Annotated in this window: 50 protein-coding genes; 18 read left to right on the top strand and 32 right to left on the bottom strand. The window is 35.1% G+C overall.

Going from position 1 to position 57,671, the window contains the following annotated elements:
* Positions 1-241 precede the first annotated feature (241 nt).
* From G5B32_RS08305 to surE, 8 genes are all read right to left on the bottom strand, one after another.
* A complete protein-coding gene (locus G5B32_RS08305) occupies positions 242-727 on the bottom strand; it encodes a GNAT family N-acetyltransferase (RefSeq protein ID WP_165291076.1) in 486 nt (161 codons plus the stop codon).
* 2 nt (positions 728-729) lie between these two features.
* Positions 730-1,290 carry a thiamine diphosphokinase gene (locus tag G5B32_RS08300; RefSeq protein ID WP_165291075.1) on the bottom strand — a complete coding sequence of 187 codons (561 nt, stop codon included), beginning with the start codon at positions 1,288-1,290 and terminating at the stop codon, positions 730-732.
* Positions 1,291-1,293: 3 nt separating this feature from the next.
* On the bottom strand, positions 1,294-2,484 hold the full coding sequence (locus tag G5B32_RS08295) for a M20 family metallopeptidase (RefSeq protein WP_165291074.1): 1,191 nt from the start codon (positions 2,482-2,484) through the stop codon (positions 1,294-1,296).
* Between the two features lie 12 nt (positions 2,485-2,496).
* Positions 2,497-2,955 carry an SPOR domain-containing protein gene (locus G5B32_RS08290; RefSeq protein WP_165291073.1) on the bottom strand — a complete coding sequence of 153 codons (459 nt, stop codon included), beginning with the start codon at positions 2,953-2,955 and terminating at the stop codon, positions 2,497-2,499.
* Positions 2,956-2,992: 37 nt separating this feature from the next.
* Entirely contained in the window at positions 2,993-6,274 is a 3,282-nt protein-coding gene (gene secA / locus G5B32_RS08285) for a preprotein translocase subunit SecA (protein ID WP_165291072.1), read from the bottom strand.
* 123 nt (positions 6,275-6,397) lie between these two features.
* Positions 6,398-7,273: a menaquinone biosynthesis family protein gene (locus tag G5B32_RS08280; protein WP_165291071.1), complete on the bottom strand. Its 876-nt coding sequence runs from the start codon at positions 7,271-7,273 to the stop codon at positions 6,398-6,400.
* A gap of 199 nt (positions 7,274-7,472) precedes the next feature.
* Positions 7,473-7,739: a hypothetical protein gene (locus G5B32_RS08275; protein WP_165291070.1), complete on the bottom strand. Its 267-nt coding sequence runs from the start codon at positions 7,737-7,739 to the stop codon at positions 7,473-7,475.
* On the bottom strand, positions 7,739-8,518 hold the full coding sequence (surE, locus tag G5B32_RS08270) for a 5'/3'-nucleotidase SurE (RefSeq protein ID WP_165291069.1): 780 nt from the start codon (positions 8,516-8,518) through the stop codon (positions 7,739-7,741). The genes G5B32_RS08275 and surE overlap by 1 nt, the downstream gene beginning before the upstream one ends.
* A gap of 500 nt (positions 8,519-9,018) precedes the next feature.
* Here surE and G5B32_RS08265 point away from each other — a divergent pair, with 500 nt between their 5' ends.
* Both G5B32_RS08265 and G5B32_RS08260 read left to right on the top strand, forming a co-directional pair.
* Positions 9,019-12,279, top strand: coding sequence for a SusC/RagA family TonB-linked outer membrane protein (locus G5B32_RS08265; protein ID WP_165291068.1), 3,261 nt, complete (start codon positions 9,019-9,021; stop codon positions 12,277-12,279).
* A 56-nt stretch (positions 12,280-12,335) separates the two neighbouring features.
* Positions 12,336-14,195 (top strand): RagB/SusD family nutrient uptake outer membrane protein, encoded by a 1,860-nt coding sequence (locus G5B32_RS08260; RefSeq protein ID WP_206366842.1) that lies wholly within the window; start codon positions 12,336-12,338, stop codon positions 14,193-14,195.
* Positions 14,196-14,262: 67 nt separating this feature from the next.
* On the opposite strand, the gene G5B32_RS08255 is transcribed toward G5B32_RS08260, so the two are convergent.
* The gene (locus G5B32_RS08255) at positions 14,263-14,451 is read right to left on the bottom strand and encodes a CsbD family protein (RefSeq protein ID WP_165291066.1); all 189 of its coding nucleotides are present in this window, start codon (positions 14,449-14,451) and stop codon (positions 14,263-14,265) included.
* A 171-nt stretch (positions 14,452-14,622) separates the two neighbouring features.
* Here G5B32_RS08255 and kduI point away from each other — a divergent pair, with 171 nt between their 5' ends.
* The 3 genes from kduI to G5B32_RS08240 are packed head-to-tail and all read left to right on the top strand — an operon-like array spanning position 14,623 to position 17,358.
* Entirely contained in the window at positions 14,623-15,462 is an 840-nt protein-coding gene (gene kduI, locus G5B32_RS08250) for a 5-dehydro-4-deoxy-D-glucuronate isomerase (RefSeq protein WP_165291065.1), read from the top strand.
* Between the two features lies 1 nt (position 15,463).
* Positions 15,464-16,585 (top strand): DUF4861 family protein, encoded by a 1,122-nt coding sequence (locus tag G5B32_RS08245; protein WP_165291064.1) that lies wholly within the window; start codon positions 15,464-15,466, stop codon positions 16,583-16,585.
* Between the two features lie 2 nt (positions 16,586-16,587).
* On the top strand, positions 16,588-17,358 hold the full coding sequence (locus tag G5B32_RS08240) for an SDR family oxidoreductase (protein WP_165291063.1): 771 nt from the start codon (positions 16,588-16,590) through the stop codon (positions 17,356-17,358).
* Positions 17,359-17,396: 38 nt separating this feature from the next.
* On the opposite strand, the gene nadD is transcribed toward G5B32_RS08240, so the two are convergent.
* Genes nadD through dnaN form a run of 6 tightly spaced genes read right to left on the bottom strand, consistent with a single transcriptional unit; the run spans position 17,397 to position 21,935 of the window.
* Positions 17,397-17,978, bottom strand: coding sequence for a nicotinate (nicotinamide) nucleotide adenylyltransferase (gene nadD, locus G5B32_RS08235; RefSeq protein ID WP_165291062.1), 582 nt, complete (start codon positions 17,976-17,978; stop codon positions 17,397-17,399).
* Positions 17,978-18,547: a guanylate kinase gene (gmk, locus tag G5B32_RS08230; protein ID WP_165291061.1), complete on the bottom strand. Its 570-nt coding sequence runs from the start codon at positions 18,545-18,547 to the stop codon at positions 17,978-17,980. The genes nadD and gmk overlap by 1 nt, the downstream gene beginning before the upstream one ends.
* A gap of 5 nt (positions 18,548-18,552) precedes the next feature.
* Positions 18,553-19,428 (bottom strand): YicC/YloC family endoribonuclease, encoded by an 876-nt coding sequence (locus tag G5B32_RS08225; RefSeq protein WP_165291060.1) that lies wholly within the window; start codon positions 19,426-19,428, stop codon positions 18,553-18,555.
* Positions 19,429-19,478: 50 nt separating this feature from the next.
* On the bottom strand, positions 19,479-20,114 hold the full coding sequence (locus tag G5B32_RS08220; protein ID WP_165291059.1) for a DedA family protein: 636 nt from the start codon (positions 20,112-20,114) through the stop codon (positions 19,479-19,481).
* Positions 20,115-20,139: 25 nt separating this feature from the next.
* Positions 20,140-20,799: a DedA family protein gene (locus tag G5B32_RS08215; protein ID WP_165291058.1), complete on the bottom strand. Its 660-nt coding sequence runs from the start codon at positions 20,797-20,799 to the stop codon at positions 20,140-20,142.
* An 11-nt stretch (positions 20,800-20,810) separates the two neighbouring features.
* Complete coding sequence (gene dnaN / locus G5B32_RS08210) at positions 20,811-21,935, bottom strand: DNA polymerase III subunit beta (RefSeq protein ID WP_165291057.1); 1,125 nt, start codon at positions 21,933-21,935, stop codon at positions 20,811-20,813.
* Positions 21,936-22,059: 124 nt separating this feature from the next.
* Between dnaN and G5B32_RS08205 the strand changes: the two genes are divergently transcribed.
* The 6 genes from G5B32_RS08205 (at position 22,060) to G5B32_RS08180 (ending at position 27,135) form a co-directional block, all read left to right on the top strand.
* Positions 22,060-23,205, top strand: a complete 1,146-nt coding sequence (locus G5B32_RS08205; RefSeq protein ID WP_165291056.1) for an ATP-binding protein — start codon at positions 22,060-22,062, stop codon at positions 23,203-23,205.
* A gap of 10 nt (positions 23,206-23,215) precedes the next feature.
* A complete protein-coding gene (locus tag G5B32_RS08200; RefSeq protein ID WP_206366841.1) occupies positions 23,216-24,601 on the top strand; it encodes a stage 0 sporulation family protein in 1,386 nt (461 codons plus the stop codon).
* A gap of 23 nt (positions 24,602-24,624) precedes the next feature.
* Complete coding sequence (locus G5B32_RS08195) at positions 24,625-25,083, top strand: gliding motility lipoprotein GldH (RefSeq protein ID WP_165291055.1); 459 nt, start codon at positions 24,625-24,627, stop codon at positions 25,081-25,083.
* Complete coding sequence (gene lpxK / locus G5B32_RS08190; RefSeq protein ID WP_206366840.1) at positions 25,080-26,117, top strand: tetraacyldisaccharide 4'-kinase; 1,038 nt, start codon at positions 25,080-25,082, stop codon at positions 26,115-26,117. The genes G5B32_RS08195 and lpxK overlap by 4 nt, the downstream gene beginning before the upstream one ends.
* Before the next feature lie 62 nt (positions 26,118-26,179).
* Complete coding sequence (locus G5B32_RS08185; protein WP_165291054.1) at positions 26,180-26,563, top strand: hypothetical protein; 384 nt, start codon at positions 26,180-26,182, stop codon at positions 26,561-26,563.
* A gap of 173 nt (positions 26,564-26,736) precedes the next feature.
* Positions 26,737-27,135, top strand: a complete 399-nt coding sequence (locus G5B32_RS08180; protein ID WP_165291053.1) for a hypothetical protein — start codon at positions 26,737-26,739, stop codon at positions 27,133-27,135.
* 114 nt (positions 27,136-27,249) lie between these two features.
* Here G5B32_RS08180 and dnaA read toward each other — a convergent pair whose 3' ends face one another.
* On the bottom strand, positions 27,250-28,677 hold the full coding sequence (gene dnaA / locus G5B32_RS08175; protein ID WP_165291052.1) for a chromosomal replication initiator protein DnaA: 1,428 nt from the start codon (positions 28,675-28,677) through the stop codon (positions 27,250-27,252).
* A 370-nt stretch (positions 28,678-29,047) separates the two neighbouring features.
* On the bottom strand, positions 29,048-30,976 hold the full coding sequence (gene dxs, locus G5B32_RS08170) for a 1-deoxy-D-xylulose-5-phosphate synthase (protein WP_165291051.1): 1,929 nt from the start codon (positions 30,974-30,976) through the stop codon (positions 29,048-29,050).
* Positions 30,977-31,125: 149 nt separating this feature from the next.
* Between dxs and G5B32_RS08165 the strand changes: the two genes are divergently transcribed.
* On the top strand, positions 31,126-31,902 hold the full coding sequence (locus G5B32_RS08165; protein WP_165291050.1) for a segregation and condensation protein A: 777 nt from the start codon (positions 31,126-31,128) through the stop codon (positions 31,900-31,902).
* Between the two features lie 50 nt (positions 31,903-31,952).
* A complete protein-coding gene (locus G5B32_RS08160; protein WP_165291049.1) occupies positions 31,953-32,762 on the top strand; it encodes a hypothetical protein in 810 nt (269 codons plus the stop codon).
* A 5-nt stretch (positions 32,763-32,767) separates the two neighbouring features.
* Here the strand turns inward: G5B32_RS08160 and G5B32_RS08155 are convergent, their stop codons facing one another.
* From G5B32_RS08155 to G5B32_RS08145, 3 genes are read right to left on the bottom strand one after another with little or no spacing between them, the layout of a single operon-like run.
* A complete protein-coding gene (locus G5B32_RS08155) occupies positions 32,768-33,472 on the bottom strand; it encodes an enoyl-CoA hydratase/isomerase family protein (RefSeq protein WP_165291048.1) in 705 nt (234 codons plus the stop codon).
* Positions 33,473-33,477: 5 nt separating this feature from the next.
* Positions 33,478-34,323, bottom strand: a complete 846-nt coding sequence (locus G5B32_RS08150; RefSeq protein ID WP_165291047.1) for a hydroxymethylglutaryl-CoA lyase — start codon at positions 34,321-34,323, stop codon at positions 33,478-33,480.
* Complete coding sequence (locus G5B32_RS08145; RefSeq protein ID WP_165291046.1) at positions 34,316-35,464, bottom strand: acyl-CoA dehydrogenase family protein; 1,149 nt, start codon at positions 35,462-35,464, stop codon at positions 34,316-34,318. Before G5B32_RS08145 ends, G5B32_RS08150 begins: the two co-directional genes overlap by 8 nt.
* 137 nt (positions 35,465-35,601) lie before the next feature.
* On the opposite strand from G5B32_RS08145, the gene G5B32_RS08140 reads away from it, so the two are divergent.
* A complete protein-coding gene (locus G5B32_RS08140) occupies positions 35,602-37,209 on the top strand; it encodes an acyl-CoA carboxylase subunit beta (RefSeq protein WP_165291045.1) in 1,608 nt (535 codons plus the stop codon).
* Between the two features lie 58 nt (positions 37,210-37,267).
* On the opposite strand, the gene G5B32_RS08135 is transcribed toward G5B32_RS08140, so the two are convergent.
* The 3 genes from G5B32_RS08135 to nadA all read right to left on the bottom strand — a co-directional run bounded on the left by G5B32_RS08135 (position 37,268) and on the right by nadA (position 41,450).
* Entirely contained in the window at positions 37,268-39,178 is a 1,911-nt protein-coding gene (locus tag G5B32_RS08135) for an acetoacetate--CoA ligase (protein ID WP_165291044.1), read from the bottom strand.
* A gap of 82 nt (positions 39,179-39,260) precedes the next feature.
* On the bottom strand, positions 39,261-40,301 hold the full coding sequence (gene thiL, locus G5B32_RS08130) for a thiamine-phosphate kinase (RefSeq protein WP_165291043.1): 1,041 nt from the start codon (positions 40,299-40,301) through the stop codon (positions 39,261-39,263).
* A gap of 150 nt (positions 40,302-40,451) precedes the next feature.
* A complete protein-coding gene (gene nadA / locus G5B32_RS08125; RefSeq protein WP_165291042.1) occupies positions 40,452-41,450 on the bottom strand; it encodes a quinolinate synthase NadA in 999 nt (332 codons plus the stop codon).
* 475 nt (positions 41,451-41,925) lie between these two features.
* Between nadA and nadB the strand changes: the two genes are divergently transcribed.
* Together nadB and G5B32_RS08115 are read left to right on the top strand one after the other, a co-directional pair.
* The gene (nadB, locus tag G5B32_RS08120; RefSeq protein ID WP_165291041.1) at positions 41,926-43,518 is read left to right on the top strand and encodes an L-aspartate oxidase; all 1,593 of its coding nucleotides are present in this window, start codon (positions 41,926-41,928) and stop codon (positions 43,516-43,518) included.
* A gap of 3 nt (positions 43,519-43,521) precedes the next feature.
* Positions 43,522-44,040 carry a gamma carbonic anhydrase family protein gene (locus tag G5B32_RS08115; protein ID WP_165291040.1) on the top strand — a complete coding sequence of 173 codons (519 nt, stop codon included), beginning with the start codon at positions 43,522-43,524 and terminating at the stop codon, positions 44,038-44,040.
* Positions 44,041-44,042: 2 nt separating this feature from the next.
* Here G5B32_RS08115 and G5B32_RS08110 read toward each other — a convergent pair whose 3' ends face one another.
* The 9 genes from G5B32_RS08110 to G5B32_RS08070 all read right to left on the bottom strand — a co-directional run bounded on the left by G5B32_RS08110 (position 44,043) and on the right by G5B32_RS08070 (position 55,015).
* Positions 44,043-45,599, bottom strand: coding sequence for an Ig-like domain-containing protein (locus G5B32_RS08110; RefSeq protein WP_240899030.1), 1,557 nt, complete (start codon positions 45,597-45,599; stop codon positions 44,043-44,045).
* Between the two features lie 148 nt (positions 45,600-45,747).
* Entirely contained in the window at positions 45,748-47,607 is a 1,860-nt protein-coding gene (gene mnmG / locus G5B32_RS08105; RefSeq protein WP_165291085.1) for a tRNA uridine-5-carboxymethylaminomethyl(34) synthesis enzyme MnmG, read from the bottom strand.
* A gap of 60 nt (positions 47,608-47,667) precedes the next feature.
* Complete coding sequence (locus tag G5B32_RS08100) at positions 47,668-49,533, bottom strand: ABC-F family ATP-binding cassette domain-containing protein (RefSeq protein ID WP_165291038.1); 1,866 nt, start codon at positions 49,531-49,533, stop codon at positions 47,668-47,670.
* A complete protein-coding gene (locus G5B32_RS08095) occupies positions 49,530-50,195 on the bottom strand; it encodes an NAD-dependent epimerase/dehydratase family protein (RefSeq protein WP_165291037.1) in 666 nt (221 codons plus the stop codon). The genes G5B32_RS08100 and G5B32_RS08095 overlap by 4 nt, the downstream gene beginning before the upstream one ends.
* Before the next feature lie 85 nt (positions 50,196-50,280).
* Positions 50,281-50,667, bottom strand: coding sequence for a Co2+/Mg2+ efflux protein ApaG (gene apaG / locus G5B32_RS08090; protein WP_165291036.1), 387 nt, complete (start codon positions 50,665-50,667; stop codon positions 50,281-50,283).
* Positions 50,668-50,857: 190 nt separating this feature from the next.
* On the bottom strand, positions 50,858-51,892 hold the full coding sequence (locus G5B32_RS08085) for an Atu2307/SP_0267 family LLM class monooxygenase (RefSeq protein ID WP_165291035.1): 1,035 nt from the start codon (positions 51,890-51,892) through the stop codon (positions 50,858-50,860).
* A 117-nt stretch (positions 51,893-52,009) separates the two neighbouring features.
* On the bottom strand, positions 52,010-52,591 hold the full coding sequence (locus G5B32_RS08080; protein ID WP_165291034.1) for a tRNA-(ms[2]io[6]A)-hydroxylase: 582 nt from the start codon (positions 52,589-52,591) through the stop codon (positions 52,010-52,012).
* 57 nt (positions 52,592-52,648) lie between these two features.
* Positions 52,649-53,275, bottom strand: coding sequence for a gluconate 2-dehydrogenase subunit 3 family protein (locus tag G5B32_RS08075; RefSeq protein ID WP_165291033.1), 627 nt, complete (start codon positions 53,273-53,275; stop codon positions 52,649-52,651).
* A 3-nt stretch (positions 53,276-53,278) separates the two neighbouring features.
* Entirely contained in the window at positions 53,279-55,015 is a 1,737-nt protein-coding gene (locus G5B32_RS08070) for a GMC oxidoreductase (RefSeq protein WP_165291032.1), read from the bottom strand.
* A gap of 81 nt (positions 55,016-55,096) precedes the next feature.
* Here G5B32_RS08070 and G5B32_RS08065 point away from each other — a divergent pair, with 81 nt between their 5' ends.
* Positions 55,097-56,317, top strand: coding sequence for a glycosyltransferase (locus G5B32_RS08065; protein ID WP_206366839.1), 1,221 nt, complete (start codon positions 55,097-55,099; stop codon positions 56,315-56,317).
* Between the two features lie 148 nt (positions 56,318-56,465).
* Positions 56,466-57,521 carry a sugar phosphate isomerase/epimerase family protein gene (locus tag G5B32_RS08060; RefSeq protein ID WP_165291031.1) on the top strand — a complete coding sequence of 352 codons (1,056 nt, stop codon included), beginning with the start codon at positions 56,466-56,468 and terminating at the stop codon, positions 57,519-57,521.
* Positions 57,522-57,671 lie beyond the last annotated feature (150 nt).

Raw genomic sequence — 57,671 nt, 5'->3', positions numbered from 1 at the left:
TTAGTGTTAAAATGACACTTATTAATTTTCGTTAAAAAATTCTATATGTGTATTAATCATCTAGTTCGGCACTGAGAATATTTTAACTGTTAAAATGACACTTATTACGGTAAGTGCTTAAAATTTGTTCCCAATTGGTAGAAAAAATACTGTAATAAAATTTGTGTTATTGATTATAATTTGGTTACTGAAATTAAATGTAGATATTAATTTTTATAAGACCAAAATTTTTGTAACATTTTTATAACTGAACTTGCATCACGTAGTCATCCAAGATATAACCGAAATAGGGAATATCGACTTCCTGAACAACCTTAAAACCAACTTTTAAATAGAAATAATAAGCATTATTTCCTCGGTTTACATTCAACTCAACAATAGATTTATTTCTTATAGTGGCCTTATTTTTAGCGAAATCAATTAATTGTGAGCCGAAGCCTTTTCCTTGAGTTTGTGGCAATAAATAGAGTTTTTCAATGCGAAGGATAGTGGCATTCTTACTTTTTAGCGCAATAAAACCAATAGGAGCCTGTTGATCATATGCAATATAAAAGTCTTGATGAGTTCGCATACTTTCTTGTAAAGCGGAAACGGTGTAGCTCTTTTCCAGCATAAAATCCATCTGCTCCTGACTCAAAATACCTAAATAAGTAGGATAATAAATCTGATGGGCTAATTTGTGAATTATGCTAGCATCTTCTGTTGTAGCCTTTTCAATTTGTAACATTCCTAAACCTCCTCTCCGACAAATACAAAATCACTTGAATTCATTTCAAGCAGCACAAAACCGTCTTGTTCAACCTCAAAAATATTTTGATCAATATATTTTAAACCATTAAATGATTTGATATGCGATACATCAATAAACATCTTCTCACCAGCTGTCTTCCACTTTTCATAACGAGATTGAATCAGTACATATCGAATACCTTGTACAAAAGCAACAATATTTATCCGATCAGCATATCTTAGAAATATAGAATCCAAATCCTTAGCTAGAATATTCACTGCCTTGTAATTATTCGTAATCAAATAATCCAGGCTATCCTTCAAAAATGAGGAAATCGGCTGAATAAACTTCATTTCTTCTTGAGGAGAATCTAATGATTGCGCATACAGAAAGTCAACTTTTATATCATTAGAGAGAAAATAATCAAGATTTTCTTCATGGCTAATAATAGTAGGAGACCATTCTAATATTTGTCCCAAATATTCTTCTGAAAGAGCATAGAAATTCTCCACCAACAAAGCTGGTTCTTGGTTCTCCCGAACAATATGATGAGAAGACATATACTATTTTGTAAGTTTTGAGATGGCGATATATGCCATCAATCCAATACTTAATTCCAAAGCATCTTCATCAATATCGAAAGTCGGTGTATGCACCGCAGATTGAATACCTTTCGCTTTATTACCTGTTCCTAAGCGATAAAAACAAGCATTCGCAACTTGAGAATAATATGAAAAATCTTCTGCTGCAGGCCAAAGGTCTAATTCGACGACATTTTCTTCACCCAAATAATCAATAGCAGCTTGACGAGCTATTGCGGTGGTTTTCTGTTCATTAACTAAATAAGGATATCCTTTGCGCACCTCAATATCGCAGGTAGCATCCATGCTTTCAGCTATCCCCATAGCAATTTTTACTATCTTTTCATGTGCTTTGGCACGCCATTCTTCATTGAATGTACGGAAAGTACCTTCCAAATACACTTCATCCGGAATAATGTTAGTAGCACCGTTACCAATGATTTTGCCCCAAGAAAGAACCGTTGGAATCCGAGGATCTGCGAAGCGACTCACTACTTGTTGTAGTGCAGATATAATTTGAGCTGTAATTGCTATAGGATCAATATTTTGATGTGGCTGAGCGCCGTGCCCCCCTTTACCTCGAACGGTCATAAACAATTCATCACAAGACGCCATGTATTGTCCTGAACGAAAGCCCACTTTTCCTATTTCAATGAAAGGCATCACATGCTGACCAAAAATAGACTCTGGTATTGGATTTTCCAATACGCCTTCTTTGATCATAATAGATGCTCCGCCAGGCAATTTTTCTTCTCCTGGCTGAAAAATCAACTTTATCTGGCCACCAAATTGAGATTTTAACTCGTTCAATATTTTGGCCACACCTAAAAGGGAAGATGTATGTACATCGTGCCCGCATGCATGCATGACACCGACATTTTGAGAACCATAACTTCTTCCTTCGACTTCTGTAATAGGCAATGCATCCATATCTGCACGCAAAGCAATAACTTTATCCGAAGGTAATTCACCAGTAATCAAACCAACTACACCTGTATTAGCCATTGATTGGTAAGGAATACCTAATTTATCCAATTCGGATTTAACGAAAGCCGAAGTATTATATTCTACAAAAGAAAGTTCGGGATTACGATGAAGATGGCGACGGGTTTCTACCGTCTCAGAAAAGAATTTCTTTGCCAACTGTTGAATTTCACTCTTAATATTGGCCATAATGTAAGTTGATTATTCCCAGACCCAAATATCTTCTTGGAAGATAAAAACATTTTTGTATTGGGAACGGATGGTACGCATAAATTCGTTGGCTTGGGCTCTACTTCTAAAGTCACCAACCTTCACTCTATAATTAGGTTCAGAATATGAAATGTAAGTGTCTATATCTGAATGTTGATTTCTAAATCTTGCCTGTATAGCATATGCTTCACTTCGATTCGATCCAGCATAGATTTGCACTCTAAAACCTTTACGCTTTACGCGAGTAGCTTTAGCTTTATCAACAGGCTTGGAACCTAAGCTGATAAGTCGAGCTGTTGTAGGATTGATTTCATTGGCCGCTCTAAAGTTCTGCAATAACGTAATAAGCGAATCTTGCTGAATGATTACATTATTACCTTCTTGTCCTTTAGCTTGAATACACATCAAGCAAATTGCACTTAATAAAATCAATCCTTTTTGATACAACATCTCTAATTTTTACTCCTTTATATGAAATTGCAGACGGCTATTTACCGTGACAATTTTTGTATTTCAATCCTGAACCACAAGGACATTCGTCGTTTCTGCCGACAGTTTGTTCCTTGCGAATAGGTTGTGTAACAGCTATATCTTCTTCGGAGACGCCTGTAGGTGAATCCAAATCTTCTTTAGTAGCTTTCACATTAGCGGGTTGAGCAGGAATAGGTTTTGCCTCTTCAATATTTTGAGGTTGTTGTTGTCCTGGAATTTCCCCTTTGAACAAGAAGCTTACGATATCTTTATTCATAGAAGCTAACATTGACTTGAACAAGTTGAAAGCTTCCATTTTGTAAATAATGATTGGGTCTTTTTGTTCGTAAACTGCGTTTTGAACAGATTGTTTCAAATCGTCCATCTCACGCAAGTGCTCTTTCCACGCTTCATCAATTAAAGCAAGAACTATGCCTTTTTCAAAGGATCTGAATACATCCTCTCCTTCAGAATCTACTGCTTTTTTCAAGTTTGTAGAAACTTGAATTCCACGAATTCCATCCGTAAAAGGAACTACAATATTCTCGACCATGTCCCCGCGCTCTGCCAATACATTTTTCAATACTGGTAAAGTCTGCGAAGCAACAGTTTTAGCTTTATTTTGATAATGAGTAATTACTTGAGTGAATAATTTATCTGTCAAGTTATCTACACTAGTGGATGAAAACTCTTCAGCTGAAATAGCAGGATCAATTGAGAATAAACGAATTACTTCGATTTGGAACTCATCGTATGAACCATCTTCTTTAGCACTTATTACAACATCTTCTACTACATCGTAAATCGTATTGTTCAAATCTACATCCAAACGTTCTCCGAATAATGCATTTTTACGTTTTGTATAGATTACATTACGTTGTGAGTTCATTACGTCATCATATTCCAATAGACGTTTACGAATACCGAAGTTGTTTTCCTCTACTTTTCGTTGTGCACGCTCGATTGATTTAGTTAACATGCTGTGTTGCATTACTTCGCCTTCCTCAACACCCATTTTCACCATGATATTAGATATACGCTCTGAAGCGAATAAACGCATCAATGGATCTTCTAAAGACACGAAGAATTGGGACGAGCCTGGGTCACCTTGACGACCAGCACGACCACGTAACTGACGGTCAACACGACGAGATTCATGACGCTCCGTACCGATGATGGCTAAACCACCAGCCTTAATTACCTCTTCTGTCAATTTGATATCCGTACCACGACCCGCCATGTTCGTCGCAATAGTTACCTGTCCTGGACGACCAGCTTCAGCAACAATCTCCGCTTCACGTTGGTGCAATTTCGCGTTTAACACATTGTGTTTGATACCACGTAATTTCAACATACGGCTCAATAATTCAGAAATCTCAACCGAAGTTGTACCTACTAATACAGGACGACCTGCTTCTGTCAATGTTTGAATTTCTTGTGCTACCGCATTGTATTTCTCACGAGCTGTACGGTAAATGAAGTCTTGTTTATCTTCACGTTGAATTCCTCTGTTGGTAGGAATTTCAACAACGTCTAATTTATAGATTTCCCAAAGCTCACCTGCTTCCGTAGAGGCTGTACCCGTCATACCTGCTAATTTGTGGTACATACGGAAGTAGTTTTGCAGGGTAATCGTAGCGTACGTTTGTGTCGCGTCTTCTACTTTTACATTCTCTTTCGCTTCGATAGCTTGGTGAAGACCATCTGAATAACGACGACCGTCCATAATACGACCTGTCTGCTCATCTACGATCTTTACCTTACCTTCGTCAACGATATATTGATCATCAATTTCGAAAAGCGTATAAGCTTTCAATAATTGATTAATCGAGTGAATACGTTCAGCTTTTACAGAGTAATCACGCAATAATTCATCTTTGCGCGCAGCTTTCTCTTCTAAAGAAATTTCAGATTTTTCGATCTCTGCTATTTCAGTACCGACATCTGGTAAAATGAAGAAACTTGGATCTTCTCCCTGAGCTGTAATCAACTCAATACCTTTTTCTGTAAGCTCTACTTGATTATTTTTCTCGTCAATCACAAAGAAAAGCTCTTTGTCTGCTTTTGGCATATGACGATTTTGCTCGGACATGTAGAAGTTTTCTACCTTTTGTAAAATTTGACGGTGATTATTTTCACTTAAGAATTTAATCAACGCTTTATTTTTAGGTAAACCTCTGTAAGCACGGAATAAAGCTAAACCACCTTTTTCAGGATCAGTATCGCCCGCAGCGATAGCTTTTTTAGCTTCATTAAATACCGTATTGATATATGCTTTTTGTGCATTTACCAAACGCTCGATACGTGGTTTCAATTGATAAAATTCGTGTTGGTCACCCATTGGGATAGGACCAGAGATAATCAATGGTGTACGTGCATCATCAATTAAAACCGAATCCACCTCATCGATCATCGCAAAGTGTAATTTGCGTTGAACCATGGCGTCTGGTGTTTGCGTCATGTTGTCACGCAGGTAGTCGAAACCAAACTCGTTGTTTGTACCGTATACAATATCCGATTGGTAAGCTTTACGACGCTGTGGTGAGTTTGGTTGGTGTTTATCGATACAGTCTACTGACAATCCGTGGAACTCAAATAATGGAGCATTCCATTCCGAGTCACGTTTTGCTAAGTAATCATTCACTGTTACGATGTGTACACCTTGACCTGAAAGCGCATTTAAGTAAGTAGGCAATGTTCCTACCAACGTTTTACCCTCACCCGTCATCATCTCTGCGATTTTACCTTGGTGTAACACTATACCGCCGATTAACTGCACATCGTAATGAATCATATTCCATGTTACTTCATTACCTGCTGCTAACCATTTGTTAGCCCATTGCGCTTTGTCACCTACGATAGTCACGTTAGCTTTACGAGCCGCAATTTCTCTATCAAAATCGGTAGCTGTAACTTCCAAAAATGGATTTTCAGTAAGACGACGAGCGGTCTCTTTTACAACAGCAAAAGCTTCAGGTAAGATATCTGCTAATACCTCCTCAAGCTTTTTATCACGCTCTTTATTTAATTTATCTATTTTCTCGTAAACCTCTGTTTTTTCAGAAATATCTACGGAATGATCATCCGCTTTATTTTTCTGTTCAGCGATTTCGGCATCGATTTCTTTTAAATATTCCTGGATACGGCTTTTGAATTCAATTGTTTTAGCACGAAGCTCGTCATGTGACAAATTGGTTAGCTTACTATATTCCCCTTTAATCTTCTCAACTATAGGTTGTATAGATTTGATATCACGTTCTGACTTGCTACCAAATAATTTACTTAAGAATTTTAACATAATTTTATTTTATCTCTATGCACATGCGCAAAATTGAATCCAAACTCTTACTCAGGACATTTTGGCACTAATCGGGCAAATTTAATTATTCGAAATGATAACTTTCAATCTTATAATAGATTTTTAATCATTTCCTATCAAAAAAATATTTTTTTCGGTTTTAGGTACAATATTTAATTCATTTGCTCTATCAAACATGGAAGTAATTGCCTTTTTACCTAGCTCGCCTAAGTCTATGGAATATTGATTTACATAGAGTTCTATGTGTTTGTACATGACCGATTCTTCCATTTCTTGCGCATGCGATCGAATATATTCTAATCCGGATTTTGGATTTGCAAAAGCATATTCTACACTTTTTCGAATTAAACGATTTACTTTATCCTTGATTTCATTCGGCAAATCTCTACTTATGACAATTCCTCCAAGGGGAATCGGACTTTCTGTCGTCTTTTCCCAAAAATCTCCTAGGTCGACAACTTTATATAATCCTTTATCTTGATAAGTAAAGCGATTCTCATGAATAATTAAGCCTAAATCAATTTCACCCTTCAATAAAGCCGATTCAATATCCGAAAAAACTAAGATTTCTTTGTTTTGTAATTCAGGATAAGCTAATCCTAACAGAAAATTAGCTGTAGTAAATTTCCCTGGAATACCGATTTTAAGATGTTGAAATTCCTGAGGAAGATTTTGTCCTGCGAAAGAAGAAAGCTTTTCGGCTAATTCTTGATTTTTTGCTATTAATAATGGACCAACACCAAATCCCAAAGCAGAACCTGCATCCAATAGCTCATAATCTTCTACCGCATAAGCGAAAGCATGATAGCTTAACTTTGTTATGGCTAATTCCTTTTTAAAAGCCTTTTTATTTAGTGTCTCCACATCATGATATTCTACCTCAAAATCCAAACCTTCCGTATCGATTTTGTGATGTATCAATGCATCAAAAATAAATGTATCGTTTGGACAAGGCGAAAAGCCTAAACTTAATTTCATAGTATAATATTTTATATTATGTTATTCCGAAGATAAAAGCAATCTATTAAATTACAGACTTTAATGTTCTCAGAAATCCATTTTTAAATCTTTAGATTTCTCTTTGTTCTGTTCGAAATGACGTGATAACACCTTCATTTCGATGTAAAGAGAAAATCTCAATAATTAATAATTCATAAATATCAATTGTCAATTATTATTAACCTACTTTCAATTTAGTCGCAAAAATCAAAACCAACATAGCTAAAAAGGTAATTAAAACAATCCCCTTAGCAAATTTGTCCTGACCGGCACGAAATGAAAATCGAACTATTATCAAATTGATTACCGCAGCAATCACGTAAAATGCAATGGGCTTATCTGAAAACAATGATTGTTGCAGCGTAGTATAAGTAGATATTATATAAGCGAACCCAGGTGCAATCACACCAACTAACACACCTGCTAAATAACTATTCCTTTGCATTATTTTACATCGAAAGACCAAGAATTCAATTCTGGTATGGCATGATGCGCTGTCATGTCGAATTGTGTAGGTACAATAGATGCATACCCATTATTAATAGCAAACACATCCGTGTCCTCTCCACGATCTACCCAATCGTACCTTCCAGTCATCCAAAAATAATCTCTATTATGTGGGTCAACGCGGTATTCAAACTCTTCAACCCAATTACCATTGGCTTGACGACAAATTTTTATGCCTTTAATACCTTTTTCAATGTGCGGGAAATTCACATTTAGCAATGTTCCTTTTGGAAGGCCATTATTTAAAACTTGCTCTGCAATACTCAACACATATGGACGAGTATGTGAAAAGTCAGCTCCATGTGAAAAATCATCTAGTGAGAATCCTATTGAAGGAATCCCTTCAATAGCCCCCTCCACAGCAGCAGACATCGTACCTGAATACAACACATTGATAGAATAATTCAATCCATGATTAATTCCAGAAACACACAAATCAGGCTTTTGATCCTTAAAAATTCGATCAACGGCTAATTTTACGCAGTCTACTGGGGTCCCAGAACATTTATACATCTCCACACCTTCATACAATTGGATTTTATCCAGTCGAAGAGGTTTTCCAATTGTAATAGCGTGCCCCATACCAGACTGAGGTGCATCAGGAGCTACCACAACCACATTACCTAACTTTTGCATCTCTTCTAACAACACCTTTATACCTGGCGCTGTTATCCCATCATCATTGACAACTAATATTGTCGGTCTTGAATTTGCCATAATGCTAAGTTATGGAAATAATACATATTGTAATTCTACAAGTATAATTTCCTTATATAATTTTAGTTAATAATACGTGGCAGAGACTACAACTTAATGAGGCAATACCGTATATCATGCACTCTAACACCTACTTTTTCTTCATTTTTAACAAGTATATGATACAAAACTTTTAATCAAAATCTACTTACTTATTCAGGTATCTTTAATTTGTCCATTTTTTATTAAGATATTCTCAAACAACAAACAAAATAAAAAACTAAGAACCAGATAATTATATAAATAAATTATTTTGTCTAAAACAAAACAGTTAAAACTTCGTTAAATATTTTGAATTATAATTTGACATTAAAAAATGTTAAAAAATTCTAAAACCTAACGTTTAATCAACTATTATAAACTGATGATAATAAAAATATTTTTTGAATCTCCATTTATCTAATTAAATAGAGTTTTAAATACACACAGATAATCAATTTAATTAAATTTTAACACTTATTATGATCTCGAATTTTTATCCAAATGAAGGATTGAGAAGATTCGTATGGGTATCAAGCGCAGTAGCGTGTTGCTTATGCATCACGGTACAAAGCGGCTATGCAAACACTTATGAATCGCTAAAAATTACTTCGCCACAACAAAACATTACTGTGAAAGGTACTGTCCGCGATCCACAAACTAACCAACCAATCGCAGGAGTTACAGTATCTGTAGTGGGCACTACCATTGCAACAACTACGAATGCTAATGGTCAGTACGAGCTAAAAAATGTCCCTACTAGCGCTCAGTTAAGTTTTTCTATGATTGGTATGCAGTCCATTACTGAAAACGTAAATAATCGTGCTACTATCGATGTGATGTTAAGTTCAGACAATGAAATCATTGATGAAGTAGTGGTGGTGGGTTATGGTACACAGAAAAAGGCGGTAGTATCAGGTGCCATAGCAACCGTTAAAGGTGATGAATTGGCTAAGTCCTCTTCAGTAAATTTATCAAACTCCTTTGCTGGCCGTTTACCAGGGGTCACAGCAATGCAAAATAGTGGTGAACCTGGCTATGATGGTTCCAGTATTCGTATACGCGGTATTAATTCCTTATCTGGAGGAAATAGTGATCCTTTAATTGTTATTGATGGCGTGCCGCAGAGGGCAGGAGGAATTGATCGTATAAACCCAAATGACGTAGAAAGTGTATCTGTTTTAAAAGATGCCTCGGCTGCCATTTATGGTTCAAGAGCCGGTAATGGCGTAATTTTGATTACCACAAAACAAGGAAAACAAGGAAAACCAACCCTCTCTTATGATTTAAATGTTGGTATTGGGCAACCTACGCGATTACCTAAAATGGCGAACTCTGAACAATACACCAATATTATCAATGAGGTTACTAAAGTATATGGTGAAGACCCAGCCAATTGGAAAGCCGTTTGGGAAGGAATAAATTCTGGAAATGGTACATATGATTTTCCTAATAGAACTGTAGAAGCAGTGTATAAACCTGAGGACAGACAAAAATATATCAATGGGTCGGATCCATTAAGATTTCCGAATACAGATTGGTATGATGCCGCGCTAAAAACATGGTCTCCTCAACAGAGACATAATTTACAATTAACTGGAGGTACAGATAATTCGCGCTACTTGATTTCCCTAGGATATCTCAACCAAGATGCGGTTTATAAAAATTCTGCTACCTTCTTTAAGCAATATGATTTACGTGCAAATTTAGAATTTAAACTAAGTGAATATATCACTACTCGACTAGCAATTACTGGAAGGGAAGAGTCTCGTAATTTTCCTACTCGTGGAGCAGGTGATATATTTAGATTTTTACTCCGAGGCTTACCAACAAACATAGCCGTCTGGCCAAATGGCTTACCAGGACCTGATTTAGAATATGGAGCAAATCCCGTTGTAATTACTACAGGTGAAACAGGATATGACCGTAATACTAGAGATTATTTACAGAACACAGGAACAATTGATATAAAAATACCAGGTGTTGAAGGTTTAAAAGTAACTGGTACTGCATCTTTAGACAAATATTGGGGAAGATCTAAAAGATGGGAAACACCTTGGATGTTGTACGATTGGGACAAAGTATCATTTGAAGCAGATGGTGTAACACCAAAATTAGAAGGATATATACCAAGAGGAATTGAGCCTAAGGCTCAACTGAGAGAAAGCACGGATGATCAATTAGGAATTAATCTTTCGGCATTGATTTCTTATGATAAGCAATTCAATGAAGTACACAATTTCTCTGCTATCGCTGGTCTAACCCGCGAAAAAGTTACAAATAATGGTTTTTTTGCATCAAGAATGGATTTCCCTTCTACGCAGGTAGAGCAATTAAATTTTGGTGATAGAGAAAGAGAAAATTTAGGAAATGAAAATGTATTTGATCGCGCTCGTCTAAGTTATTATGGACGTTTCAATTACGATTATAACCAAAAATATCTATTAGAATTTAACTGGAGAGTTGACGGATCTTACATTTTCCCACCTGAAAAAAGATTTGGTTTTTTCCCTGGTATCTCTGCAGGTTGGAGAATTTCAGAGGAGAGTTTCTTCAAAGACAATGTTTCTTTTGTAAATAACCTAAAAATAAGGGGTTCTTGGGGACAAATGGGAGCTGAAGCTTATTATGGAGGCAGTTTGCAAGAATATAAATACTTATCTCTTATGAATACTGGATCAGGTGTGTTTAATGATAGAATTTTTCAGACACTTTATGAAAGTGATATTCCTAATCCTGCATTCACTTGGGAGGTTGCAAATAATAGTAACATAGGTTTAGACGCAACCCTTTTTAGCAATAAACTATCTATTGAATTAGATTATTTTTACAATAAACGTACAAATGTATTAACTAAAAACCCTGGAGTAATACCTGTAAGTACTGGTATATCTGGCAACTTACCAATTGCAAATTTAGGAAACCTTACCAACAAAGGATATGAATTCAATATTTCATTTCGTGATCAAAAAGGAGACTTCTCTTATAATGTTGGAATAAATGGCGGTTATGCTAAAAACAATGTGCAGTATTCCAGCGATCCTCCAAATACTTTAGATTACCAAAAGCAAATTGGAAAAGTAACTGATGCATGGCTAGTATATTTATATGATGGAATTTTCATAGACCAAGCATCAATTGATGCAAACACTATAGATTATTCCGCATTAGGTCTGCGTGATGGAAGATTATTACCTGGTGACATGAAATACGTCGATTACAATGGTGATGGTAAGATAACAAGTGACGATAGAGTCAGATTAGATAAAAATGGTAGCCCGACCTTTACCGGCGGTATTACTTTAGGAGCAGATTATAAAGGTCTTGATTTAAGTGTTTTATTACAGGGTGCAACTGGTGGTATGCGTAGAATAGGACCAACAGAATCGGGATTGATAGGTAATTATTTAGAATGGAATTATAACAACAGATGGAGTATTGACAATCCGAGCGATGTAGATCCACGCCTAACAAATAGAGGGGATGCATATTTTACAGGAGATAACACATATTGGGTAAGAAGCACAAATTATCTCAGAATCAAAAATGTTGAGCTTGGTTATACACTACCTTCCACATTAACTAGCAAAATTGGTCTGAATTCGTTGAGGATATATACAAACGGAATCAACTTAGTAACTTTTGATAAGATAAAAATTTGGGATCCTGAGGCTAATAATAGTACAGGACAGTATTACCCACAATCCCGAATCCTAAATTTTGGTTTAAAAGCCGCTTTTTAAATCTTACAATTAAATAAAGACAAATGAAAATGATATTAATAAAGCAAAAAATCTATATGATTGTCATCTTATTGCTTGCGCTGACATCATGTAGTGACGATTTTCTGAATATTGCCCCAAGGGATCGTTTTTCTGACGAATTAGTATGGCAAGATCCTATTTTGGCCGAGAAATTTGTAAGTGATATTTATAATGTTTTTGAAGCTAGTAATTCTGGATTTACAGAGCAAATGCAGGCATCAGCTACCGATGAATCTATTTGGAATCATACAGATGCGTTTCTACTTCTTAATACAGGTAATATAAACGGTGTTAATCAAGGCTGGGGAGGTACTTCTCGTTGGTGGGAAAGAATGTATGTATACATACGATTTAGTAACATAGCTATTGAAAGATTAACTGATGATACCCAAAATGGTATTACAAATCAATCCGATAAAGATAAACTTCTAGCTCAAGCTTATTTCATCCGCGCTTATTGCTATCATCAACTATTGAGATATTATGGAGGTGTACCGCTTATCCTCAACAGTTATCCTTATACAGAAGATTTTGAAACTTATGAGATCGAACGTAGCTCTTATGCGACGTGTGTAGATCAAGTAATCAAAGATTGCGATGAAGCTTTAAATCGTTTAGGGAGTAGTGTTTTAGAAAAAGGAAGAGTTAATAAAAACGCTATTTTAGCATTAAAGTCTAGAATGCTAATTTACGCAGCTAGTGATTTGCACGATAAAGATAAATTAACTGCTAAAGTAAAAGACATAAGTGATTTGAATCAAAAAATAGATTTACTCGCTTATACTCAGGGTTCACAACAAGATAGATATAGATTGGCACAAACTGCTGCGAAAGCTGTAATCGATGCTAGTACAGGATACAAACTTAATTTAAATGCACCTGTTACCGCTGCACAAGGTAGAATAAATTATAAAAGCATAGCTATGGGCGGAGGCAGTAAAGATCCTAACATTGATGCTACAGCTTCTTCAGAATTATTGTTTGCAAGATATTTTATTACAGAACAAAGTTCAGCGCACGCTCGTGATAATGGTCCGAATGGATATAACAACTGGGGAGGCAATCAACCTATAGGACTGTTGGTAGATGATTACGAAATGATTGATGGAACTAAGTTCAGCTGGAGTAATCCAGACCATAAAACAGCACCATATAAAAATAGAGACCCACGTTTTTATGCATCAATATTATATGATGGGGCAGCTTGGAAGCCTCGCGATAATCCTGCTGACCCAGCTAATCAAATTCAAACGGGTACTTACGACTTAATGCTGGATGGTAAATTGATAAAATATGCAGGATTAGATACTAAACAAGGACCAAAAGAAGCACATAATGGTACTTGGACAGGATATTATGTCAGTAAATTTATAGACCCAAACCCAGAAATTATTGATGCACAAGCACGACAATTCGTTCCATGGCCATATTTTAGGTATACAGAAGCGGTTTTTAATTATATTGAGGCTAGTATTGAATTGGGGGAAACCACTATTGCAAGAGATTGGATTAATAAAATAAGATTCAGAGCAGGTATGCCAGCAATTTCAACAACTAATCAAAATGAGCTTCGAGAAATTTTTCGTCATGAAAAAAGAATAGAAATGGCCTATGAAGAACAAAGATTTTTTGATGCAAGAAGATGGTTAATCGCGGATCAAACATTAGGTCGGAAAGTAACTATAGTTGTTATTGAAGGTAAATTCAAAGCTGGAAAAACTTTAAGTAATATTTATAAATACGATGAGTCAATTTATAATTATACATATTCTCCACAAGAGTTTAATACTAAAGAAAACAGAGTTTGGAAGAATCAGCTCTATTTCTTACCTCTTTCAAGAGATGAGATTCGAAAGAACTCTAAGTTAGTTCAAAACCCTGGATACACAGAGTAGTCACTAAAAACAATAAAACCCTCCAAGAGATTGGAGGGTTTTATTGTTTTTTTTAAAAGATTTAAAATTAACCTAGACCTTTTAACCAGTCTACGACTTCTTCTCTAGCTTTTCCTAATTTTTGCTGAAGGCGTCCCAATAATTCATCATCTTTACCTTCTTCATATTTTAAATCATCATCTGTAAGTTCAGCGTATTCTTGCTTCACTTTACCTTTCATTTCGTTCCATTTTCCTTTTAAATCTAGCTTATCCATAGTTGTGTGTTTTATTTGATTATACTCTTATACAACAACTCAAAGCAATGCATGTTTGTCACATAGTTGTTACGAAATCGTTACAAATAGAGCTTTTCATATTGTAGTTCGCTTTCTTCAAAAGAAAGGTCTATTTTTAAATAATAACCAGGATAAATCAGTTTTTATACTATGACTTACGAATCTAGATACGCAATCGGCCCAAATGAGTACAAATCATTAGATACAAAAGGACTTCGCGAAAACTTCCTTATTGAGAAGTTATTTGTAGAAGATGAAATTCATTTTGTGTACACACATTACGACAGATATATGGCCGGAGGAGCCTTTCCTGTAAATAACAAAATCAAATTAGAAACTATAGAACCTCTTTTAAAAGAACCGTATTTCTTGTCTAGAAGAGAATTAGGCATTATCAATGTAGGAGGATCTGGACAAGTCGAAGTTGATGGAGAAGTTTTTGAATTAAAAAACAAAGAAGCATTGTACATCGGGAAAGGAGCAAAAGAAGTTTATTTTAGCAGTGAAAACCCAGAATCTTCTGCAAAATTCTATTTAAATTCGACACCAGCCCACCATAGTTATCCCACAAAAAAAGTAACTAAAGCAGATGCGAACAAACTAGAATTAGGCACTTTAGAAACAGCCAATCACCGCACGATAAATCAGATGTTGCTGCATACGGTCATTCAGACATGTCAATTGCAAATGGGAATGACAGAACTTAAAACAGGTTCTGTTTGGAACACGATGCCATCCCACACGCATGACCGTCGCATGGAAGTATACTTCTATTTTGAAGTTCCTGAAGGACAGGCTGTATCACACTTTATGGGTCCAGTAGAAGAAACCCGTCATATTTGGATGCACAATGAGCAAGCTGTCATATCTCCACCATGGTCTATTCACTCAGGTGCTGGTACGAGTAACTATACTTTTATCTGGGGTATGGCTGGTGAAAATATGGACTATGACGATATGGACAAATCTGCTATCACTGATTTAAAATAACATGAAAAAGTTAATTAGTTATATGGTTATTTCTAGTGCCTTTGTTGGTTCAGCATGGGCACAGAAATCTATTTCCATTACCAATCCTACCGATAATAATCGATTAGAATTAGTAAGCATACCATTTTCGAAATTCACGAAGCATTTTGGAGTAGACACTATTTTTACGATAAAAGATCAAGCTTCAGGGAAAGTTTATTTACACCAATTGGAGAAATTAGGACAAAGCCAACCCCAAAATGTATTGGTACAAGTTCCGATTTCTTCGAAAGGAAAATTAAACCTCGTTGTATCAAAAGACAAAGCTCCATCTTTTCCATCAAAAACTTATGCACGATATGTTCCCGAAAGATTTGATGACTTCGCTTGGGAAAATGACGTTGTAGCTTTTCGTATGTATGGTAAGGCTTTAGAAGGTAGAGCGGATGATGCACAAGGAATGGATTATTGGGCAAAGCGTACCGAAAATTTAGTTGTCAATAAATGGTACAAAGGTGATGATTATCACAAAGACCATGGTGAAGGATTAGATTATTATTCTGTAGGACAAACGTTAGGTGCGGGTGACATTGCTTTATACCATAACAATACTATTCAGTTTACGAAGCATTATAGAACGTATCAAATACTGGATAATGGTCCATTGCGCACCACCTTTAAACTAACATTTGAGCCACAAACCATCGAGAATCAAGAGATTGCTTTGACCAAAACAATCTCTATTGACGCTGGTCAGAATTTTAACAAAATAGTTGTTGACCTTAATAATAAGCAAGCCAACAAAACACCTGTTGTCGTAGGATTAGCCAAAAGAAACGAAAGCAAGCCGGAGGTAGAATTTGATAAAGACGATAAAACCTTAGTGTACTGGGAGCCTAACATTAATGATGCTGGACATACTGGTACTGCTTTAGTGTTAACCAATCAAAAAGTTCAATATATTGATTCAAATGAGAAGCAATTCTTATTGAAAACAGAAATCAGCAACAACAAAACATTTGTCTACTACAATGGTGCTGCTTGGAATAAAGCAGGCAAAATCACTTCTTTTGGTCAATGGGAAGATGCAGTAGAGGATTATGCTGAGCACATTCGTAAACCTTTAAAAGTAAAATTGAAATAATCATGTCTATTATAAATGCTTTCGACTTAAGTGGTAAAGTAGCCATCGTAACGGGATGTAAAAGAGGAATTGGTAAAGCTTTAGCTGAGGCGTTGGCCGAAGCAGGAGCAGATATTATTGGCGTTTCTGCAACGTTAGAATTAGAGGGCTCTGCCGTACAGAAATCCATTGAATCTATAGGGCGTAAGTTCTATGCTTATCAGTGTGATTTTTCCAATAGAGACTCATTATATGCTTTTATAACACAAGTAAAAAAAGATCATCCAGTAATAGATATTCTTTTCAATAATGCCGGAAATATATTGCGTAAGCCAGCTGCTGAGCATCCGGATGAATATTGGGATGAAATCATTGAAATCAACCAAAACGCACAATTCATCCTGACGCGTGAAATCGGAAAAGACATGATTTCACGTGGAAGCGGAAAAATTGTTTTTACAGCTTCATTGTTGACTTTCCAAGGCGGAATTACTGTTCCGGGATATGCTGCTTCAAAAGGCGCTATTGGTTCATTAACCAAAGCTTTTGCCAATGAATGGGCGTCTAAAGGGGTTAATGTGAATGCTATTGCACCGGGTTATATTGCTACGGACAATACTGAAGCTTTACGTGACGATCCTGAACGTTCGGCTTCCATATTAGGTCGTATTCCGGCGGGTCGATGGGGCGAACCGGAAGATTTCAAAGGTCCTGCAGTATTCTTAGCTTCCAAAGCTTCAGACTACGTACATGGTACCATTCTAACCGTAGACGGTGGTTGGATGGGCAGATAATATAAAAGACTTAGCTTTTGGCTAAGTCTTTTATATTTCTAGAGATATAATCCCTTTTTATCTATAAACTCGAGAACTTTATCTGGAATAAAGAACTTAATATTTTTCCCTTCTTTAATCGCTTTGCGAACAAATGTAGAGGACAATTCCATTACGGGAGTATCTGTCATAGTTACAGAAGAGTGATCTTTTAAATCTCCTCCATCATATCCCGGACGTGGATAGACAATGATGCGGTAATCACGAAGAATAATATCGGCATTTTTCCATTTTGCAAATCCGGCAAGATTATCTTCTCCCATGATAAGCACAAAATCTCTATTCGGATATTTTTCTTCTAAATGAACAAGCGTATCTATAGTATACGAAGGCTGCGGTAGCTTGAATTCAATATCAGAAGCCCGAAGCTTTTCTGCCCCCTCTATAGCAAGATTGACCATTTCTAGTCTATCGTACATATTTCCCAAAGATTTCTTTTCTTTGAAAGGATTTTGAGGAGATACCACAAACCAAACTTCGTCCAGTTCAGTAAAATTAGCCATGTAATTGGCAATGATTAAGTGCCCTACGTGAATAGGATTAAACGAGCCAAAAAATAAACCAATTTTCTTATTTGCCATTATTTAGAAAGGAAATTCAAGACTAATTCTTCTGCTTCTGCTTTTGCAGTTTCTAATTCAAAGTTATTTAAGATAACATCAAATTTATCCGCGAAACTCAATTCGTGTTCTGCTTTCGCATAACGCTCTTGCAGTTTTTCTTCTGAATCAGTTCCTCTGCCTGCTAGACGCTCTTTCAATACTTCTAAAGAAGGTGGATTTACAAAAATTGCTAACGCTTGATCTGGAAATTTGGAACGTAAACGCAATCCGCCAACTACATCAATATCAAAAATAACATGTTTGCCCAAAGCCCAAATACGTTCTACTTCTGAACGCAACGTACCATAGTAAGTGCCCGAGTATACTTCTTCAAACTCGATAAATTCCTGCTTTGCAACACGGTGTAAAAACTCCTCTTTAGAAATAAAATAGTAGTCCTTTCCATTTACTTCTTCACCTCGTGGCTCGCGTGTGCTTGCAGATATCGAAAACTCGAAATTATCTGGGTACTTGCTTAGCAAATGTTTTACAATAGTTGTTTTACCAGCCCCAGAAGGCGCCGAAAAGATGATTAGCTTTCCGCTCATGTTTTTTATAATACGTTTAGTAGTTGTTCTTTGATTTTTTCTAATTCTTCTTTCATACGAACTACGATTTGTTGTATGTCCGCATTATTTGCTTTTGAACCCAAAGTATTGATCTCACGGCCCATTTCTTGAGAGATAAAACCTAATTTCTTACCATTAGAATCGTCTGAATTCAACGCTTTGATAAAGTAATTACAGTGGCTTTTCAGACGTACTTTTTCTTCGGTGATATCTAATTTATCTATGTAGAAAACAATCTCTTGCTCAAATCGATTTTTATCAATATTCTCTTTGCCTACAGCGTCTGCCATATACTGACTCAGACGCTCACGAATCAATGGAATGCGATCTCCTTCGACAGCTTCTACTTCTGTTAAGTACGAAAGAATAAGATGTACTCGTTTTTCTAAGTCTACTTTTAAAATATTACCTTCATCTGCACGAAATGTATTGAACTTCTCTACAGCAGCATAAAAAGCATCCATCAAGACTTTACCTTCTTCTTCATCTACTTCATCATCATTCGTAGAAATTACCTCCGGCATATTAAGCGCCAAGCTAAATAGGGAAGAAGTTTCTTCTCCTACTTCCGTAGCAATATCTTTTAATTGATTGTAGTATTTTTTTAGCAACTCCGCATTGATAGAAGAAGCTTTGGCAGTTTGATCTGTGTATTCTGAAGAAATCAAAACATTGACCTTTCCGCGTTCTATAAGCTTGCTGCATTCGCCGCGAAGTGTCAATTCTTTGTCCGATACAACTTTGGGAAGTCGTATATTCAATTCCAAAAACTTAGAATTAAGGGATTTTATTTCGACAGTGTATTTGACTTTCGCATTCTCATGCGTGCCAACACCGTAGCCAGTCATTGATTTTATCATATGCAAAGGTAGGAATTATCAGACTAAAAGGAAATTATTATTCGGAGGATCTATTTGCGACCTTTTATTAGCTCAATAATAGGAGGCAATAAAGAAAATCCTATGATAGCCAATACAACTAAAGAAAAATTCTTTTGAATAAATTCAATCTGTCCAAAGAAATAACCGGCAAATAAGAAAAGCGATACCCACAGAATACCTCCTATAATATTGTATTTTCCAAAATGGCTATAGTTCATCTTGCTAATGCCCGCTACAAAAGGAGCGAAGGTGCGTACTATGGGAACAAATCGAGCATAAATAATTGTTTTACTTCCGTGTTTCGCGTAGAAATTTTGGGTTTTTTCTAAATATGAGGGTTTGAAAATCTTAGAATCCGCTTTAAAAACACGAAAGCCAAAATATTTTCCTATCTCGTAATTGACAAAATCACCTAATACGGCTGCAACAATCAGTAGAATAAGCATTACTATGATACTTAAATCGGTCTCAGGCTTGGCTATCAAAGCACCCATTGCAAACAACACAGAATCACCCGGAAGAAATGGAGTAACAACTAATCCTGTCTCCGCAAAGATGATTAAAAATAAAATCAAATACGTCCAATATTGATAGTCGTTGACAATACCGACCAAATGCTGGTCAATATGCAATATAAAATCGATTAAAGTACTTATGACCTCCATAGTGCTAAAACAAAAAAGGAAGCTTTTAGGCTTCCTTTTTCTTGAAAAATTTTTCTCTTATGACTTCGAATATAATCGGTAGTACTGATAAAAATATAATAATCAGTACCACTTTCGAAAAGTTGTCTCTTATAAAAGGAATATTACCTAAGAAATATCCTGCTAAGGTAATTCCACCTACCCATAATATTGCGCCAACCACATTGTAAGTTAAGAATGTACCGTAGTTCATTCTGCCTATACCACCCACAAAAGGAGCTAACGTACGTACAATAGGGACAAAACGAGCAATTACGATGGTTTTACTGCCATATTTTTCATAGAACGAATGCGTCTTTTCTATCTGATCATCCGTAACCATTTGTTTACCGAACAGCTTAAATTTCGTAATCTGCATTCCAAAATTCTTACCGATAGAATAATTCAACGAATCACCTGTAATTGCGGCTACCAATAAGATGAGTATTAACAACCAAACATTCAATTCATTCGGCTGTGCCGCCAACATACCTGCAGCGAAAAGCAATGAATCGCCAGGCAAGAATGGCATAACTACAACTCCAGTTTCCACAAAGATGATTAAGAACAAAATTAAGTATGTCCAAGTTTGGTAATTGTTTACAATCTCTACCAAATGGTCATCTATATGCAGAATGAAGTCTATTAAAGAATAGATAATGTCCAAAATAGCTAATATTAATTGTAGTTATTCAACATTACCGGCATCACCAACATCAAAATATCTTCATTGTCTGCTTTCACGGCAGGAACCAAAAGACCAGCACGATTAGGGCTACTCATTTCCAATACCACTTCCTCGCAGTTCAAGTTATTCAACATCTCTACCAAGAATTTAGCATTGAAGCCGATTTCCATATCGTCACCTTCGAATTGACAGCTCAATCTTTCGTGTGCCTCATTAGAGAAATCTAAATCTTCAGCAGAAATATGTAATTCTGAACCGTTGATTTTTAAACGTACTTGATGCGTAGTTTTGTTTGCAAAGATCACTACACGACGCAAGATATTTAAGAATAAAGAACGGTCAACCGTTAATTTATTAGGATTTACTTGAGGAATTACCGCTTCGTAATCTGGATAACGTTCATCTACCAAACGACAGATTAAATTGATGCTTCCAAATTGGAAGAAAGCATTCGTGTTATTGTATTCAATAGAAACGGTAGTTTCATCCGATGGCAATGAAGATTTCAATAATGTCAATGCTTTTTTCGGAAGGATAATAGATGTAGATTTTTCTGCACCTACATCTGTACGACGGTATCTAACCAAACGGTGTGCATCAGTTGAAACGAAAGTAATGTTTTGCTCATTCAATTGAACCAAAACACCTGACATTGCTGGACGCAACTCATCGTTACTTACCGCGAAAATAGTTTTGTTAATAGCTTCTGATAAAATAGAAGCTGCCAAGTTCACCGTAGACACATTGTCTACCACTGGGATTTTAGGAAAATCATCGGCATTTTCACCACTTAATTTATACTTACCATCACCCGCACTAATTTCAATAGCCAATGTTTTAGTATCTACTGAAAATGCTACTGGTTGATCTGGTAGAGTTTTTAATGTATCAATCAAAATCTTCGAAGGCATTGCTACGCGACCTTCTTCTTTTGCTTCTATAGGTAAAGAGGTAACCATACTTGTTTGCAAGTCTGTAGCTGAAATAGTCAGCATATTGTCCTTTATTTCAAACAAGAAGTTCTCCAAAATTGGAAGAACTGTACTACTACTTGACGCGCCACTGATGACTTGAAGTTGTTTTAATAAGACTGAAGTGGATACAATGAATCTCATGCTTTTTGCGATAATTTACTTATATGCAATATTACGGATTTTAAATCTAAAATTCGAATCTCCCGCCACTCGAAAGCCTTTATTTATACAATTTTAATTTTAGTACATTTGTGATGAAATATTTATGCAATTCAAAGAGATAATAGGACATCAAGAGGTCAAGAATCATCTGCTCAATTCGGTTAAAAATAACCGAGTGAGCCATGCCCAACTATTTTTGGGACCCGAAGGATCTGGTTCTCTTGCTATTGCTGTAGCGTACGCACAATATATCAATTGTGAAAACAAACAGGAACACGACAGCTGTGGTGAATGTGGATCCTGCCATAAATATCAGCGTCTTATTCATCCTGACTTGCATTTCTCTTATCCTTTTTATCCATCCAAAGACACGGTTGTCGCTGTTGACGTATTAAACGAATGGAGAACAGCATTTAACAAAAATCCTTATTTGGGATTGAATTACTGGCGGGATCAGTTGGATGCCGGCAATAAGCAAGCAAATATTCCGATTAAGGAAGTACACGATATTATCAAGAAATTGAGTTTAAAAGCTTTTGAAGCGGAATATAAAGTTTTGATAATGTGGCTTCCAGAATATTTGGACAAAGAAGGAAATGCGTTGCTAAAGCTTATTGAAGAACCTCCTGCTAAGACATTATTTCTTTTAGTGGCCGAAAATCAAGAACGCATATTAAATACCATCATCTCACGTACACAATTGGTCAAAATCAATAAAATTGACCACGAAGAGATGAAAAACTACCTTGTAGAAAAACATGAAATTGAAAATACGGTAGCTAATGAAATTGCTTTCATCGCAGATGGCAATGTTCAAGAAGCGCTGAATCTTTTATCTTATCAAGAACATAATAGTAATTTTACCACTTTTGTGGAGTGGATGCGCTATATCGTCACCGACAGAGGTGCTGATATTTTGAAACTTAGCGATGATAATCTTGCAAAACTAGGACGCGAAAATCAAAAAAGTTTCTTACTTTATGCCATTAATATGATTCGACAAATCATTTTGGTTCAGCAAGGTTTGAGAGGTTTAGTATTTTTGAAAGAAGAAGAACTAAAATTTGTCGAAAAATTTAGTGAATTATACCTATTTGAACAATTGACGGAAGCTATTAATCTGTTGGAGAAAACACATTATGGCATCGAAAGGAACGGTAATCCTAAAATATTATTTTTAGATTTATCTTTGCAATTAGTTTTATTGTTCAAATATCAAACGTTCCCTCAAGGGACTCAATATATATAGAAAGAAAAATATGGGATGTGGCAGTTGCTCATCCGGTGGGGGGTGTGGTACTAGCACCAAATTAGGTACGGTACCTGCAGGTTGTAACAACAACGGCACCTGTATGACCAGCGGATGTAATAAATTAGATGTGTATGACTGGCTTTCCGATATGGATTTGCCATCAAATTATAAACCTTTCAATATAGTAGAAGTCCGTTTCAAAGGATCTCGCAAAGATTTCTTTGTCAATACGGATAATATTTATCTTGAAATGGGTGAAATGGTCGCTGTAGAACCTTCTACGGGAGGATATGATATTGGACACGTATCCTTAACAGGTGAACTTGTGCGTCTTCAATTGAAGAAAAATAATGTCAATCCTGAAAATGTAGCAAAAAAGATCTATCGCAAAGCAAACGAAGCGGATGTAGCAAAATACAACGCAGCGAAAGAATTGGAATGGGAGACTATGCACCGTGCACGCAAATTGGCATTGGACTTAGGTCTTTCGATGAAAATTTCAGACGTCGATTACCAAGGCGATAAGACAAAGGCAACCTTCTACTATACAGCAGAAGGTCGGGTCGATTTCCGTGAGTTAATCAAAAAAATGGCTGAAGCATTTCGTATTCGTATCGAAATGCGTCAGATTGGTATGCGTCAGGAAGCCAGCCGCTTGGGTGGTATTGGTTCTTGTGGTCGTGAATTATGTTGTTCGACTTGGTTGACAGATTTCAAAACCGTTTCGACTTCTGCAGCACGTTATCAAAACCTTTCGTTGAATACATTAAAACTTGCTGGACAATGTGGCAAGTTGAAATGTTGTTTGAACTACGAATTGGATAGCTATATGGACGCATTAAAGGATATTCCGAATGATGTGGACCGTATAGAAACAAAAAATGGTGTTGCTTACCTTCAAAAAACAGACATCTTCAAGAAAACCATGTGGTTCTCTTATCCAGGTGCTGAAAGTTGGATACCGCTTCCAATCAGTAAAGTGAAAGAGCTTTCTGAGTTGAACAAAAACGGTAATAAACCAGAAAGTTTAGATCATGCTCCTGCTCAAAAAGAAGTCGTGAAACCTGTTGTGTTGGATTATGAAAATGTAGTAGGGCAGGATAGCTTGACACGTTTGGACGAAAAAAATAAAAAACGCAAGAAGAAGAAATCTAAGAGCAAACAAGCTAATGGCTCTACGACTAAAGTAGAAAACGACAAAGTTACTCCTACAGTAGAAAACAAGCAACAAAATCAGCAAACTCCGCTTAAAGAGCAGAAAAAGGCTGAAGGAGATAACAAACAAACTGCGGAGAATGGTCCAAAGCCTGAGCAAAAGAAAAAACGCAGATTCAACAATAATCGAAATAGAAATAGATCGAACGAAAATAAACAACAAAATGGTGGTGAATAATTTCACCACCTATATTTTTTAGTATGAAAAATCTGTTAGTCCTTTCTGTCTGTTGCTTATTAGGTGTGGCTTGCACCAATAATGCCTATTTTGAAAAGAATAAGGTGATTAGCAACCGTTCTTGGGATTATAATCAGCAACCTTCATTTGAGGTAAAAATAGATGACAAAGTGGCTAAATACGATCTCTTTATTAATTTGAGACATACTAATTTGTACGATTACTCTAACATCTATGTGCTCCTGCACGAAAAAGGAAATGGTCTTACCGATACTGCTTACCGCGAAGAAATCAAATTAGCAGAATTGGACGGAAAATGGATAGGTCAATCATCTGGCTCTCTTTACGAAGTGCAATATTTAGCTAAAAAGAATTTTACTTTTCCAGACACAGGAACTTACACATTTGCTTTGGAGCAAAATATGCGTGTCAATCCATTATTAGAAGTGACTGATGTGGGTATTAAACTCATAAAAAAATGATAACTATTCTTAGATGGATTTTACTACCGTTTAGCCTAATTTATCATGTTATAATATGGGTCAGGAATTTATTATATGATTTCCAAATCTTTAAAAGCAAATCCTTCGACATTCCTACCATTGTAATCGGTAATCTTGCTATTGGCGGCACAGGTAAAAGTCCGATGACAGAATACCTTATTCGTTTACTAAAGGATGAATATAAAATAGCTACTTTAAGTCGAGGCTACGGACGCAAAACTAAAGGATTTAGACTCGTGGAACTTTCATCTCAAGCTATTGAAGTGGGAGATGAGCCTTTACAATTCAAAAAGAAATTTCCTGAAATAACCGTTGCTGTTAATGAAGATCGCTGTGCTGGAATAGAAAAATTACAAGAATATCACGATGTAATTATTTTGGATGATGCTTTTCAGCATAGAAAATTAAAACCCGGATATTCCATTCTTTTATTCGATTTTCAATCTCTATACCAACCAATTATTCTTCTTCCGACAGGAAATTTCAGAGATATATTTTCTTCTACAAAAAGAGCTGATCTGATTATTATAACCAAATGTCCTGAAATAATTTCTGAGAATAAGAAAGCCCATATTGAGCACTTAATTCGTAAACACAATACGGCTCCTATTTTTTATACCAGAATAGGATATGATAAGCCGTTAAATATTTTAGGTAAGACATATGCAGAAGAATTAACGGATAAATATATTGTATTATGCTGTGGGATTGCTAATCCAACACCTTTAGTTGATTATTTGGAAACAAAAGGAAATAAGGTGCAATTGGTTCAATTTCCAGATCACCACAATTATACAGCAGGTGATTATGAAAAAATTAAAGCCATTTTTAATCAAATAGAATTCCCAAATAAGCTTATTATTACAACGGAAAAAGATCTTCAACGCATAGATAAAGAATCCTTTATCGATTACCCGTTATTATATATACCTATTCATCTTCAAACAGCAGATAAACAACAACTTACTTTTGATCATTTCATAAAAAATTACATTTCTAAAAATTTAAATTAAACTTTTCATAACTTCATAAGTCATAAACCTATTATAAACTTGACATTAAAAATCCAAAACTTATGAAAAATTTAATGACAATTCTAGCATTAGTACTTACTATAGGCTTTGCTAATGCTCAACAAGGCGGTCCACGTCAACAACGCAACCCTGAGGAAATGGCTAAAATGCAAATAGAAAGATTAACAAAAGAACTTAATCTTTCACAATCTCAACAAGATTCAATTCACAAACATATTTTAGTTTTCTCAGCGGAACAACAAAAAGTTTTCAGAGAAGCTGGTGACAATCGCGAAGAGGCTATGAAATCTTTTCAAGCTATTCGTGATAAGCAATCAGCAAAGATTAAAACTTTCTTAAACGAAGAACAAATCAAAAAATATGATGAGTTAGCTCAACAAAGAGGCGGATTTGGTGGACAACGAGGTCAACGTCCTAACAACTAGTTTAGTTCAAACTCAAATGAGGAAGGCTTATTTCTGCGGATATAGGCCTTTTTTGTTAAAACATGTTAAATTGTAACAAACTAGATACACTTAACGCAATAAACTTAGGCATTTGACTGTTATACTACTGAACAAAGTTTAAATAGAGTATATAACATAAAATTTTAAATGCTATGAAAAAATTAATTTTAACAGGTCTAAGCTTTTTATTTGCAATTACATTGACATTTGCACAAGACATTAATCCAGAAACAAAAGCAAAACAGAAAGTCGATGAATTGACTCAGGTTCTGACTTTAAATGAAGATCAACAATCGGCAGTTTTTACTATCATATTAGAAAAAGTAACAGCAACACAAGCTATTAAAGCAGACACTACATTAGCTGCGGACGTAGCACAACAACAACTTGATGCTGCTCAAGCAACTGCACATCAAAAAATTTCTGAACAATTAACAGAAGATCAGAAAGTAGCTTTTGCTAAATACCTAGAAGACAATAAAGGTAAAAAAGAAGATGAGCAAGGTGAACAACAACAAGAGGAAGAAAATAAAGAAGAAGGCAACAACTAAAAATCTCATTCATAATTTATTGCAATTTTAGAAATTAACAATTTCATTAATTACCCTAACAAAAAAGGCGGAAATAATTTCCGCCTTTTGCTTTTACTAAATATTTAGTCTTCGTTAAGAAGTTTTTAGTTTCTTCTGAATGTCTTGGACATAAGTTTTGAACTTTTTATCCGTTTCAATCAAGTCTTCTACTGTCTGGCAAGCATAAATAACTGTAGAGTGGTCACGCCCACCGAAGAAGTTGCCTATAGATTTCAAAGATGATTTAGTGTGATTTTTCGCTAAGTACATAGATATTTGACGAGCTTGTACAATTTCGCGTTTACGTACTTTCGATTTAACCATCTCTACTGGAACTTCAAAATACTCACATACCAATTTCTGGATATATTCCATTGAAATTTCTTTATGGGTATTTTTAACGAAGTTTTTCAGCATAGACTTCGCAAGGTTCAAGTCTATTTCTTTTTTGTTTAAAGTAGATTGTGCTAACAAAGAAACCATAGCGCCTTCCAATTCGCGTACGCTATTGTCAATTTGAGTAGCAACATATTCAACCACTGCTTCAGGTAGCTCAATACCATCTGAATACATTTTTTTCTTCAAGATTGCCATTCTTGTTTCCAAGTCTGGAATTTGAATGTCAGCAGATAATCCCCATTTGAAACGGCTTAAAAGACGTTCCTCAAGACCTGATAAGTCTTTAGGTGCTTTGTCCGAAGTCAAAATGATTTGCTTACCAGACTGATGTAAATGATTGAAAATGTGGAAGAAAATATCTTGTGTCTTTTCTTTACCAGCGAAATTATGTACATCATCCATGATGATAACGTCCATAGCTTGATAAAAATTCACAAAATCATTGATAGTATTGTTTTTCAATGAATCTACGAACTGCTGACAAAATTTTTCACAAGAAACATAGATGACCAATTTGTCCGGTAAATTTTTCTTGATTTCATTACCAATGGCCTGTGCCAAGTGTGTCTTACCTAAACCAACATCACCATATAACATTAAAGGATTAAAAGAAGTTCCTCCAGGCTTGTTTGCAACTGCATATCCTGCTGAGCGAGCTAATCTGTTACATTCACCCTCTACAAAATTCTCAAACGTATAGTTTTGATTCAATTGCGGATCTACTTGCAGTTTCTTAAGTCCTGGAATGACAAAAGGGTTCTTTATATTTTTGTTTAATGCTACAGGGACAGGTATAGATTGCTTTTTACCTTCGGCACCATTACCATTTGACGGAAGATTAGTAGTATAAGGTGTGTTTGCAGAAGATTTCTCCACCACAATATTATACTCTAATCGACCTTGCTCACCTAAGAATTTCTTTACAGTCTTACGTAAGATACCTACGTAGTGCTCTTCCAACCACTCGTAAAAGAATAAACTAGGAACTTGAATAGTTAAAACGTTTTCCTCCAAACGAACCGCTTTCACAGGCTCGAACCATGTCTTATAACTTTGTGCAGGAATGTTGTCTTTAATCACTTGAAGACAATTATTCCAAACACTTGTATACGTTTTTTCCATTCTTAAATTGTTAATAACTTGATAACCAATTATTGATAAAAAAATTGTTTATAACTTTCCCTTTCAACGAAGATGACAAAAATTTCCGACCTAAAAAAGTGAAAGTATAAAAAAAATACACTTCATTAATATTCAACTAGTTACATATTTTTTAAGTGATCATAGGCCTGTGTTTTGATGTCAATTCAAACTTTTCCACACAACAAATTTCGAACCAAAAATGAAAGAATTTGAGGTTGTTTATAACGGTTAATAAAAAGTCTTGTGGAAAACTTTCTACTTCTAAAATACGGAAAATTTTATCATAAAATCAAACAAAAAGAGCCACAAAATTTGTGGCTCTTTCTCTAAATATTTTTGTTTTTTCTTATTAACCTACCTGAGATTGTGTAGGATGCGTTTTAGCTAATTTTTTGCATTCTTCAAAAATTGCTTGAGCATCATAATTACAAATTCTCCACAACTCTTTCTGTTCACCATGCTCAACTATTTCATCCGGAATTCCAAGACGTGTAACATGTGCGACATAATTATGTGTAGACATAAACTCTAACACAGCAGAACCAAATCCTCCTGGTAATACACCATCTTCTACCGTAATAACCTTATTAAATTTCTTGAACACTTCGTGTAATAATTCTTCATCCAAAGGTTTTACAAACCGTATATCATAATGTGCTGGATATATTCCTTCCGCATTCAAATCCAATATAGCCTTTGTTGCCTCATTACCCATATGACCTAAAGTAATTATGGCTACTTCTTCACCATCAACTAATTTACGGCCTTTGCCTATCGGTAATGCTTTGAAAGGTCTTTTCCAATCTAGCATTACACCATTACCTCTTGGATAGCGTATAACGAATGGTCCTGCATTTTCTAATTGAGCAGTATACATCATATTACGCAGTTCCTCTTCGTTCATCGGAGCTCCAATCGTTAGATTCGGTATACAGCGCATAAATGCAACATCATATGCACCATGGTGCGTAGGACCATCCGCTCCAACCAAACCCGCTCTATCTAAGCAAAAGACAACATTTAATTTTTGCAAAGCCACATCATGTATCACCTGATCATATGCACGCTGCATAAACGACGAATAAATATTACAAAAAGGCACCAAACCTTGAGTCGCCAAACCTGCACTGAAAGTTACAGCATGTTGCTCTGCAATACCTACGTCAAAAGCACGATCTGGCATAGCTTTCATCATGATATTCATGGATGATCCACTAGGCATAGCTGGTGTGATTCCCATTATTTTATCATTTGCCTCGGCAAGCTCTACCAAAGTATGACCAAATACATCTTGGTATTTGGGTGGCTGAGGTTTCTCGTATACAGATTTCTTGATTTCTCCAGTTATCTTATCAAATAAGCCTGGAGCATGCCATTTAGTTTGATCTTTTTCAGCTAACGCGTAGCCTTTTCCTTTTACGGTAACTACATGTAAAAGTTTAGGACCACTTATATGTTTTAAATCCTCTAAAGTCTTTACTAATTTATTGACATCATGACCATCTACAGGTCCGAAATATCTAAAGTTAAGTGACTCAAAAAGATTAGCATTTTTCAAAAGAGTGCCTTTAATGCTTTGTTCTAATTTTTTAGCCCACCCGTAGGCATCTGGACCATTCTTAGAGATTTTGGCCAAAATAGAAATTAGCTCATCTCTAAATTTATTATAACTTTTCGAAGTGGTAATACTTGTCAAATATTCTTTAAGCGCCCCCACATTCGGATCGATAGACATACAGTTATCATTCAGAATAACCAATAAATTGGATTTCTCAATACCTGCATGATTCAATGCTTCAAATGCCATACCGCCAGTCAAAGCTCCGTCACCAATAATTGCCACATGCTGACGATCTATTTCTCCTTTGTATGCAGAAGCTACAGCCATCCCCAAAGCGGCTGAAATAGAAGTAGAGGAGTGACCCACACCAAAAGCATCATATTCGCTTTCGCTGCGTTTTGGAAATCCCGATATACCTCCTAATATTCTATTTGTATGGAATTGTTCTCTTCGACCTGTAAGGATTTTGTGGCCATAAGCTTGGTGGCCTACGTCGAAGACAATTTGATCATATGGTGTATTCAACGCATAATGTAGAGCTACTGTCAATTCTACAACACCTAAACTCGCCGCGAAATGCCCCCCATTGACAGAAACTATATCAATGATAAATTGTCTGAGCTCTTTACAAATCTCTTCTAAATCCGATTCTTTAAGCTTTCGCAAATCCGAAGGATAAAGAATATTTTTTAAAAGTGCTCCTGCTTCTATTTGCATACCTTAAAATAAGTTTCAAAACAAGTTACAAAGTAACAAATTTATTCTTTTAACTAATGTATATATATACAAAAAACTGGCATCAAAAGTTTTGATTTCAAGTTTTAAAATAAATATTAGTGTGTAAATGCGTATTTTTGATTCTATATATGGAAGTTACAAATTACGAAATAAAACTCGAACAATTCGAGGGGCCTTTTGACTTATTATTGTTCTTCATTGAACGTGATGAGCTTAATATCCATGATATTCCTATCTCTAAGATTACGGATGATTTCTTGGATTATATCCAAAAGATGCACTCCCTAAACATAGAATTGGCTTCAGAATTTATTTTCGTAGCATCGACTTTAATGCGGATTAAAGCTAAAATGTTGCTTCCACGTCCTGACTTAGACGAAAATGAAAACGAAGTTGACCTGAAAGAACAACTTGTTCAAAAACTTATTCTCTACAAGCAATTCAAAGATGTATGTGAGGATTTGAAAGTATTAGAATCCAATAGAGAAAAATTACATCATCGTGCAAATATTGCTTTTGATCTCAAGCATACGAAACGTCAGATTACAGAGGAGGAATTAGCTTCTTTCGATTTGTATAAGCTGATGATGGTTTACGAAAAAATGATGTATCATTTTACACATCGCGTGGTTCCTGTAACACATACTGTTGTAAAATTTCCTTACACCATCGAAAAACAAAAAGATGCCATCTCTGCTCTTTTAGACTTAAATAAGAAGCTTGATTTTCAAATGATATTGAGAAATTCTGAAAATAGAGTCCAATTTGTATTTAATTTCCTAGCTATATTAGAAATGCTTCAACAAAAATTATTGGAAATAGAAGTAGGCTTAGGATATAATAATTTTGAAGTAGCTACGAGAGATCCAAATGCTCCAGAGGAAGAAAATATAGAAGAAGAATAATTTTTTATGGAATTTGTAGGAAACGTGCATCCATGCAAAAACTATAAATCATGAAAATATTATTTAACAATTTCATACTAGTACTGTTTTTAACGATTTCTTTAGAAACCACTGCTCAAATTTCAACTAATCGTTCTTTTCCTCCTATAAATGGAAATAAAGAAGACAAAAAATGGTATGCACACCCCGACTCTACTGATTTTAATTTTTCAATTTCTCCAGATTATTTTTTATTAGGTACATTAAATGGTTATATGGGGAGAAAGTATTCCAATCCAGAAGAGAATACTATTGACTCTTATAAAGCTGCTACACATCTAAAAAGATACATTTTTGACTTTATAAAGAATCACTATTTTACTAGTCCTGATAGCACCGATGCATACTTTATAAAAGACGAAAAAGTGGCTAAAAAAATAAACTCCTATTTTGACCAAGATGGAAAAATTATTCCTCAAGAATTAAAAGATGAAAATGAACTGTACTCCTATATTTTGGGCAAATATTTAGTTTATGGTGAACACTTAGACGAAAATATTTATAAAATAATTATAGTAAATTCTTTCGAAGGAGATTTAGTCTATAAAAGCTTGAAGCAAATAGGCTGTGACAAAATTCTCTACAAAATATATCGTGGCTATATTCCTACTTCACAAGTTTATTACTTTGAAGCTACACCAAGAATGATTAAATTTTTTAAATCATTTGCTAATCTCAAAGACAAAATTTCACATGAATCTATTTTATCTTATTTAGAAATTAGGTCAATTAGTACTCTAAATGATATAAAGAGAATGAGGAATGAATCAAAAAATAAAGAATTTAATAGAATAAAAGCTGCCTTTAGCAATGACAGATAAGTTACCTATTTCATAGATTTCAAATGATCTAATATATCTTTTAAATATTTATAACGCTCAGAATAATCTACCTGAGGTAGATTACGCAAAGAGTAAATTCCGCTAGTCAAAGCTTTAGTAGATATATGTGAAAAAGATGAAATAAAACCTTCTAAATTTATTTCTTCCAAATATCCATCTACAATCCCATAATTTTTAGCTTTATCAGCATCAAAATATTCTGTTTGTAAACATAATTGTAGAGCTTTTTTCTCCGACATAACTTTCAGTAGGCTTGCCATAACTTGAAAAGGAAACAAGCCTATTGCTAATTCAGGTAACTTAAATTGTACTTCACGATTACTGAAAACATAAGTACAGCCCAAAATAAGTAGGAAGCCGCCAGCAATTACACTTCCTTCTACTATTGCTATAGAAGGCTTTAACAAACTATCGAATACCTGACCTAATGATATATCTTCATTAGTTATAGAAGGATTTACACTATCCAAATCTGGATTTTCGAAAGTATTCAAATCCATTCCCGCACAAAAAATAGGTCCTTCAGCTTTAATAATAACAATTTTTACGGCATCATCTTGATTTGCTTCTTGAAAAGCGTGATAAATCTCATTGACCATAGTAGGAGTGAAAGCATTTCTTTTCTCCGGTCTAGCCAAGGTTAAGACAAATTGATATTCTATTTTTTGAACCTTAATATATTTGTACATGGATTTTAACTTATCATATCGAAAAAACTAATTTTCAATTTATTAATATCAATAGGATTACTTTTTCCGAATCTATCTAATAAAATTTCTGTAGGAATATTACCTACCATTTCATCTTGGGCAAAAGGACAACCTCCAAATCCCATGATAGCACCTTCAAATCTTGTACAGCCTCCTTTATTAGCGGCATTTATCTTCTCTGTTGCCTCATTTGCATAACTGTGCAAATGCACACTAAAATCTAATTTAGAAAATTCTTTATATAACTTTTTAAATAGTGATGTAATCATTACGGGAGTAGCCTGGCTAGTGGTATCGGCAATCGAGAAACGTTTAATTCCTAAATCTTTTAATTTATCTACCCATTGCAACACCAATTCTTCATTCCAAATATCCCCATACGGATTCCCAAATGCCATAGAAATATAAATTACGAGTTCCTTATCACTGTCAGCTATAGTATTCAATATATCTTTTACGGTAGAATAAGCCTCTTCAATTTTCGTATTCGTATTCCTCTTTTGAAAAGTCTCAGAAATAGAAAAGGGATAACCTAAATAATCTATTTCATCAAACGATTTAGCTTGTATAGCCCCTTTTAAATTGGCTATGATGGAAAGTAATTTTGTGTTATTAACTTTCTCTAGTCCATGGACTACATAACTGGTATCCTGCATTTGAGGTACAGCTTTTGGGGATACAAAAGACCCAAAATCTATATATTCAAAAAGATTGCTCTTTATTAAGTTGTTAATATGGGCTATTTTTTTTTCGGGACGTATTAAATTTTTTCTACCTTGAATAGCGTCGCGAGGACAATCAATAATTTTAATTTCTTGAGGATTAGACATCTTTTTTTATTTCACGTGAAATGACCATTTTTTGTATTGCGCTTGTGCCTTCCCCAATAGTACACAATTTAGCATCTCTAAAAAATTTCTCCGCTGGATAGTCTTTTGTGAAGCCATATCCGCCATGTATTTGCACAGATTGATTTGCGACCTCTACAGCTACTTCTGAAGCATATAATTTTGCCATTGCACTCTCTTTAGTGACCTTTAGATGATTGTCCTTTAAGTATCCTGCTCTTCGAATCAATAATTCTGATGCATCAATTTTTGTCGCCATATCGGCTATTGTAAATGAGACATCCTGGAAATCATAAATCTTTTGATTGAATTGCTCCCGCTCATTTGCATAGCGCAAAGCACATTCATAAGCTCCACGCGCTATACCTAATGATAAAGCAGCTATTGATATTCGACCTCCATCTAATAATTTAAGAGCTTGTACAAAACCATTACCAATCTCACCTATTACTTGATCCTTATGTACACGGCAATTATCAAAAAACAAGAAAGCAGTTTCTGATGCTCGCATCCCTAATTTATCAATTTTTTTTCCAGAACTAAAACCTTCTGTACCTTTTTCTATAATAAATGTGGACATGGCATGATTATTTCCTTTTTCGCCGGTGCGTGCTATCACCACAGCTACATCACCACTTATAGCATGTGTAATAAAAGTTTTAGAACCATTAATTATCCAATAATCACCATCCTGTACAGCAGTAGTAGTCATACCTCCTGCGTCGGATCCTGATCCTGTTTCTGTTAAGCCCCAAGCTCCTATCCATTCTCCAGAAGCTAATTTTGGCAAATATTTAGCTTTTTGAGAATCATTCGCAAAGGATAAAATATGATTTGTACAAAGTGAATTATGAGCAGCTACTGATAATCCTATAGATCCGCAAACCTTTGAAATTTCGTCCAAGATGGTAATGTAATCTTGATAACCTAATCCAGCACCTCCATATTCTTCTGGAACTAGGACTCCCATAAATCCATATTCTCCCATTCTGTGAAATAAATCTACTGGAAAATATTGTCTCTCGTCCCAGTCCATTACATAGGGTTTGATGTAGGTCTTTGCAAATTCTCTTGCACTTTCGCGGACTAAAGCTAATTGCTCTGTTTCATAATTATTGTACATCGTGATTTTTTACTTAAGTTTATATATTGTTAACAGCTAATATTATAAATATCGTAAAAATCAAATAATATTTTATCATATTTATAATATTAAAAACAATAACCAACTATAAATTTTTATTTTAATAAAAACGCACCATGCAAAAGTTATTGGATATATTGAACCAAAAATCCGAAAAACTCCGTTTAGGCGGAGGAATAAGTAAAATTCAAAAGCATAAGGAGAAAGGCAAAATGACAGCTTGGGAACGAATAATATATCTTTTGGATGATAATAAACCATATACCGAAATTGGGATTTTTGCTGGTGATAATATGTATGAGGAGCATGGAGGATGTCCAAATGCTGGAGTAGTAGTAGTTTTGGGATATGTAAAAAATAAGCTTTGCATTATAGTTTCTAATGATGCTACAGTGAAAGCTGGCGCATGGTTTCCCATTTCTGGCAAGAAAAACCTTCGTGCACAAGAAATTGCTATGGAAAATAAATTACCCATCATATACTTAGTAGATTCTGCTGGTGTTTATCTTCCTATGCAGGAAGATATTTTTCCAGACAAAGAACATTTTGGTCGAATATTTCGTAACAATGCTAAAATATCTTCGATGGGAATTCCTCAAATTGCAGCAATAATGGGTTCTTGCGTAGCAGGTGGTGCTTATTTGCCTATTATGTCTGATTATGCGTTGATCGTAGAAGGTACTGGTTCTGTTTTCTTAGCAGGATCCTATTTGGTTAAATCTTCTATTGGCGAGGTTGTAGATAATGAAAGTTTAGGAGGTGCTATTACACACACTGAAATTTCAGGTGTGGTTGATAATAAATATCCAGATGATGCATCTTGTCTAAATGCCATCAAAAATATAGTGGATAAAATAGGAGAAAATCCAAAAGCTGGTTTTTCTAGAATTGAACCTAAATTACCCAAATTAGCAGTTGAAACTATCTATCAAAATCTACCTGAAGATAGATTAAAGCCTTATAATATGCTTCAAATTTTAGATGCTATTGTAGATGAAGGTACTCTGGAAGAATATAAAAAGGATTATGGGAAAACATTGATTTGTGCTCTAGCTCGAGTAGATGGTTGGGCTGTAGGTATTGTAGCTAATCAACGTGAAATTGTAAAAGCGAAGAAACCTGGTGGAACCCAAGAAATGCAGATGGGAGGTGTTATCTATTCAGATTCGGCGGATAAAGCAGCACGTTTTATTATGAACTGCAACCAACAAAAGATTCCGTTGGTATTCTTCCAAGATGTAACTGGTTTTATGGTGGGTTCTCGATCGGAACATGGTGGAATTATTAAAGACGGAGCAAAAATGGTGAATGCTATGGCGAATTCGGTTGTTCCAAAATTTACATTTATTATAGGTAATAGCTACGGAGCAGGTAATTATGCCATGTGTGGTAAAGCTTATGACCCACGATTAATCTATGCTTGGCCCACAGCACAAATGGCTGTAATGAGTGGTGCTTCTGCTGGTAAAACCCTATTACAAATACAAGAAGCTACTTTGAAAGGTAAAGGCGTAAGTTTATCAGAAGAAGAAAAACAATCTTTATTGAAAGAGATTGAAGATAAATACAATGAGCAATTAAGCCCGTATTATGCAGCTGCTCGTCTTTGGGTAGACGGAGTTATTGATCCAAAAGAAACACGTAAGATAATTTCAATGGGTATAGAATCTGCTAATCACAATCCAGATATTCCAAGATATAATGTTGGAGTAATACAGACTTAATATTAAATATCTGTTATCAATATATAGATTCTTCTTTCTTCAGAAGGACAAGAAAACTTTAAGATTTAGCATACAAATCATAATACTCTTCCAGACATTCAGGATTACGCATAATATCTTTGGAAACAGCTTTTTCTAAAGAAACTCCTGAAAAAATCTTTTTAACGGGTATTTCTAGCTTCTTACCACTCGATGTATAAGGAATGTCTTTTACTTGAAAAATAGAATCAGGTACATGTCGTGGGCTATATTGCTTTCTCAGATTTGATTTTATTTTGGTTTCGATTTCATCATTTAATTTCAAATTGTCTTCAAACTGCACAAATAGCAACATTTTAGAAGAACCATCCTTTTCATCTGTCGTAATCACTAAAGAATCTTGGACCTCACACAATTCATTTACAGCATTATAAATTTCGGCTGTTCCGATACGCACGCCTCCACGATTCAAAGTAGCATCCGAGCGACCATAAATTAGTATTCCTTCTTCACGAGTTATTTTAATCCAATCGCCATGTGCCCAAACATTCGGAAATTTTTCAAAATAACTTTCTCTGTACTTTTCATTACGGACATCATTCCAAAAATAAATAGGCATAGAAGGCATAGGCTGCTTTATAATCAATTCGCCTACTTCATCCATTACTCCTATTCCTTCTTCGTTATAAGCCACTATATCGGCTCCTAAAGTCTTACATTGCAATTGCCCTGTATATACAGGTAACATCGAATTTCCAGATAAAAAAGCAGAACAAACATCTGTACCACCACTCAAGGAAATAATATGTACATCTGGAAATTTAGTTTGTAAGGCTTCAAAAGTTGAATAGGGTAGAGGAGAACCTGTGGAACCAATGACTTTAGGTTCGTAATCCTTGATGTCTAAATGTTGAATCGAAGTAAAATAAACAGCTCCAGCACCTAAATGATGAACTTGAGCTTCTTTAATGAAATTCCAAAATGTCTGATGGTTTTTGTGATTAATTATGCCATCAAAAAGGCATAGCCTTGCGCCACAAAGTAACGATGACAATGCATAGTTCCACATCATCCATCCTGTTGTCGAATACCACAAGAAATTCTCTCCAGCTTGTACATTTTGATGTAAAGCCAAGGCTTTATAATGCTCTAACAGATTTCCTCCCGTACTATGCGTAATAGCCTTTGGTTTTCCTGTTGTACCTGAAGAATACAAAATCCAAATAGGATGTGAAAAAGTTACACGAACGAATTCTATATCTTTTGGCACATACTTATCCAATACCGTATTCCACACACTATCATTCAGATTAACAACCTGTTGCAAAGTTATTAACCTACTTACCAACATATCCAAAGTCTCCTTTTTAGAGAACTTTCTGTCATTGTATTGATATTCTGTTTCGATAAAAAGTATTTTTGGTTCGATTTGTTCGAATCTTTCTATAATAGCTTTATCTCCAAAATCAGGAGAACAACATGACCATATAGCACCTAAGGAATTGACAGCTAAAAATATAGCAATTGTTTCAACTCTATTATTCAAAACGCCAACAACTCTGTCTCCTTTTTGAATACTTTTTCCGAGTAAATATTGTTGAATTTTACTGACTCTTTCTTGTAATTCTTCCCATGTAACTTCTTGATAATATTCGTATTCGGACTGAAATTTTACTGCTATTCCTTCTTCCTGATAAGATTTGAAAATATGTTCAGCATAAGAAAGCTTTATGCCTTCAAACCATTTTGCACCAATAAAATTTTCCGCAGTATTCCCATCTAAAATTTTTCTATAATTTCCGGAATATGAAACCTTGAAATAGTCTAAGATAGACGCCCAAAAATCTTCCAAATGATTTATGGACCACAAGTGAAATTCCTGATAATTAAGAAATTGCAACTTAAATTTGCTTTCAATATATTTCTGAAAAGCATACAAACTAGATGATTCTGTATACTCCTGTGATGGAATCCACAAAGGTGTCGACATGCGTTTATAAATTGGTACACCTAAATATACAAAAAGGTCATCGCTACTCACAATGACCCTTGACTTATCTTAAATTTCTAGCCTACTTTTTAAAAGCATTCCAGCCTTGTGCTTTAATTTCATGCACATGACCAGATTTTGAAATCATTTCTTTACCAGCAGAAGGCTCTGTAATATAACCAATTACAGAAATATCCAGCTGCCCTTTGATTTTATCGTAGTCTGCTTGCGGTATAGTAAATAACAATTCGTAATCTTCACCACCGCTCAATGCACAAACTGTAGGATCCAAACCAAATTCACGAGCAGTCTCGTAAGTCATTGGATCTAAAGGAATTTTATCCTCGTATAATTTACAACCTACATTTGAAGCTTCACAAATATGTAATATTTCAGAGGCCAAACCATCAGAAACATCAATCATAGAAGTAGGCTTAATATTTAAAAAGCTCAACAATTCCACTACATCTTTACGTGCTTCAGGCTTCAATTGACGCTCTACAATATAGTCTTTACCTTCTAGATCTGGTTGAATATTAGGGTTTTCCAAATAAATTTGTTTCTCTCTTTCTAATAATTGTAAGCCTACATAAGCTCCTCCCAAATCACCAGAAACACATAACAAATCACCTTCTTTGGCACCAGAACGGTATGTAACTTTTGATTCTTCAGCATAACCAATACTTGTTACCGAAATAACCAAACCTTGAGCTGAAGCCGAAGTATCTCCACCAACTAAATCAACACCGTATTTTTTACAAGCAATTAAAGCACCTTCATAGATTTCTTCAACAGCTTCTAACGGAAATTTGGATGAAAGTCCAATAGAAAAAGTGATCTGTGAAGCAATACCATTCATAGCATAGATATCCGACAAATTAACTTGTACTGCCTTGTATCCCAGGTGTTTAAGCGGAACATAACGCAAATCGAAATGAATATTTTCTAACAGTAAATCTGTGGAAATCAAGGTTTTATAACCTGAAAAATCCATTACTGCAGCGTCATCTCCAATTCCTTTATTGGTCGATTTTTGTGTTAATTCTACTGCTTGCGTCAGGTGTTTGATTAAACCAAATTCACCTAATTCGTTTATATCTGTTTTATCTATATTATCAAACATATTCACATTTTTTCCACAACAAAGATACACATTAATCTCGCTTGGATAATAGAGCTAAAAATAGGGCAAATGTCAAAATGCCCCATTTTCTGAAATATTTTATAGCATGTCCCACAGATAATTTGACTTTTCCCGTGAAACATGAGTTTTTTACAATCCTAAACGTGCTGAAATTTCCAACATTCTTTCAATAGGCTTTTGAGCTCTATTGATAACATCCTCAGGAAGTGTAATTTCTGGCTGATCGTATTTCAAACAGTTATACAATTTCTCTAAAGTGTTCAATTTCATATGTGGACAGTCATTACATGCACAAGCATTGTTTGGCGGAGCAGGAATAAATGTTTTGTGCGGACTAGATTTTTGCATTTGATGCAAAATTCCTGATTCTGTTGCTACAATATATGTAGATGCCTCATCTTCAATTGTATATTTCAGCATTCCAGAAGTAGATCCGATGTAATCTGCTTCAGCTAAAATGTGATCTTCACACTCTGGATGCGCAATAAACTTCGCTCCAGGATATTCAGCACGCAAATTTTCAATTTTTTCACGTGAAAAAATCTCGTGAACCATACATGCACCGTTCCACAAGACCAAATCACGTCCCGTTTTCTTTTTCACATAGTCTCCGAGATTACGATCTGGACCAAAAATTATCTTTTGATCTGCCGGAAGTGACTCTACAATCTGCACAGCATTACTCGATGTACACACAATATCCGATAGAGCTTTCAATTCTGCCGTACAATTCACATAAGTAATCACTAGATGGTCAGGATATTGCTCTTTGAACTTCGCAAAAAGGTGTGGAGGACAAGAATCTGATAATGAACAACCTGCTTTCAAGTCTGGAATCAAAACTTTTTTTGATGGCGAAAGAATTTTTGCCGTTTCTGCCATGAAATGCACACCTGCAAACACTATTACGTCAGCATCAGTCTTCGCGGCTTGTTGAGAAAGACCTAAACTATCACCAATATAGTCTGCTAAATCCTGAATTTCTGCATCTTGGTAATAATGCGCCAGAATTACAGCATTTTTTTCTTTTTTCAAACGTAGAATTTCCTGCACTAAATCCAAACTTGGATCCACAGGAAGATCAATGAAGCCTTTCGCTTCCAAATCTCTTTGATAAGTGTTATTCATTCTCTCTTCTGTAATTTGGTTAATCACTTTGACTAATCAACGTCACAAAAGTAAACAAAGAAATCCAAACGAAATTCACATTCCTTTTTTTCAATAAATAATAATCTTTTTTTAAAGAAAGAATCTTATTGTTTATTAGTCTGTGGAAAATGGGGATAACTGCAGAATTTTAAATTTTATTTTTGAGTTATTTTACATTTATCCACAATTTATCCACAGAAACTATCGCCTTTAGTACTGATTTTCAATGTTGTGATTTTTCACGTTTTTTACTTTCCATATTTTTTTGTGAATTTCTTGTTGTTAAATAATTGTTAGTATTTGATGAAGTTTTCCATAGTTGTCACGTGAAACATGTGTGAAAATTTTGGTGTTTGTGGAGTAAAAAATAGTTTTAAAATTTAATTCACGTTTTGTTTACACGTTTTCCACATTATTTGTTAATTTGTTTCAATTTTAAGCACGTAAAAGGGTTATGTCGGAAAGAAAAGTAGATTTTTTGGTAGTTGGATCAGGGATCGCAGGATTAAGTTTCGCTTTGAAGGCTGCGGATGTTGGTAAAGTGTTAATAGTGACAAAATCCAACGAAGATGAATCGAATACAAAATATGCACAAGGAGGAGTGGCAGTTGTTACAGATCAAGCAGATAGCTTCGAAAACCATATACAAGATACACTAATTGCAGGGGATGGATTATGTAATCCACAGGTTGTGGAAAACGTAATAAAGGAAGGTCCTGATCGTATAGCCGAATTGATTGCTTATGGTACTTCTTTCGATAAAGAAGATTCTGGCGAATATGATTTAGCTAAAGAAGGTGGACATTCTGCGCATCGCATTTTGCATTATAAGGATATTACGGGTTATGAGATTGAACGTGCTTTGCTAGAGAAAGTTCATCAACATCCTAATATTGAAATACTTACTCATTATTTTGCTGTTGATTTAATTACCCAGCATCATTTAGGTGTTCATGTGGACAAAAAATCGACAGATATTGAATGTTATGGTATTTATGCTTTGAATACCCATACAGGTATTGTGGAGAAGTTTCTTTCAAAAATTACGCTAATGGCGAGTGGGGGAGCAGGTCATGTCTATTCGAGCACTACGAATCCTACGATCGCGACTGGAGACGGAATAGCAATGGTGTATCGTGCGAAAGGAAAAGTGCGCAATATGGAGTTTATTCAATTTCATCCTACATCTTTATATAATCCGAGTGAATATCCTGCTTTTTTGATTTCTGAAGCTGTACGTGGTTTTGGAGGAATATTACGTCGTGCGAATGGTGAATCTTTCATGGAAGAATATGATTCACGTGGATCATTGGCTCCGCGAGATATTGTAGCTCGTGCAATCGACTCAGAAATGAAGAAATCAGGGCTTGATTATGTCTATTTGGATATTACGCATAGACCATTAGATGATTTATTATCTCATTTTCCTAATATTTATGAGAAATGTTTATCTATTGGCTTGGATATGACAAAAGATTATATTCCTGTTACACCAGCTGCGCATTATTTGTGTGGAGGTATAATGGTAGATGAATTTGGTGCAAGCAGTATCAATAATTTGTATGCTTGTGGAGAATGTTCTTCTACAGGCTTACATGGTGCTAACCGATTGGCTTCCAATTCGTTGTTGGAAGCGGCAGTGTATGCACATCGTATTTTTATAAGTGCTGAACAAAAAATTAAATCAATTTCTTATAAAGAAAATATCCCAAATTGGGATGATTCAAATACTAAATTATTGAATGAAGATATTTTAGTAACACATAATCTTCGGGAAACTCAAAAATTTATGTCAGATTATGTAGGTATTGTACGATCAGATTTTCGTTTGGAAAGGGCAATGAGAAGATTAGGTTTACTACATGAAGAGACGGAATCTTTTTATAAAAATACAAAGCTTTCAGTCAAACTTTGTGAATTAAGAAATGTTATACAAGTAGCTTATTTAGTTGTAAAATCTGCTATGAATCGTAAAGAAAGTAGGGGATTGCATTATACAACTGATTTTCCAAATCATGCTGAAATTCTTCAAGATACTATATTATAATTTATGGCTACTATATTACCTGTAAAAGAAAGTTTTCCCTTTATTGCTGAAGAAACATTTATTGCTCCTAATTGTACAATTGTTGGGGATGTGACGATAGGTCATCATTGTTCTGTTTGGTTTAATGCAGTTATTCGTGGCGATGTAAATTATATTAAAATAGGAAACTTTAGTAATATTCAAGATAATGTAACTATTCATGGTACTTTTGAAAGATATGGTACTGATATAGGAAATTATGTTAATATAGGTCACAATGCTATTGTACATGGATGTGTTATCCAGGATTATGTATTAGTAGGGATGGGAGCAATAGTGATGGATAAGGCTGAAATTCAATCCAAAGTTATTATAGCAGCTGGCGCAGTGGTATTGGAGAATACTGTATGTGAATCAGGTTATTTATATGCAGGTGTACCTGCAAAAAAAATAAAGCCACTTACTGACGAGCAAATGGCTTTATTAGAAAAACTTCCGCACAATTATGTGCTTTATTCTAGCTGGTTTTCCGATCAAAAATAATATTAATCAAATTTGGGAGTAATTGTTTCTGATTGTTCCCAATTTGCTCTAATTGTAATAGGCTTATCCAAATACCAAATTGGTTCCGCTTGAATCTTTTGAAATACATTTGCGCCATCCCATCTTTTATTATTATTCAAATCTTTTATAATACGTAAAATGTATTTTCCTCCAGGGAATTTGTTATATCTGATTTCACTAGAATTGATGATGTATTTGCTATCAATAACCTTGTCCATTTTGTCATCCATAAGTTGGACAATATAATTTACATTACTGTCTAATGAATTAATTGTGAATTTGATATCACCGAAGTTTTCGGTTTCATCTAAAGTGAAAGTCGTTATTAGTTCTTTGTTAGTATCATTGAAAATAGAAGAAATGGCTTTTTCTTCTATAATAAATTCGTAATTTTTCTTTGGCTTCCAATTAAATCGAACATGATAAAGATTAGCTTCTGTTGTATCTTTTTGTAATTGAAAATTGCGTCTTGAAATAGTATCTTCTTTTAATATTAACTTTTCTTTATCAATATTGGCAATAGGGAAATCAGATGTAATAGTAATATGATTAATCTTATCAACTTTATTGGTAATATTCAAGCGAGGTTTTAATTCTCTATCATACTTATCATTCTTGCTTCTACGAAGAAGCGTAGTATCTAATACATTACTTTTATCACTAATTTCAAATTTTATGGAATCAAAATCTACTTTTGGTAATACGATGTGTAATGAATCATTGCTTGATGCGTAGCTGTATAAAGCATCTTTTTGGAGATCTTCTGGAAAAATAATGCGTACAGAAGGGGAGTCTAAGGGTTGATTAAACTTCAAAGCTATACGACTATCTTTTTGTATACGTTTTTCACTTACTCTAAAATCTTTAGGCTTTCCTTTAGAATATTCTATCTTGATGTCCTTTATATCTTCTTTCAAAACAATACTATCTGCTAAGAATCCTATAAGTTCATCAGGATTATTGTAAATACGATCATTGTTTTCTTCTTTGAGAGCGTATATTCTATACGTATCTTCTCTTAAGTTTTTAAGAATAAAGTTACCTGAACTATCTACACTCGTAAATATATTAGCCTTTTTCTTTCCAAAAATAGTATCCTGTCTAGTTGGAATCAATAGTACACGAACAGATAAATCTTCTTTAGGATCAAATGTTTTAGTATATGCATTTTTTACAGATCCAGAAATAGACAAAGAATCTAATTCTGGTCCCGTAGCAAAGACATAATTGTAGTTGATAATAGGATTTCCTTCATTGAAATCTACCAAACCTTTGCCAAAATTGATGGTGTATGTCGTATTATTTTCTAATGAATCAGGAAGAGTGATAATTAGACTTTTCTTTTTGACTTTATAATCTGGTTGTTTCTCTACATCAGGAGATATACTAAATTCTTTTTGATAGTTGTTTAGCTTAATATACTCATCAAACTGTAACTCGATTATTTTTGCTTTAAAATTTCGCGTTAAATTTGCTGGTAATTCAGCAAGCAATTTAGGTGGAATAGAGTCTTTAGGACCACCAGTAGGGGTCTGCATATTTGCACAACGCATCAAAGATAGCGATACAAGGACAACTAATATTATAAAAGAATTGTTTATTAAACTGAATTTGTTGTTCTTAAAATATTGAAATATTACGCTTATGTTCATAGAAATACGTCTCTTATATCGCTAATTTATGATTTTAATTCATATGTACCATTAGAACACTAATATCAGAAGGTGATACCCCTGATATTCTAGATGCTTGACCTAATGTACGTGGTTTTACTTTTAATAGTTTTTCTCTTGCTTCGATTGAAAGTGAAGTTAATGAACGGTAGTCAAAATCAGGATTGATTTCCTTATCTTCCATTTTTTTCATTTTATTCACTATTTCCATTTCTTTTTCGAAATAGCTATCGTACTTCACTTTTATCTCCGCTTGTTCAATAGTTTCTTGATCGAATTGGTCCAAGGTATCTTTGAATGCTTCGTCAGCTTTGGCTAAATGTTGAATGTTGATATGTGGTCTACTTAACACAGCATATAATCTTGACTTTTGTGTCAATTCACTTGAGCCTACTTCAGATAATATAGGATTCATCGTATTAGGTTCAACAGAGTTATCTTTCATATATTGAACTAAATCTTCTGAATCTTTTACTTTTTTATTTACCTTATCTAATCTTTCATCGGATACTAATCCCAGTTTATGTGCTAAAGGTGTAAGACGAATATCAGCATTATCTTGACGAAGTAACAATCTATGTTCAGCACGTGAAGTAAACATACGGTAAGGTTCTTCCGTACCTTTAGTTACTAAGTCATCAATCAAAACACCGATATAAGATTCAGAACGTTTTAAAATAAGCTCATGTAAATCTCTAGTTTTTTGATGAGCATTAACACCAGCCACAAATCCTTGTGCTGCTGCTTCTTCATAACCTGTAGTTCCGTTTATTTGACCTGCAAAAAATAGATTTTTTACACGCTGAGTTTCTAATGTCAAATCCAGTTGCATAGGAGGGAAGTAATCATATTCGATAGCATATCCAGGTCTATACATTTTTGCATTTTCAAAGCCAGGAATTAATCGTAGAGCTTTTTGTTGTACATCTTCGGGAAGAGATGTAGAGAAACCATTGACATAAATCTCGACTGTTTTAAATCCTTCGGGTTCTACAAAAATTTGATGTCTATCTCTTTCAGCAAATCTGTTTATTTTATCTTCAATTGACGGACAATAACGAGGACCTAAACCTTTAATACGTCCGGTGAACATAGGAGATTTCTCAAAACCAGTTTTTAAAATCTCATGGACTTTATTATTTGTATAAGTAATCCAACAACATCTTTGTTCTGTAGGCAATTCTACATCCGTATAAGAAAATCTTCCTCTCTCTTCATCGCCCCATTGTTCTTCCATAACGGAGTAATTTAAGCTTCGTCCATCAATGCGTGGTGGGGTACCGGTTTTCATACGGCCGGCTTCAAATCCTAATGAGACTAATTGTTCAGTCAAACCTGTTGCTGATTTTTCACCAGTACGACCGCCCCCGAATTTCTTTTCTCCAATATGAATTATACCGTTTAAAAAAGTTCCATTTGTTAAAACTACAGCGTCAGCTTCTATTCTTATTCCTAATGATGTTACAACACCTTTTGCTGTATTACCTTCAACTATTATTTCCTTTACTGTATCTTGCCAAATGTCCAAATTTGGTAGCGCTTCTAATTGTAGTCTCCATTCTTCAGCAAAACGCATTCTGTCATTTTGAGTACGAGGACTCCACATGGCAGGACCTTTTGATTTATTAAGCATTCTAAACTGGATGGTAGATTTGTCTGCAATAATTCCAGTATATCCCCCCATTGCATCAATCTCTCTTACAATTTGACCTTTGGCCACACCACCAACAGCTGGATTACAACTCATTTGCGCAATTACGCCCATGTTCATTGTAATAAGAAGAGTAGATGATCCTAAATTTGCAGCAGCAGCAGCAGCTTCACAGCCCGCATGCCCAGCACCTACAACAATTACATTATATTTATTAAACATATTCTTTTTCTTTGTTTCACGTGGAACCCTGGTTTTTACTTGATGTTTCACGTGAAACGTTTATATAAATTCAGCTAATTCTAACCAACGTTCAGACTTTTGATCTAGCTTCTTTTGTAAGTTTTCTATTTCTTTTGATAAATCAGTTAAAGCAATATGATCAGTAGTAGCATTTAATTTAATAGTTTTTGTTTTTATCAACTCTTCAATTTCTTCAATTTCATTTTCGAGTTGTTCATATTCTCTTTGTTCTTTATAGCTTAATTTCTTTTTTGGTATTTCTAATGTAACAACTACTTTTTCTTCTTTAGCTTTTTTTTCTGCTAATTTTTCTTCTTTAATTTTTAATTCTTGTTCGAATTTGAAATCAGCATAATTACCATTGTATAATGTTACAGTTCCTGTTCCACCAAAAATAAAAAGTTGCTCCGTTAATTTGTCTATTAAATATCTATCGTGAGAAACTAAAATTAATACACCGGAATAGGAGAGTAGGAAATCCTCTAATACATTTAATGTATCAATATCCAAATCATTTGATGGCTCATCCAAAATTAGGAAATTGGGATTAGACATAAGAACCCGCATTAACTGTAATCTCTTCTTTTCTCCACCGCTAAGTTTATTAACAAATCCATGTTGCTTTTCTGGTGGAAATAAAAATAAAGTAAGCAATTGGGATGCAGTTAGTGTATCACCATTTGCCATTTGTATATAGTCAGCTACATTCTTGACAACATCAATTACACGTTCATCTTCTTTAAAGTGAAGACCACCTTGTTTATAATAGCCATATTTTGTTGTTTCTCCGATGGCAATAGTACCTTTATCGGGAGTTATTTCATTTGTAATTAGATTTAAGAATGTACTTTTACCCGATCCATTTCTTCCAGATAAACCTATTTTATCTCCTTTTTTGAATACATAAGAAAAGTTTTCTATAATAGATTTGTTGCCAAAAGATTTAGAAACGTTATCTAATTCAAGAATCTTGGAACCTTGGCGTGATACTTTTACACTTAATTGTACCTTATCTTGAGCACGAGGACCTTTTGACTTTTCTTCTAAATCGTAAAAAGAGTCAATTCTAGCTTTGGATTTAGTGCCTCTTGCTTGAGGTTGTCTCCGCATCCATTCCAATTCCTTACGTAAAAGGTTTCTTGCTTTTTCCGCTGCTAATACATCATTGTATTCGCGTTCTGCTTTTTTCTCTAGAAAATATCCATAATTTCCATTGTATGTATATAACTCTCCTTTGTCTAATTCCCTAATCTGCGTACATACATTATCCAAAAAATATCTATCGTGAGATACTATCAATACCGTTTTTTGACCTATTGTCAATAGTTTTTCTAACCATTCTATCGTTTCAATATCCAAATGGTTAGTTGGCTCATCTAATATATAAACATCAGGTTCATCTATTAATAGCTTGGCTAATGAAAGCCTTTTTTTCTGACCACCAGAAAGGCTATTGATGTTTTGATCAAAATTTGAAATCTGCAATCTATTTAAAATAGTCTTGATATTATGCTCGTATTCCCAAGCGTCTAATGCTGTAAGTTTATCTGATATCAGAGCAAGCTTATTAGAATCAATGTCGTCTGCTTCCAATAATGCTTCATATTCCTTGATAAGCTGCTGTTGTTCGTTATCTGATGAATAAATAAAATCGTTGATAGTAGTGAGTCCTGTGAAATTAGGTTCTTGAGACAAGTACCCAATGCGTAGACCTTTTTCTTTTACTACTTTACCAGTTTGCGGAGGAAAAACTTCCGCTAATATTTTAAGTAAAGTGGATTTTCCGGTACCATTTATACCTACTAAAGCTACTCTATCGCCTTTTTGCAAACCAAAATGCAGGTCTTTAAAAAGCCAACGATCGTTAAATGAATGTCCTAATTGTTCTGTGCTAATAATACTCACGCTAGTTCTTTTATAAGTTGTGTTTGGTATATATGTGTACCGTTTTGAGCCGTTAATGAAACATTGATCATCGCGGAAGCTATATCTTTTGCATGTATACTGCGGTAATCTTTCAATTTACCTACAAGAATCCAATTAAAAATAGGATAGATTATTTGTGAAATACTTTCCAATAGTCTGAATTCTTTTCTTTCACCCAATAGGAGTGAAGGTCTAAAAATATGTAAAGATTTAAAACCTATAGTTTGAATGGCTTCTTCCGTATCTCCCTTTAGTTTTAAATAAAAATTATTGGATGAAGAATTCGCTCCTATGCTACTTACAAGACACATTATCTCACAACCATTGTGATGTAAGATATTCGCTACTCGCATAGGATATTCTAAATCTATAGCATAATACTCTTTTTTGTCTGGAGTTTTGTTTGCTGTAGTACCAATACAACTGAAGAAATGATCAATTTGAAGATCGGCTATTTTAGTAGCTATGCTGTCCGAATCCGCTAGAATTTGATTTAATTTGGGATGGTCAATAGCTATTCCCTTTCTCGAAATAGCATATACGGTCTTATAATTATTATTATTTAATAATAAATTCACCGTCTCTGATCCAATCAAACCAGAAGCCCCCAAAACCATTGCTATGTACTTAGTATCAGGCATAATAATGCAGATACAAAAATACGTATTAATTCGTTTTTGTATGTTAAAAAACTATAATATGATCTTTGTTTATGACAAATTAGTGTTAATTTAATTTGAAAGAGGCAATAAGATTAAAACGAGGAATATTTACTTCGAATAAATGGTTGTCTGCAGTCCTTCTCATAGTGTAGAATCCTTGCATATAACCTATTTCACTTTTAAGATTACACCCTGATACATATTGATGGATTTCGCCAGGTTCTAGAATTGGTTGTTTGCCTACTACACCTTCACCATCTACTTCATTCCTTTCACCCATGGAATCGAAAATATCCCAATGTCTATTCATTAATTGAATAGTGTATTGTGAGGTGTTTTCAATAGTAATCCTGTATGCAAACATATAGTGCATATTTTCAGGGTTAGAGTATTCGGGTTGATACTCGCATTCTACTGAAATACTTACGCCTGATGTGAACTGAGTAATCATAGTAATTGTCTCAAAGTTAAGAACTAGTATTTTATTTTCATAATATTTATTTAGCTAGTAAAGAAGCTTCTAATTACTGTGAAAGAATTGATAGAATTTAAAATAAGAACTGTTGCATAATCTAGATAATATTCTTTCCACAAAAAAAGCTACCATTTGAAGATGGTAGCTTTTAGTATTATAAGCTTTCTTATTGTGTTGCTTCTCTAACTTTTGGAGCTATTTTCGTTCCGAAAATTTCGATAGATTTCATCATATCTCTATGATCCGGGCTTCCTACATCCATGTGTGCGGAGAATCGTGTTAAACCCAATTTTTCTTGTATAGCCAAAATCTTATCTATTGCTTGATTTGCATCACTTACTATCAAATGACCTAAAGATGAGCGACCAAAATCATATTGTGACCGTTGGTAAGGAGGCCACCCTCTCGAACCTCCAATTCTATTCATTTGTGCAGAATAAATAGGATAGTAGCTATCTGCAATGGATTTGCTATCCTCTCCAAAGAAAGAATGCATATGAACGCCTACTTGGAATTTATTCATATCATGACCATTATCTTCGTATGCTTGTTTGTACATTTCAAATAAAGGCTGGAATTGCTCCCAAGCACCTCCAATAATGGCAAACATAACCGGCAAACCTAATCTTCCTGCTCGAATAACAGAGGAAGTAGTTCCTCCAACCGCTATCCAAATAGGTAGTCCATTTTCAGTGGCTCGAGGAAAGATATCTTGATTGATCAATGATTTTCTAAATTTACCCGTCCAATTAATAGTAGGATTCGATCTTAGCTTTAGCAATAGATCTAATTTTTCTTCAAAAAGCTCACTATAATCTTTCAAATCATATCCAAAAACAGGGAATGACTCAATAAAAGAACCTCTTCCTGCCATTATTTCTGCTCTGCCACCAGAAATTAAGTCAACTGTAGCAAAGTCTTTATATAATTTAACTGGATCTGTAGAGCTAATAACTGATACAGCAGAACCTAGTTTTATATTTTTAGTCACAGAAGCAGCCGCCGCTAAAATAATTTCAGGAGAGGCTACAGCATAATCTTCACGATGATGTTCGCCCATTCCAAAGAAATCCAAGCCAACTTCATCCATTAGCTTTACTTCTTCGATGATTTCTTGCAATCTTTGTTGGGCAGGTTGGATTTTTCCTGTGATTGAATCGATTTGTAAATCGCCAAACATTCCAACACCTAATTCTAACATATTAGTTCTCCTTTCTTATTGAAACAAAAATAAGCTATAATGGGAGGGATATTCTTAATCTATATTAATAAATTAATATAAAAAAGGCACCAAAATAATTGGTGCCAACTTAAAAAATCAACCATGTATATATTCCTTCGTTCCGTAGGACTGTATTAATTGTCCTTCGAAATCTAACCATTCTTGCCAACGCTTATCTACGTCCACATCAACGGTATATTTTCTTGCAAAATTTAAAAATGTCGTGTAGTGGTTCGCTTCAGAAACCATAAGATCATAATAGAATTTTGCTAATTCTTCATCTTTTATGTTTTTGCTTAAAACTCTGAAGCGTTCGCAACTACGCGCTTCGATCATAGCAGCAAAGAGTAATCTGTCTATGAAAGCTTGATTGCGTGAACCATCTTTCTTCGAAAATTTCATTAGCTGACCTACATAATCATCTTTTCGTTCACGGCCTAAAGTGTATCCTCTTTGTTTGATTATTTCTATTACCATTTTGAAATGTTCCATTTCTTCTATGGCAATAGCTGTCAATTCATGTACTAAATCTTCCAATTCAGGATTTTGCGTGATAAGTGTTATCGCATTAGACGCGGCTTTTTGTTCGCACCATGCGTGATCCGTAAGAATTTCTTCTAAATTGGATTCTGCAATATTAGCCCAACGCGGATCAGTCAGCAATTTTAAACCTAACATATGCTATATAAAGTTTGTGAATTGCAAAATTACAAAATCTTATTACAATACAATTCTTTATACCTCATCAAAACCGTGGGCTTTTAACACCTCCTCAGGAACACCATTCCATACGCCAGGTCTATTACCAACATAACCTAGGTAAGCAATTCCTTCTTTGGTAGTGAAATATCCTGAAGACGTTAAATCACGCATCAGGTTAAAAAAGCTTACACCTTGTGAAACTTCGGGTTTTGCTTTAGACGGATAAGCTATTTCATCCAAGATAGAAGTCTGATTTTCCACTTTTAATTCTATGAAAGTATTACCAAACTTCTTTTGCGCATAGATATCCAACCATTTTAATCCACCACGCATAGGTAATTGATGGCTTGGTATATCTTTAACAATAAATTCTATAAAGTCAGGAACGCCAACCTCCGTTGCCGAAGGAGAATTCTCGTCTTTTGGCAGGATTAAATCCGCTAAAACGGCTATAGTTGCCATTTCGTGTTCATCGAAATATTTCTCACTTAAAAGTTTTTGAGTACGTTCATACTCATAATCCTGAATCCCTGGTAATCTATCTCCTTCAGTCGTTGCTGTTGCATTTTTTGAAGGAGAGTCGCAGGAATCAGTGGTCAAAATAGCTGCAGAACCAGCGGCTATTAATCCTAATGCTTTTAGGGAATCTCTTCTGTTCATGATTTAGCTATTTAATTTATTTTTCTCTTGAAGAATATATTCTGCTGTACGCATAGATAATGCAAGTATAGTCCAAGTCAAGTTTTTATCTCCTTGCTGTACAAAAGGCCCTGCATCTACCACATAAAGATTTTTACAATCATGCGCTTGACCCCATTTATTCAAAACTGAAGTTTTGGGGTCATTTCCCATTCTGGTAGTACCACCTTCATGAATAATTTTTCCTGGAGCCTCTAATCCATACAATTGTTCTTCGCCAGGAATATTGGAAGTGATAACTGCCCCCATATTATGCATGATCTCTTGGAATGTATCAATCATGTGTTTGGCTTGTTTTATTTCTTCATTAGACCATTTATAGTTGAATTTTAATACAGGGATACCAAATTTGTCTACTCTATTAGGGTCTATTTCACAATAATTCTCTTTGCGTGCTATAGCAGTGCCTCGCCCCGCCATACCTACGCGAGAACCATAGAATCTATAATAATCTTTTTTTAGTGCCGCACCGTAACCTCCAGCTTCTTGAGGTAATCCATCTGTGCGAGGAGCCAGGTGGTTGTAGTTTTGAATACCATGAAAAGTTCCATAAGAAGGCATATGCATACCGCCTCCGTATTCAATGTGATATCCTCTCGCAAAATCTAATTTTTTGTCACCTAACCACCATGGAGAATAGATGTGAACAGAGCCCACGCCATCCTCATTGTATCGCTTACGATCCATTAATTGTGGTAAGAAGCCGCTTATAGAAGCACCAGTGGAATCGTGCAAGTATTTTCCTACCAATCCAGAGGAGTTTCCAATACCTCCAGGATGTGATTTAGATTTAGAGTTTAACATTAATCGTGCACTTTCACAGGCTGAAGCGCCTAGAATAATTGTTTTACCTTTGACAGCATATTCTTTCATGTCTTTCGTGTTGACATAAGATACGCCAGTCGCTAAACCTTCTTCATTGCTCAATACTTCACGTACCATTGCATTGTCGATGACCGTGAGGTTGCCTGTTTTCATAGCCGGAATGACCAAACAAGATGAAGATGAAAAATCCCCATAGACTTTGCAGGAACGACCACATTGACCACAGTAAAAGCAAGTTCCACGATCTTTATTTCCTGGAAGCGCTTCGGTTAATACAGATCCACGTCCTGGAATGATAGTTACGCCTGATTTTTTTGCTCCACGCATAATATAATGTTCATTAAGGCGTGGCTTAGGTGGTTTTAAAAAAATCCCATCAGGTTCGTTATGTAAATTTTCAACTGTACCATATATACCAATCATCCGGTCCACACGATCGTAAAAAGGTTTTACTTCGTCATAAGTGATTGGCCATTCGTCTGTAATAGCATCTTTAGGTTTGAAATCATCGGGACCCATACGTAAAGAAATCCTTCCCCAGTGGTTCGTTCTTCCCCCCAGCATACGTGCTCTGAACCATTCGAATTCGGTTCCTTTCTCGACACTATAGGGTTCACCTTCAATTTGCCAACCACCAAAGGCCGCATCAAAATCACCAAAGGGTCTTGTCGTGCTCGCACCTCGTCTTGGTGATTCCCAAGGCCAGCGTAGTTGTAAAGCATCTTTTGCAGGATCAAAAAATGGACCGGCTTCTAGCATTAAAACTTTAAGGCCAGCATTGGCTAAAATGTACCCCGCCATTCCTCCTCCAGCACCAGACCCAACAACGATGGCATCATAAACTGTAGATTCTTCTTTAATTTGAAAAGTAGGCATTACTTTCGGTTTATAAATGTTATACTTTTGTAGATATAGATTAAAGATATAGAAAAAAAAATATAAACTAGACGCGGGATTTTGAAAATTTTATTCATAGGATTGGTATGGCCAGAGCCAAGTTCTTCAGCAGCCGGATGGCGGATTTTGCACTTGATAAAATGTTTTAGCACGTTGGGACAAGTTTTCTTTGTTTCCGCTGCTTCTAAGTCAATATACAGTGCTGACTTGGGAGAATTTGGTGTGCAAGAAAACAGTATATTTTTGAATGATTCGTCTTTTGATGAATTTGTAAAAAATTTATTACCTGAAATTGTGGTCTTCGATCGCTTCATGGTGGAAGAGCAATATGGATGGCGAGTGGCTGAAAATTGTCCAAATGCTTTACGGATTTTGGACACTGAAGATTTGCATTTTGTTCGGTTAGCCAGACAGGATGCCTATAAGAAAAAAACGTCTATTGATTATTATTCTCAAACTGCAAAAAGAGAGTTAGCTTCTATACTACGTTCGGATCTTTCTGTTATTATTTCCCAAACCGAAATGGATTTATTGAGTTCTCAATTTAATATCCCTTTGGAAAAGCTTTTTTATTTACCTTTTCAAGAAGAAATATTGACGGAAGAACATATAAATCAATTACCTACCTATGATGAGCGACTTAATTTTATGTTCATAGGTAACTTTATACATGAACCAAACTTCAGAACAGTAGAGGTTTTAAAGAAAGAGATATGGCCCATTCTTCGCAAAAAATGTCCTACTGCAGAATTACACATTTATGGTGCTTATGCTTCTGAAAAAGTATTGCAATTAAACAATCCTAAAGAACGATTTTATATCAAAGGAAGGGCAGAAGATGCCCGTAACACATTAAGTACATATAGAGTTTTGATGGCTCCTATTCCTTTTGGTGCCGGAGCAAAAGGCAAATTTGTGGATGCAATGGCAGCAGGTACGCCCTCAATCACTACATCGATAGGAGCGGAGTCAATGACTGTAGAATATTGGAATGGTTTTATAGAGGATGATAAAGAAGTTTTTATAGAAAAAGCGGTTCTGCTTTATTCCGATGAAGCGATATGGTCTGCTAAACAGCAAATGGGCTTTGAACTCTTTAATGAAACAGTAGCAGATAATTCCTATACTGCTCATATGCTAGCGCTAGTAAAAGATTATGTGAATAATCTTGATAAACTGCGCAAGAAGAATTTTTTCGGAGAAATTCTACTACAACAGCAGGTCAACGCTACAAAATACATGTCGCTGTGGATTGAAGAGAAAAATAAAAAAGCACACTAATATTTTTTAGTGTGCCCAAGTGATAGAATAGATGGTAAAAAAAATAGAATTTTACCATTCTCGGTTTAAACAATTTTTATACCAACAAATTTTGCCTTATTTTTAATTTCTTAGAAGTACTATATTAAATAAGATTAAACTGAGAATTATGAAAACAATAAAAGGCCCAGGTATTTTTATCGCGCAATTCGTTTCCGAAGAAGAACCTTTCAATTCCATAGAAAATATTGCCAAATGGGCTAAATCATTAAATTTTAAAGGACTGCAAATTCCTACTAACGACCCAAAATATTTTGATTTGCAAAAAGTAGCAGAGAGCAAAACGTATGCAGACGAATACAAAGGGAAATTGCAAGAATTAGGTTTGGAGATCACTGAGCTATCAACGCACTTACAAGGTCAGTTGGTTGCGGTTCATCCTGCATATGATAAATTATTTGATTCTTTTGCTCCTGAACAATATCGAAATAATCCGAAAGCACGTACGGAATGGGCTACTCAGCAGTTAATTTATGCTGCTAAAGCCTCTCAAAATTTAGGATTAACTGCGCATGCAACTTTTAGTGGATCTTTATTGTGGCAATACTTTCATCCATGGCCTCAGCGTCCAGATGGTTTGGTCGATGAAGCTTTCACGGAGTTAGCACGTCGCTGGACGCCGATTTTGAATGCTTTTGATGAAGCAGGGGTGGATGTGTGTTATGAAATACATCCAGGTGAAGATTTGTTTGATGGAGTGACTTATGAAATGTTTTTGGAAAAGGTAAATAATCACCCAAGAGCTTGTTTATTGTACGATCCATCACACTTTGTTTTGCAGCAGTTGGATTATATCCAATATATAGATTTTTATCATGAGCGTATAAAAGCATTCCATGTAAAAGATTCTGAATTTAAACCTACGGGACGACAAGGAACTTTTGGAGGCTACCAATCTTGGTTGAATCGTGCAGGACGTTACCGTTCTCCAGGTGATGGTCAAGTAGATTTTAAAACCATTTTTAGTAAATTAACACAATATGGTTATGATGGATGGGCTGTAATGGAGTGGGAATGTTGTATCAAAAATCAAATAGATGGTGCGACAGAAGGTTCTAAATTTATTCAGGATCACATTATCCGAGTTACAGATAAAGCCTTTGATGATTTTGCATCGACAGGTACTGACGCCCAATTTAATAAAGACATTTTAGGATTATTATAAAAATTAAGAGCTCCAATTTGGAGCTCTTAATTTTTTATGTGCGCCCGGCATGGGCGTGAACTCTAGGGTGTAAGTCCCGAACGTGCCTTGATAGTGGGAAGCGTTAACTTAACGCAAGGGTGTCCTTCGCGAGTGGGAATCTGAAGGAAT

It is taken from the genome of Sphingobacterium sp. SGL-16 (assembly GCF_011043515.1).
GTDB classification, from domain to species: domain Bacteria; phylum Bacteroidota; class Bacteroidia; order Sphingobacteriales; family Sphingobacteriaceae; genus Sphingobacterium; species Sphingobacterium litopenaei.
This window is presented reverse-complemented; position numbering and strand designations above follow the sequence as displayed.

Bases quoted from the DNA above. Each gene is read 5' to 3' on its own strand.
- G5B32_RS08305 (WP_165291076.1), bottom strand. From the start codon at position 727: ATGTTACAAATTGAAAAGGCTACAACAGAAGATGCTAGCATAATTCAC.
- G5B32_RS08300 (WP_165291075.1), bottom strand. From the start codon at position 1,290: ATGTCTTCTCATCATATTGTTCGGGAGAACCAAGAACCAGCTTTGTTG.
- G5B32_RS08295 (WP_165291074.1), bottom strand. From the start codon at position 2,484: ATGGCCAATATTAAGAGTGAAATTCAACAGTTGGCAAAGAAATTCTTT.
- G5B32_RS08290 (WP_165291073.1), bottom strand. From the start codon at position 2,955: ATGTTGTATCAAAAAGGATTGATTTTATTAAGTGCAATTTGCTTGATG.
- secA (WP_165291072.1), bottom strand. From the start codon at position 6,274: ATGTTAAAATTCTTAAGTAAATTATTTGGTAGCAAGTCAGAACGTGAT.
- G5B32_RS08280 (WP_165291071.1), bottom strand. From the start codon at position 7,273: ATGAAATTAAGTTTAGGCTTTTCGCCTTGTCCAAACGATACATTTATT.
- G5B32_RS08275 (WP_165291070.1), bottom strand. From the start codon at position 7,739: ATGCAAAGGAATAGTTATTTAGCAGGTGTGTTAGTTGGTGTGATTGCA.
- surE (WP_165291069.1), bottom strand. From the start codon at position 8,518: ATGGCAAATTCAAGACCGACAATATTAGTTGTCAATGATGATGGGATA.
- G5B32_RS08265 (WP_165291068.1), top strand. From the start codon at position 9,019: ATGATCTCGAATTTTTATCCAAATGAAGGATTGAGAAGATTCGTATGG.
- G5B32_RS08260 (WP_206366842.1), top strand. From the start codon at position 12,336: ATGATTGTCATCTTATTGCTTGCGCTGACATCATGTAGTGACGATTTT.
- G5B32_RS08255 (WP_165291066.1), bottom strand. From the start codon at position 14,451: ATGGATAAGCTAGATTTAAAAGGAAAATGGAACGAAATGAAAGGTAAA.
- kduI (WP_165291065.1), top strand. From the start codon at position 14,623: ATGACTTACGAATCTAGATACGCAATCGGCCCAAATGAGTACAAATCA.
- G5B32_RS08245 (WP_165291064.1), top strand. From the start codon at position 15,464: ATGAAAAAGTTAATTAGTTATATGGTTATTTCTAGTGCCTTTGTTGGT.
- G5B32_RS08240 (WP_165291063.1), top strand. From the start codon at position 16,588: ATGTCTATTATAAATGCTTTCGACTTAAGTGGTAAAGTAGCCATCGTA.
- nadD (WP_165291062.1), bottom strand. From the start codon at position 17,978: ATGGCAAATAAGAAAATTGGTTTATTTTTTGGCTCGTTTAATCCTATT.
- gmk (WP_165291061.1), bottom strand. From the start codon at position 18,547: ATGAGCGGAAAGCTAATCATCTTTTCGGCGCCTTCTGGGGCTGGTAAA.
- G5B32_RS08225 (WP_165291060.1), bottom strand. From the start codon at position 19,428: ATGATAAAATCAATGACTGGCTACGGTGTTGGCACGCATGAGAATGCG.
- G5B32_RS08220 (WP_165291059.1), bottom strand. From the start codon at position 20,114: ATGGAGGTCATAAGTACTTTAATCGATTTTATATTGCATATTGACCAG.
- dnaN (WP_165291057.1), bottom strand. From the start codon at position 21,935: ATGAGATTCATTGTATCCACTTCAGTCTTATTAAAACAACTTCAAGTC.
- G5B32_RS08205 (WP_165291056.1), top strand. From the start codon at position 22,060: ATGCAATTCAAAGAGATAATAGGACATCAAGAGGTCAAGAATCATCTG.
- G5B32_RS08200 (WP_206366841.1), top strand. From the start codon at position 23,216: ATGGGATGTGGCAGTTGCTCATCCGGTGGGGGGTGTGGTACTAGCACC.
- G5B32_RS08195 (WP_165291055.1), top strand. From the start codon at position 24,625: ATGAAAAATCTGTTAGTCCTTTCTGTCTGTTGCTTATTAGGTGTGGCT.
- lpxK (WP_206366840.1), top strand. From the start codon at position 25,080: ATGATAACTATTCTTAGATGGATTTTACTACCGTTTAGCCTAATTTAT.
- G5B32_RS08185 (WP_165291054.1), top strand. From the start codon at position 26,180: ATGAAAAATTTAATGACAATTCTAGCATTAGTACTTACTATAGGCTTT.
- G5B32_RS08180 (WP_165291053.1), top strand. From the start codon at position 26,737: ATGAAAAAATTAATTTTAACAGGTCTAAGCTTTTTATTTGCAATTACA.
- dnaA (WP_165291052.1), bottom strand. From the start codon at position 28,677: ATGGAAAAAACGTATACAAGTGTTTGGAATAATTGTCTTCAAGTGATT.
- dxs (WP_165291051.1), bottom strand. From the start codon at position 30,976: ATGCAAATAGAAGCAGGAGCACTTTTAAAAAATATTCTTTATCCTTCG.
- G5B32_RS08165 (WP_165291050.1), top strand. From the start codon at position 31,126: ATGGAAGTTACAAATTACGAAATAAAACTCGAACAATTCGAGGGGCCT.
- G5B32_RS08160 (WP_165291049.1), top strand. From the start codon at position 31,953: ATGAAAATATTATTTAACAATTTCATACTAGTACTGTTTTTAACGATT.
- G5B32_RS08155 (WP_165291048.1), bottom strand. From the start codon at position 33,472: ATGTACAAATATATTAAGGTTCAAAAAATAGAATATCAATTTGTCTTA.
- G5B32_RS08150 (WP_165291047.1), bottom strand. From the start codon at position 34,323: ATGTCTAATCCTCAAGAAATTAAAATTATTGATTGTCCTCGCGACGCT.
- G5B32_RS08145 (WP_165291046.1), bottom strand. From the start codon at position 35,464: ATGTACAATAATTATGAAACAGAGCAATTAGCTTTAGTCCGCGAAAGT.
- G5B32_RS08140 (WP_165291045.1), top strand. From the start codon at position 35,602: ATGCAAAAGTTATTGGATATATTGAACCAAAAATCCGAAAAACTCCGT.
- G5B32_RS08135 (WP_165291044.1), bottom strand. From the start codon at position 39,178: ATGTCGACACCTTTGTGGATTCCATCACAGGAGTATACAGAATCATCT.
- thiL (WP_165291043.1), bottom strand. From the start codon at position 40,301: ATGTTTGATAATATAGATAAAACAGATATAAACGAATTAGGTGAATTT.
- nadA (WP_165291042.1), bottom strand. From the start codon at position 41,450: ATGAATAACACTTATCAAAGAGATTTGGAAGCGAAAGGCTTCATTGAT.
- nadB (WP_165291041.1), top strand. From the start codon at position 41,926: ATGTCGGAAAGAAAAGTAGATTTTTTGGTAGTTGGATCAGGGATCGCA.
- G5B32_RS08115 (WP_165291040.1), top strand. From the start codon at position 43,522: ATGGCTACTATATTACCTGTAAAAGAAAGTTTTCCCTTTATTGCTGAA.
- G5B32_RS08110 (WP_240899030.1), bottom strand. From the start codon at position 45,599: ATGCAGACCCCTACTGGTGGTCCTAAAGACTCTATTCCACCTAAATTG.
- mnmG (WP_165291085.1), bottom strand. From the start codon at position 47,607: ATGTTTAATAAATATAATGTAATTGTTGTAGGTGCTGGGCATGCGGGC.
- G5B32_RS08095 (WP_165291037.1), bottom strand. From the start codon at position 50,195: ATGCCTGATACTAAGTACATAGCAATGGTTTTGGGGGCTTCTGGTTTG.
- apaG (WP_165291036.1), bottom strand. From the start codon at position 50,667: ATGATTACTCAGTTCACATCAGGCGTAAGTATTTCAGTAGAATGCGAG.
- G5B32_RS08085 (WP_165291035.1), bottom strand. From the start codon at position 51,892: ATGTTAGAATTAGGTGTTGGAATGTTTGGCGATTTACAAATCGATTCA.
- G5B32_RS08080 (WP_165291034.1), bottom strand. From the start codon at position 52,591: ATGTTAGGTTTAAAATTGCTGACTGATCCGCGTTGGGCTAATATTGCA.
- G5B32_RS08075 (WP_165291033.1), bottom strand. From the start codon at position 53,275: ATGAACAGAAGAGATTCCCTAAAAGCATTAGGATTAATAGCCGCTGGT.
- G5B32_RS08070 (WP_165291032.1), bottom strand. From the start codon at position 55,015: ATGCCTACTTTTCAAATTAAAGAAGAATCTACAGTTTATGATGCCATC.
- G5B32_RS08060 (WP_165291031.1), top strand. From the start codon at position 56,466: ATGAAAACAATAAAAGGCCCAGGTATTTTTATCGCGCAATTCGTTTCC.